We start from the raw sequence: 55,747 nt of genomic DNA on the forward strand, positions 1-55,747 counted from the left end.
GCGTGATCGATGGCGGCGAAACCAACTACATCACCGCCACGCTGGCGATCTATCTGGACCTGTACAACATCTTCCAGAATCTGCTGATGCTGCTGGGCATCTTTGGTGGCGACCGCGAGTAAGCGGCTCCATCCTTTCAACAAAAGGGGCTCCGTAGAGCCCCTTTTTTTCGTCTGGTCGACGCTCTCACACCGCCTCGGCCGGTCGTTCAAACACCGCCATGCTCTCGACGTGCGCGGTGTGCGGAAACATGTTCACCGCACCGGCAGCCACGCAACGGTAACCCGCCACGTGAACCAACAAGCCGGCATCGCGCGCCAGGGTGGCAGGGTTGCAGCTGACATAGACGATGCGTCGGGGCGGCTGCCAGCCCGGCAGCGGTGTGGTCTGCAGGTCGGCCAGGGCCTTGGCCAGCGCAAACGCACCTTCGCGCGGCGGGTCCACCAGCCACTTGTCGGCCGAACCGAACGCCACCAGATCCTCCGGACTCATCTCGAAGAGATTGCGGGCCTGGAATGAGGTGCGCGCCTCCAGGCCGTTGCGCCGGGCATTCTGGCGAGAACGTTCGACCAGGGCCTCGCTGCCCTCCACCCCCAACACCTCGCGTGCCCGCGTGGCGATTGGCAGGGTGAAGTTTCCCAGACCGCAGAACCAGTCGATCACCCGCTCGTCCGGGCGCGCCTCCAGCAGGCGCAAGGCGCGCCCCACCAGCACCGTGTTGATCTGGTGGTTCACCTGGGTGAAGTCGGTCGGCTTGAAGGGCATGCGCAGGCCAAACTCAGGCAGCGTGTAGGCCAGCTCGGGGCCCTCGGCATCCAGCAGATGCACGGTGTCGGGCCCCTTGGGCTGCAACCACCACTGCACGCCATGCTGAGCGGCAAAGGCCCGCAGCTGGGCCAGATCCCCGTCCGACAGCGGCTCCAGATGGCGCAACACCAGGGCCGTCACGCCATCGCCGATGGCCAGCTCGATCTGCGGCAGCGTGTCCCGGGCCTGCATGCCCCCCACCAGCGCGCGCAGCGGCAGCAACAGATCGCTGACCGGACGGGGCAGGACGCGGCAGACGCTCATGTCGGCCACATAGCGCGACTTGCGCTCATGGAAACCAACCAGCACGGTTTCCTTGCGGGCCACATAGCGCACCGACAGACGGGCACGGTAGCGGTACCCCCAGGCCGGTCCTTCGATGGGCCGGAGCATGCGCTCGGGCTTCACCTTGCCCAGATGGGCCAGGTTGTCCTCCAGCACGCGCTGTTTGATGGCCACCTGGGCGGCGGGATCCAGATGCTGCATCTTGCAGCCGCCGCAGGCGCCCGCATGCAGGCCGAAATGCGGGCATCCCGGCCGGACGCGCTGGGCGCTCTCATGGCGCAGCGCGACATAGCTCGCCTGCTCCCACTGGTTCTTGCGCCGCAGCACCTGAACCTGCACCTCCTCGCCCGGCAAGGCGCCCTCGACGAACACGACCTTGCCCTCGCTGTTGCGGGCCACGCCCTGGGCTTCCATGTCCAGCGACTCGATCCGCAGCCATTCATCCTTCTGTGTCATGGCGCGCATTATCCCGGGTTGCATGCGCCCCAAAAAGCAGCGGCCGCCCGAAGGCGGCCGCTGTCAGAGGGCTGGGGAAACGCTCAGCGGGCCGGCAACAGCCTGGCCGGATCCAGCGGCTTGCCCTGCTTGCGAATCTCGAAGTGCAGCTGCACCTTGTCGGAATCGCTGGCCCCCATCTCGGCAATCTTCTGCCCCTTGCGCACGGCCTGATCTTCCTTGACCAGCAAAGTCTGGTTGTGGGCGTAGGCGCTCAGGTAGTTGGCGTTGTGCTTGATGATGATGAGGTTGCCATAGCCGCGCAACGTGTTGCCGGCGTAGACCACCCGGCCATCGGCCGCGGCGTAGACCGGATCCCCGGCCTTGCCCCCGATCGAGAGGCCCTTGCTGCGGCTTTCGTCGAAACCGCCCACCACCGGACCGGCCGAAGGCCAGCCCCAGCGGATGTCGTCGTCCGCCTCCTTGGGGGTGTCCTTGGTCGACTCCTTGCCTGCAGCGCTCGACGCAGCCGAGGCGGCCGACGACGAACTGCCCGCCGAAGCGGCCACCGGGCGGCTGTCCAGCGGCTTGCTCTCCACCTTGGTGCTCGCCACCGGCTTGGGCGAGGCCACGCCCGGCTCCACGCCCGGCGGCACCACCCGCAGCACCTGCCCCACCTCGATCACGTTGGCGTTGTCGATGTTGTTCCAACGCGCCAGATCGCGCCAGGCCTGGCCGGTCTCCAGCCCGATCCGCATCAGCGTGTCGCCCGGCTTCACGATGTAGGTGCCCGGCTTGGCTTCCACCGGCGCAGCAGGTTTGGCCTCCGTGCGGGCGCGCCCCGTGGGGCGGTCCTCCACGGGGGCCTGGTGTTGGGGACTGGCGCAGCCAGCCAGCACGGCCAGCAGCAGCAGGCCGGCCCAGGCCGCCCTGCGATGTCCACGGAACAAAGTCATGGTGTGTGCGTTTCCCTGAGGTCAACAGGCTCCGGATTTTAAGGGGACGAACTGAACCGTCTCTCCCGTGGTCCGCAGGTAGCCCTGTTCGGTGCGGTCGACGATGACCAACACCTGCCCTCGTCCATCCTGGGCGCGCGCTGGTGCCACCAGCCGCCCCCCCACCGCCAACTGGTTCAGCCAGGCCGCGGGAACCTCTTCGCCGCCGGCCGCCGCCACGATGCTGTCGTAAGGGGCCCGTGGCGGATGGCCCAGCATGCCGTCACCGTGCAGCAAGTGGATGTGGGACGTGTGATGCGCGGCCAGCTGGCGCCGTGCCAGCTCATGCAGCGGCTGCAGGCGCTCCATGGAGACCACCTGTCGCGCCATGGCCGCCAGCAGGGCCGTCTGGTAGCCGCAGCCGGTGCCGATCTCCAGCACCCGCCCCAGGTGCCCGGCCTGCCGGGCGGACTGCCCCAGAAACAGCCATTCGATCATGCGGGCGACCACCGAGGGCTTGGAAATGGTCTGCCCCAGCCCGATCGGCAGGCTGGTGTCCTCATAGGCCTGTGCGGCCAGCGCGGAATCCACGAAACCGTGTCGTGGCACGGTCAGCATGGCCTGCAGCACCGCCTCGCAACGCACCCCGTCCTGCCGCAGCCGCTCGACCATGCGCTGGCGCATGGCCGGGTTGTCCAGCCCCAGGCCGGAAGGTGGCGCGAGGCGCCGCGCATCGCGCACGGCCTCGGCCAACAGCCGCTGGGGCCGCAGAGGCTCGGCCGGTTTGCGGGCGGTACCGACGGCCGGCGCCGCACCGGGGGCCGCCAGGTTGGCCGGAAATCGGCCCCGGGGACGGTCGGAGGACGTGCTCATGCACCGCCCCCCGGCCCGTGCAAGCGGGCCTGCCACCGGGGCAGCTGGGCGTGATCGGTCAGGTCCACCTGCAAGGGGGTGATGGACACCTGTCCCTGGGTCACCGCGTGGAAGTCGGTGCCTTCGCCGGCCTCGCGCGCATCGCCCGCCGGGCCGATCCAGTAGATAGGTTCACCGCGCGGATTGGTCTGGGCGATGGCCGGCGAGCTGGCGTGCCGACGCCCGAGCCGGGTGGTGGCCCAGGGCAGTCGATCCGCATCGGCGCGGTTGGGAATGTTGACGTTCAGCAGCCAGGGCCGCGTGGCCGCGGGATCGGCCAGCAGCGGCAGCACCGACTCGACGACCCGGCGGGCCGCACGGGCCGCCGCGTCGAGATGGGTCCAGCCCCGATCAACCTGGCTGAAAGCGATGGCCGGCACGCCGAACAGATAGCCCTCCATCGCGGCCGCCACCGTGCCCGAATAGAGGGTGTCGTCGCCCATGTTCGCCCCCTGATTGATGCCTGACAGCACCAGATCCGGGCGCTGCGGCAGCAGGCCGGTGAGCGCGATGTGGACGCTGTCCGACGGGGTGCCATTGACGTAGCGGAAGCCCTTCTGGGCCGGGGCGCTGGCCTCGTAGACGGACAGCGGTCGGTTCAGGCTGAGCGAATTCGAGGTGCCACTGGCGTTCTGCTCCGGCGCGATCACATCGATCTGCCCCAGGCCTTCGCAGGCCTGGACCAGGGCCGCCAGCCCGGGCGCCAGGTAGCCATCGTCATTGGCAATCAGGATTCTCATGTCGGCGGATTGTAGGCAGGGGTCGGGCCGCCCCGGCACGGAATCTGCTGCCCCCTTGAACAGAGGCCCGCCAGCACGAAGTGTGCTGCTAGCATCGGCCTCCAGGTCCCCCTGTATCCTGAGGTTGTAAAGGTCGCTCCATGTCAGTCAAGGTCTTGATCCTCGAAGACAATCCCGTCGCCCGTGAATTCCTGTCGCGGGTGCTGCGCGAGAGCTTCAGCGATCCGATCAGCATCACCGAGGCGGGCGACCTGGAAACCGCCCGCGCCCAGATCGCCCTCACCGGGCCTGGTGGGCTGCACGGCACCGACCCGTTCAAGCTGATGCTGCTGGACCTGGAACTGCCCGATGGCAATGGCCTGGAGTTGCTCAACGAGTTGCGGCAGTACCCGGCCACCAAGGTGGTCACCACACTCTATTCCGACGACGAGCACCTGTTCCCGGCGCTGCAATGCGGTGCCGATGGTTACCTGCTGAAGGAAGATCGCTTCGAGGTGCTGGTCGACGAATTGCGCAAGATCGTGCTGGGCCAACCCCCCTTGTCGCCGGCCATCGCCCGTCGGTTGTTGACCCATTTCCGTCTGGGGGCGGGGCCGGCCGCCCAGGACGCGACTCCCGCGCCGACGCTCTCCTTCAATGCCACCGTGCCGAGCAACAGCCAGGCCGGCAAGCCGCCCGTGCCCATCGAGCGCCAGGTGGAAATGCCCCACCTCACGCCGCGCGAGATCGAGGTGCTGACCTACCTCAGCAAGGGCTTCACGATCAAGGAAATCGCTAACCTGATGGGCATCAAGTGGTTCACCGTGAACGACCACATCAAGTCCATCTACCGCAAGCTCAACGTGTCCAGCCGCGCCGAGGCAGCCGTGCTGGCCAGCAAACAGGGCCTGGTCTGACCCAGCGGCCCGCCCATGCCACGCACCTGGCCGGACACCGCTGACCAGCCGTCGGGCAGCGGCGAGTTCCTGGATCTGGACTCACTGGACACAGCCGGCGACCTGCGCATTCGGCGCATCGGCTGGCGGCGGCAAGCCCTGCTGGTCGCCGCCATCGTCGGTTGCCTGACGATCTTTCTGCTGGCCCGGGCCCTGGCCCATAACCCGGATGTGCCCGCGCAGTGGCGGGCATCGGCCGACGGTTATCTGGAGCTGGCCGACACCAGCATGCCGGAGTTGAAGGGCTCGCTGGGCAAGGAACTGGTGGCGATCGTCACCCCCGACGGGCAGGTCATGCCGTTTGGGGTGCTGGCCATCGCCCATTCGGCACGCTGGATCACCGACGACCCGGCCCGGCAAGAGATGATGGCGGTGCGGCTGGCCGCCGCCCGCGCTCTGGAGTCCGGTCAGGTCACGCTGCGCTTTCGCGACGACACCCAGGTTTCCGTGACGCCCAAGCCCCGGGGCTATGCCAGCCTGGGCGCGATGTTCTGGCTGATGAGCGCCTTTGCCGTGGTGCTGTTCCTGGTGGGCTGGATCGTGCCACTGGTGCAGCCCAACCTGCGCAATTTGCTCTATGCGCTGATGGCCTATGCGCAAGCCGCTCAGCTGCTGATCTCTGCCATCGGGGCCGTGCCTGCCATGGCCCTGCCGTCGGCCCTGGTGCTGCATGAAAGCCTGATCCGGATCCTGCTGGATGCAGCGACCGGAGCCGCCATCGTGCAGGCGGCCACCTTGCATCCGGTGCGCATGCCCGGCCGCCAGTGGGTGGCCGCCGCGGCCTGGGGGGCCACGCTGTGGTTTGCCGTGCGGGCCTTCAACGGACAGCTGGCCCACGAATGGTGGTGGAGCCAATGCCTGCTGATCGGCGACGGCCTGGCCTGCATCGCACTGCTGACCTGGGTTCAGCGCCGCGCACCGCACCCGTTTGCCGTGGTGATCCGGCGCTTTGCCGCGGTGACGCTGTCCACCCTGGTGCTGCTGACCCTGGCCGTTTCCGTGCTGCCGATGCTGCCGCCGGAGGTGCAGCCGGTCGCCACCGTCGGGCCGGTGATCTGGAGCGTCTTCTTCGCCTCCGTCATCCTGCTGGTGCCCTTCCTGTCGCGTTCACAGAACGTGATGCGCGAATTCGCAATGCTGGCCGGCATCAGCACGGTGGCCACATCGGTGGACCTGCTGTTCGTCGCGGTGTTCTCGTTCAGCCAGTTCACCTCGCTGACCCTCTCCCTGTTCCTGGCCCTGGGCGCTTATGCCGCGCTGCGGCAGTGGCTGGTGGGGCAGATGATGGGCGCGCGCGCCCTCACCACCGAACGCGTCTTCCAGCACCTCTACCGCATCGCCCGTGAGGTGGAAGCCCGGCCGGAGCGCGCCGCCGACCGCATGATCGAACTGCTGCGCAACGTGTTCGAGCCACTGGAAACCCAGCGCACCGGCACCCGCAGCCAGCAAAGCCTGGTGGCAGGCAACGGCGCGGCCCTGGTGGTGCCTCTGCCCAACCTCGTCGACGAACCCGCGGTGCGCGGCTCCGTGGTTCTGCGCTTCGCCGAGCGCGGCAAGCGCCTGTTCGCCCAGGACGACGCCCGATTGGCCGATCGCATCCTCGAACAACTCATGCGGGCCCTGGCCCACGACCGAGCGGTGGAGCGAGGGCGCAGCGAGGAACGCGTGCGGATCGCCCAGGACCTGCACGACGACATCGGCGCGCGGCTGCTGACACTGATGTACAAGGCGCCCAGCACGGAGATGGAGGAGTACGTCCGCCACACCCTGCAGGACCTGAAGACACTGACCCGCGGGCTGGCGGCCAAGAGTCACCCGCTGGCACTGGCCTCGGCCGAGTGGAAGACCGACATCGCACAACGGCTGGACGCGGTCCACTGCCAGCTCGACTGGGAGGCCGAATACGACCAGGAGATCACGCTGACGATGATGCAGTGGTCGGCCCTGACCCGCGTGCTGCGCGAGCTGGTGAGCAATGTGATCTCGCATGCCAAGGCCAGCCGGGTGCATGTCAGCTGCCAGCTGCGGCAGGGTGCGTTCACCATCGTGGTGGAGGATGACGGCGTGGGCTCCGAGCCCACCAAGTGGTCCGCCGGCCTGGGGCTGGGCGGCGTACGCAAACGGGCCAAGAGCCTGGGCGGCACGGTGCGCTGGATCCCCCGGCAACCGCACGGCACGATCTGCGAGGTGCAGATTCCCCATCTGGCCGTGCCTGAAAACTGAGGTCCTGAAACGGACACCCCACCGGCAGCAGAAAAGCAAAAAGCCCTGAAGGGTCGCTTCAGGGCTTTTCTTTACGGTGTTCGGTGGGGTGGCTGATGGGACTCGAACCCACGACAACCAGAATCACAATCTGGGACTCTACCAACTGAGCTACAGCCACCGCCGTAAGCTGCGCATTATAGCCTGAATTCAGCGTGTGCGCATCACTTCGCCGCCGAAGCAGCTTCGTCGCTCGAAGCCGTCGGCGTGGCCAGCTTCAGCTCGACCTTGTGACGCCGTTTCAGGGCGTCGTAATAGGCAGCCTCCTCGGCTTCGGCCAGCGCTTGCGCCAGATAGGGCTTGGCACGGGTCAGGTCGGCATCGCCGGCCGTGCGTGGCACGACCTTGGTCACCTTCAGCACCGCGTAGCCCTCGGCGCCCAGGTCCACCCCCACCACGGCCGGCGCACTGCCCAGCTTGGCCCGCAACGCGGCTTCCAGCACCTGGCGCGGCTGGCCCTGCGGTTGCGCACGCGACAGCAGCAGCGACTGCCCCAGCGTGTCGGCCGGGTTCTGTTTGAGCGCGGCCATGCGGGCCTCGCCTTCCTTGCGAGCCGCCGCTGCCGCCTGTTCGGCCTTCAGCTGCTCCAGCACCTGGGCCTGCACTTCGGCCAGCGCGCGCACATGGGCCGGCCGGTAGTTCACCACGCGGGCCGACACCAGCTGGTTCGGACCGGCTTCGATGGCTTCGGTGTTGCGCTTGTTCTGCAGGGCATCGTTGCCGAACACCGCCTCCAGCAGCTTGGTCGAGGCCAGCGGACCGGTCGCCCCCGGCGCCACCGCGCGCTGCACCACCGCGGTCATCTTGGTCAGCTTGAGCTTGTCCACCACCGGCTGCAGGCTGTCGCTCTGCTCGTAGACGAGGTTGGAGAACTGTTCGGCCGCTTCCGCGTAACGCTGCTGGGCCAATTGCTTGGCCACCTCGTCCTGGATCTCGGGTCGCACCGCCTCGAAGGGCTTGCGCTCGCCACCCCGCACGCCGGTCAGCTTGAGGATGTGAAAGCCGAAGTCGCTGGCCACCACACCGCTGATGTCACCCACCTTCATGCCAAAGGCAGCGTCCTCGAAGGGCTTGACCATCGCGCCGCGGGCGAAGAAATCCAGGTCACCACCCTTGGACGCCGAACCCGGGTCGTCGGAGTTCTTCTTCGCCAGCTCGGCGAAGCTGTCGGGATGGGCCTTCACCTCCGCCAGCAAGGCTTCGGCCTTGGCTTTCGCCTTGGCGCGCACATCCGCCGACGCATCCTTGGCCACGGCCACCAGGATGTGGCTGGCCCGGCGTTCTTCCGGCGCGGTGTAGCGGCTGGCGTTCTGCTCGTAGTACTTCTTCAGATCGTCGTCGGACACGCTCACCTGCTTCTTCAGCGCCTCCAGATCCAGCACCACGTACTCGATGCTGGCCTCGTCCGGCGCGCGGAAGCGGTCCGTATGGGCCTTGTAATAGGCCTCGATCTCAGCTGGCGTCGGCTGCACCTTGGCCAGGTAGGCCTTGGCCTCAAAGCGCTGCACCTGCACCTCGCGCTGCTCCAGCAGTGCCGCCGCATTCTGGCTGGCCACCGTCTGACCCGACAGCGAGGAGCCGGTCACGCCGCCCAGCACCTGCCGCAGGCTGTACTCGGTGCGCAGCATGTCGGTGAACTGCGCCACCCCCATGCCCTGGGCCGCGAGGTAGTCCTTGTTGATGCTGCCGTCGGGCTTGCGCAGCGGCGCATAGGATGGATCGCTGACGAACAGGCGTTGCAGACGGGCGTCGGGCACCACCAGGTTTTCCTTCAGGGCCGCATGGCGCAGCACCTGCTCGCGCACCAACCCATCCAGCGTCTGCTGCCGGGCCTGCGGGGTGTCGAACAGCTTCACATCCACCTGGGGCATCTGCTGGCGCATCCGCTCCACCTGCTGGCGATGCGCGGCCTCAAGTTCGCTCTGCCGGATCGGTTGCCCGTCGACGCTGGCCACGGTGGCCGCTGCCTGGTCCACGAAGTGGGAATAGCCCTGCACGCCAAAAAAGACGAACGAGGGGAAGACCAGCAGCACCAGCAGGCCTTGCAGCAGCCGGGTGTGGGAACGGACGAATTCAAACATGGAGCTCCGCCTAGAGAGAAAGCGCCGCAGACCAGAAACGACAAAGGCGAACCGGGGTTCGCCTTGTGTGGGGTTTGCGTACGCCGCGCGGCATTCTAGCCAATGACGTGCACAACGCCGTGGGACGTGGGCTCAGACAACTGCGCTCCCGGCGACAGGGGCCACCGGGCCGCGGGACACCTGGACACACCCGAATCAGCGAGAACATGGGAAATTGTTGCGCGTAGCTCCGTACACTCCGCGCGGGCCCCTTCCGGTTGGATCAACTTTCAGTCAGGCCGAGCATGCCTGCTGCTCATGGGAATTTCACTGCATGTCCTGTCGCCTTCAGTTCCTCGCCGTCCTCGGTCTCCTGCTGCTTTCACCACTGCTGCATGCGCAGCAGGTGTTGACGCTGGGCGTCAGCGAGGGCACCTCGGGCGGCTTGGATCATGAACGCGTCATGGCCAAGTACGGCCGTCTGGCCGATGTGATCGGGGCTGCCGCGAAGACCAAGGTCCGGGTGGTTTTGGCGCGGGAATTCTCAAGCCTTGAAGAAGGCATGCGAACCGGCACCTTCGACTTCGTGTTTGCGCGCCCCAGCGATTACCCGGCTCGGGGCATCCGCGACCATGGCTACCAGTTCGTGGCCAGTGCCAGACCCGAGGGCCAATGCGTGGTGATCACTGGAAAGTCGTCACCGCTGAAGACCCTGGCGGACGCCAGGGGCAAACGCTGGGTGTTTCCCGAGCAGGAGTCGTACATGTCGAAGTTCTGTGCCGCCGAGTTGCGCGACCAAGGCATCAACATCATGACGGAGCGGCACCAGTTCGTGCGCGAGCAAGGCGCGGTCGTGTTCTACATCGACAACGGCTTTGCCGACGTGGGCGCCATCGCCTCGTATTCGGGGCCGGGCAAGGCCCTGGCCAAGACCGGTCACCGGGTGCTGCACCGCAGCATCGCTCAGCCTTACTTCCCGCTCATTGCCGGCAAGCGCGTCTCGTCGGAACAAGTTCGCGCCATCCAGGCCGAGTTGCGTGGCTTGCCTCAAACGGCCCCCGGACGTGACATCCTCCAGACGGTCGGGATCGACGCCTTTGACACCGACTCGGGAGAGCAACTGAAACGGCTGCTCCGATGGCTGGGGCAGTGAATGCGGCTGCCGTCTCGTCCGCCGCGGGCAGATGGCCCTGGCTCCATGTGAGGCCTGGAAGGCGCCAGACCTTGTGAGCGGCCCCGCGAGCGGGACGCAAGAAAAAAGGACTTGGATTGCTCCAAGTCCTTGCTTTCCAATCCTGCGGTGGTGGGTGCTGAGGGGCTCGAACCCCCGACCTACGCCTTGTAAGGGCGCCGCTCTACCAACTGAGCTAAGCACCCGCCGGACATCGAAAAACAGTTCAGTTCAGCGCGTCCTTCAGGCCCTTGCCCGGCCGGAACTTCGGCACCTTGGCGGCCTTGATCTTGATCGCAGCACCGGTGCGGGGATTGCGCCCCGTCCGCGCAGCCCGCTTGGTCACGGCAAAGGTGCCGAAACCGACGATTGACACGCTGCCCCCCTTCTTCAGGGTGGACTGCACACCGCCGATCATGGCCTCCAGCGCGCGCGCGGCAGCTGCCTTGGAGATGTCCGCCTGCTGGGCGATGAGGTCGATCAGCTCTGTCTTGTTCACAAAAATACTCCCTCTGGGACGTTGACACGGTGGGCCCTGAACCGGTGCGCATCGGTGGGACGATGTCTTCGGTCTGGCGCAGGAATGCAACGCCTGTGCCCGCTCACGCTGACCTCAGGTGGCGCCTGCCGCCATCCGGCACTCGGGCCGAAAAAAAACGATTACAGCGGCCGACCTGAACGGTGTCAAGCGGGGTGCGGGATTGTATGTGTTTCCTGTCCCGAGACCGATGTGACCGCCGTCAACGCGCCTTGGCACGGATCTCGGGCACGGCTTTGCGCAGGTAATAGACCATCGACCAGATGGTCAGCACCGCCGCGGCCAGGATCAGCACCGTGCCCCACTGATGGGTGTCGATCACCCCGAGGACCGTCCCATCGAACAGCAGGAACGGGATCGCGATCATCTGCACCGTGGTCTTGAGTTTGCCGATCATGTGCACGGCCACGCTGCGCGAGGCGCCGATCTGAGCCATCCATTCCCGCAGGGCCGAGATCGCGATCTCGCGGCCGATGATGACCAGGGCAACCAGGGCGTTGACCCGGTCCATCTGCACCAGGATCAGCAAGGCCGCGCACACCAGGAACTTGTCGGCCACCGGATCCAGGAAGGCCCCGAAGGCCGACGTCTGGTTGAGCCGCCGGGCCAGGTAGCCGTCCAGCCAGTCCGTCAGCGCCACCACGACGAAGAGCACGGTGGCCGCCAGATTGGCCATCGCTGGCGCCACCGGCAGGTAGAACACCCCCACGATCAGCGGGATGGCCACGATGCGGGCCCAGGTCAGCAGCGTCGGGATGGTGAAGAACATGGCGTGGATTCTGCCTGCAATTGCTTGCATGGCCCTGATGCTGGCAGGCTGTGGTCAGTCGTCCAGCGTACGGGGCTTGAACTGGCGGTCGTCGTTGAACAGGAACACCTCGGTGAACTTCCACGGTTTGGGCAGCTGCCGCACGTCCCCATAGGGCGCGCCCCGGCGCACCGCGTCGATGGCCAGCTGGATCGTGTCCTTGGCCTGCCGCGGCTCACGCTTGACGTTGATGTGGGCCACGCTGCCGTCGGCCTTCAGTTCGATCTCCAGCACCGGGATGGCCAGCAGCGGCTCGGGCACGGGGCCCAGGTAGGTGCGGCCCGGATTGGCCGCCACCATGCGCTGGGCCGCCCGCACCTGGTAATCGGCCCAGCTGCGCGCCGCGACCTCCGGAGCAGCCTGCAGGCCACGCCCCGCGGCACTGCCGCCCGGGGTCGGCACGCTGCTGCAGGAGGCCAGCCCCAGGCTGAGCGCAGCCCCAGCCCAGGCCATCAGCCAACGCCGACGGTCTTGTGTCACTTCAGTGCAATGCACGGTAGATCTCCTCTGCCAAATCCCTCGAAATGCCTTCCACGGTGGCCAGGTCCTCGACACCAGCCGCCGTCACGCCGCGCACACCACCAAAGCGCTGCAGCAGGCGCGCACGCTTCTTCGGCCCCACGCCCGGGATGTCCTCCAGCCGGCTGCCGCCGGTGCGGATGCTGGCCCGCTTGGCCCGCATGCCGGTGATGGCGAAGCGGTGCGCCTCGTCGCGGATCTGCGCAATCAGCATCAGCGCGGCGGAATCGGGTGGCAGCGCCAGCTTCTCGCGGCCATCGGCGAACACCAGCTCCTCCAGCCCCACCTTGCGGCCCTCGCCCTTCTCAACCCCGGCGATCAGGGACAGGTCCAGGCCCAGCTCCTGAAAGACCTCGCGCGCCATCGCCACCTGACCGCGCCCGCCATCGACCAGCACCAGGTCGGGCAGGCGGTGCTTGGCGTCGCGCGGGATCGGCCCCTCGGCCGCCTGGGCGGCCAGCTTCTCGTAGCGCCGACGCAGCACCTGGCGCATCGCCGCATAGTCGTCACCGCCCGTGATGCCTTCGATGTTGAAGCGGCGGTACTCGCTGTTCTGCATCTTGTGGTCCTGGTAGACCACGCAGGAGGCCTGGGTGGCCTCGCCGGCCGTGTGGCTGATGTCGAAGCACTCGACGCGAAAACTGTCGAGGTCCTCCACCGCCAGGTCCAGCGCATCCACCATTGCCCGGGTGCGCTCACGCTGCGAGCCTTCCTCGGACAGCAGGCGCGCCAGCGCCAGTTCGCAGCCCTTGACCGCCATCTCCAACCAGATGCGGCGCTGCTCGCGCGGCTGGTGCACCGCATGCACCTTGCTGCCCGCCTGCTCGCTGAGGGCCTGCAGCAAGGCCTCGTCGATCGGGTGGCTCAGCACCAGCAGCGGCGGCGGCGCGGTGTGCAGATAGTGTTGGGTGATGAAGGCCTCCATCACCTGGGTTTCCGCCCGGCGCAGCAGCACGGCGGCGGCTTCGGCCGGGTCCTCGGGCAACGCCGGCGTCTCACCATCATCGTCCAGCGCATGGGCCTCGTCCGCGGCCAGCGCGGTGGCTTCCTCCACATGGGCCGGGAAGAAGGCCCGGTCGCCCAGGTGGCGGCCGCCGCGCACCATGGCCAGGTTCACGCAGGCCCGGCCACCGGCCACCTTGACGGCCAGGATGTCCACGTCGCGCCCGCTGCTGCTCAGGCTGCTCTCTTCCACCGACTGCTGGTGCTGCACCTTGGCCAGCGCGGCGATGCGGTTGCGCAGCTCGGCCGCCTTCTCGAATTCCAGCACCTCGGCGTGCGCCATCATCTGCGCCTGCAGCTCATCCACCACCGCCTGCTGTTCGCCCAGCAGAAAGCGCTCGGCGTCGCGCACGTCACGGGCGTAGTCCTCGGCCGAGATGAAGCCCACGCAGGGGCCGGTGCAGCGGCGGATCTGGTAGAGCAGGCAGGGGCGCGAGCGGTTGTTGAAGACCGTGTCCTCGCAGGTGCGCAGGCGGAAGACCTTCTGCAGGATCTGGATCGTCTCCTTGACCGCCCAGGCGCTGGGATAGGGGCCGAAGTAGCGGTGGCGCCGGTCCACCGCGCCCCGGTAGTAGGCCACGCGCGGAAAGCGCTGCGCGGCGGGCTGGCCTGGCGCCTCGCCACTGCGGGTGCCGGTGATCTTCAGATACGGGTAGCTCTTGTCGTCCCGGAACAGGATGTTGAACTTGGGGTTCAACGTCTTGATCAGGTTGTTCTCGAGCAACAGCGCCTCGTCCTCGCTGCGCACCACCGTCGTTTCCAGGCGGGCGATGCGCGCCACCATCAGCCCGATGCGGGTGCCGCTGTGGTCCTTGTGGAAGTAGCTGGAGACGCGGCGCCGCAGATCGCGGGCCTTGCCCACGTACAGCACGTTGCCCTGCACATCGAAGTAACGGTAGACCCCCGGCAGGTTGGGCAGCGCCGCCACCTCGACCAGGATGCGTTCACGCGCAGCCAGCGCCGCCTGCACGGCATCACGGCTCTCGCGCTCGGCAGCGGCCGCCGCTGGCGGCGGCAGGGGTTCGGACGGCAGTTCACTCATCGCCCGTGATTGTGCCGCCCCGGATAATGGCCGGATGCCCGCGCCCTCCCAGCCCCCTGTCCCACCGGCTTGGTGCTGGGACCTTTTCTGCCGTGTGATCGACAACTACGGCGACATCGGCGTGTGCTGGCGGCTGGCAGTCGGTCTGGCCGAGCACGGCCAGCAGGTGCGGCTGTGGGTCGACGATCCCCAGGCCCTGCAATGGATGGCACCGGCCGGGCACGCGGGCGTCGCGGTACAGCCCTGGACAGCCGACACCCCGCTGCCCGAGCCGGGCGATGTGGTGGTGGAAGCCTTTGGCTGCGACCCCCCCGAGTCCTTCGTCGCCCGCATGGCCGCCGCGGCCCGGCCGCCGGTGTGGGTCAATCTCGAATACCTGAGCGCCGAGCCCTATGTCGAACGCTCGCACCGCCTGCGCTCGCCGCAGCGCTGCGGCCTGGACAAGTGGTTCTTCTACCCCGGCTTCACCCCGGCCACCGGCGGCCTGCTGCGCGAAGAGGACCTGCTGCAGGCGCAGGCGGGTTTCGACGCCGCAGCCTGGCGGGCCCGACAAGGCATTGCCCCCCAGCCGGGCGAGCGGCTGGTGAGCCTCTTCTGCTACCCACAGGACCAGCTGCCGGCCCTGTTGGCCGCCCTGGGCGATGCCCCCACGCTGCTGCTGACCGCCCCCGGCCCCGCCACCACCCTGACACGCGACCTGCCCCGCCCACCCGGGCTGCGCCTGCAGGCCCTGCCCTGGCTGAGCCAGCCCGACTACGACCGCCTGCAGTGGGCCTGTGACCTGAACCTGGTGCGGGGCGAGGACTCCTTCGTCCGCGCCCAATGGGCGGGGCGCCCCTTCCTCTGGCAGATCTACCCGCAGGAGGACGGCGTGCATGCCGACAAGCTGGCCGCGTTTCTCACCCGCCACCTGGAAGGTGCGCCAGCACCGCTGGCCAGCACCGTCGCCCAATTGATGCGGGCCTGGAACGGCCTGCAGCCGGATTGGCCCGCGCTGCCGCCGCTGGGCGCCTGGGCGGCCTGGACCCAGGCCTGGCGCACCCGCCTGCTGAGCCAGCCACCGCTTGTCCGGCAGCTCCTCGATTTCGTCATGGAAAAGCGCTAAAATCAAGAGCTTTGCGAGAAGACGTGGCCCAGGCCACCGCCGTCCTTGCGGGGCCGCCCAAAGACATTCCTGGACCGAATGTCTGGAAAAACACCGGGCCGCCCTCAACTGACTCGCAATCTTTTCAGGCGTCCGACCTCGGATGATTTTTCCGAACCCTGTTCTGAGGGGCGCCGCCACCAACGGAATCTCACCATGAAGCTCGCTCAAGAAATCCGCGCCGGCAACGTCATCATGCAGGGCAAGGACCCGATGGTCGTCCTGAAGACCGAATACAGCCGTGGCGGCCGCGGCGCCGCCACCGTGCGCATGAAGATGAAGAACCTGCTCAACGGCTCTGGCGCCGAAGTCGTCTTCAAGGCCGACGACAAGATGGAGCAGATCGTCCTCGAGACCAAGGAATGCACCTACACCTACTTCGCTGACCCGATGTACGTGTTCATGGATTCCGAATACAACCAGTTCGAGGTGGAAGCCGAGAACATGGGTGACGCCATCAACTACCTGGAAGACAACATGCCGGTGGAAGTGGTGTTCTACGACGGCAAGGCCATCTCGGTCGAACTGCCGACCAGCGTCGTGCGCGAAATCGAAACCGAGCCGGGCGTCAAGGGCGACACCTCGGGCAAGGTCCTGAAGCCCGCCCGCCTGAAGGGCACCGGCTTCGAGATCTCCGTGCCGCTGTTCGTGGAAAACGGCGACAAGATCGAAATCGACACCCGCACCCACGAATACCGCAAGCGCGTCTGATCGACGCCAACACGGTGATGCCGGGTTTGCCGGCATGATGATGGGCACCTTCGGGTGCCCTTTTTCTTGGGCACCGGGCATTTCCGACACACCATGTCCTTCGACTTCGAGCACGCCGTCACCGCCCCGTTCCGCATGCAGCCCGGCCTGCGCAAACTGGCAGCCGGCCGACCCCAGTTCACCCCCAACCGCCCGCAGGCCCACCACCTGCGCGAAAAGCTGGCCGTGTTCTGGGGCCATGCCGAGGCCGCCCTGTTGAGCGAAGCGGGCTTCGACCCACTGCCGGCCCTGCGGGTGGCCATGGCCCAGGCTGCGACCGAGCACCCCGAGGCCCTGGCCTGGGCAGAGCCCGGCCGGCTGCAGGCCCACTGGCTGGGCTGGTCGGCAACCGAGGACGGCACCGTGACGGCCCTGCCCGGCGCGGTGCCCGAGGTCGGCCTGTGCCTGGCGGCACTGCCGTCGGCCTGGCGCCAGGCCGCCCTGTTCGCGCTGGCCGTGCAGGAAGACCTGGCCATCGTCGATGGCCCACGCGCCACCCTGCACTGGCTGGCCGTGGCGCTGCCCTCGCACTGGGCGCCGGCCGAGAAGATCGGCCGCCACTTCGCCCAGGTGCATGCCCCGGTGGCCGACAACGCGGTGCTGGTGGCCGCCGGTGAACACCTGCTGAAGCTGGTCACCGGCCCGCAGCGCTGGGAGCGCTTCGTCTGGAACGTGACCCGCCACCCGCGGCTGGACGCGCATCCGCAGCGCATGTCTGCCTCGCCCTGGCCGACCGACCTGAACGAGGCCGGCCTGACCCGCCAGACCTGGTTCCGCACCGAACGGCAGACCTTCATCCCGCTGCCGGCCCACGGGCAGGCGGTGTTCACCATCCAGGTCGAGGTGCAGCCCCTGGCCCTGGCGATTGACTCCCCGGACCGGGCGCGCCGCCTGCACGACGCGGTGGCCAGCATGAGCGCCGCGGTGCTGGACTACCGTCAGCTGAGCGACGCGCGCGAGCCCCTGCTGCGCTGGCTGGCCCATCGGGCCGAGTTGCCCACGGCCGCCGCCAGCGCATGAAGACCGAACCCATCGTCGAGGCGCAGATCGATTTCGCCCACCCGGGCCACGACGGTCTGGCCTGGGCCCCCGGCTTTCAGGACATCTACCACGCGCGGGATGGCGCCTTCGCCCAGGCCGAGCACGTCTTCCTGCACGGCAATGGCCTGCCGCAGCGCTGGCAGGGACGTGCCCGCTTCGTGATCCTGGAGACCGGCTTCGGCCTGGGCAACAACTTTCTGGCCACCTGGGCGGCCTGGCGGGCCGACCCCCAGCGTTGCGCGCGTCTGGTCTTTGTCTCGATGGAGAAGCATCCACCGCGGCTGGCCGACCTGCGCCAGGCCCATGCCCACAGCCCGGCCCCGGTCCTGGCCGCGCAGCTGCTGGCCCAGTGGCCGCCCGCCACCCCCGACCTGCATGTGCTGGACTTCGAGGACGGCCAGGTGCGGCTGCTGCTGGCCCTGGGGGATGTGGCCACCTGGTGGCCCGAACTGGTCGGCACCGTCGATGCCTGCTACCTCGACGGCTTCGCCCCGTCCCAGAATCCGGCCATGTGGGACGCCCACCAGCTGCGCCATGCCACCCGACTGGGCGCGGCGGACCTGACGGCGGCCACCTGGAGCGTCTCGCGCGTCGTACGCGACGGCTTGCAGGGCGCGGGCCTCCAGTGGGAGCGGGCCCCCGGCTTCGGCACCAAGCGCGACATGCTGATCGCCCGCCGCCATCCGCGGCCGGCCGCAGCCCTGGCGCAGCAGACTCCGCCCGGCCGGCAGGCCGCGCCGGTGGCCCGGCAGGCACTGGTGATCGGCGCCGGCCTGGCCGGTGCCGCGGCAGCCCGCGCCCTGGCCGCCCAGGGGCTGGCGGTCACGGTGCTGGAGCGCCGCGAGGCCCCAGCCCAGGAAACCTCGGGCAACCGGGCCGGCCTGTTCCACGGCGTCGCCCATGCGCACGACGGGTCGCATGCCCAGCTGCTGCGCGCGGCCGCCCTGCGGGCGCATCAGCTGATCGCCCCGCTGGTGGCCCGGGGCGCGGTGGCGGGCGACACCGACGGACTGTGGCGCGGCGGCGGCCAGCCAGCGGACTGGGCCGCCCGGTGCTCGGCCCTGCAGGCGCAGGGCCTGCCCGCGGGTTATGTGCAGGCGATGCAACCCGAGGCTGCGGCCCCGCTGCTGGGGGTGCCCCCCAGCGGCCCGGGCTGGTGGTATCCGCAAGGCGGCTGGGCCTGCCCGGCCGATCTGGTGCGGGCCTGGCTGGCCACGCCAGGCGTCACGGTGCACCCCGGTCAGCAGGTGCAGGCAATGAGCCCACGCCATGGCGGCGGCTGGCTGGCCCGGGATGCGGACGGACAGTCCCTGGCCGAGGCGGACGTGGTGGTGGTGGCCGGGGCCGCCGACGGCCTCGCGCTGCTGCGCCCCTGGACCGAGGTGGACGACTGGCCCCACCAGCGCAGCCGAGGCCAGGTGAGCCAGCTGGCCGCCCCCTTGGCCGAGGCCCTGGGCCTGCCCCGCCCGCAGCACCCGCTGGCCAGCGGTGGCTACCTGATCGGGCTGCCCGCCGCGTCCGGTGGCGGCCTGTTGTGCGGCGCCACCCACCAGCTGCACGACCCCGACCCGGCGCTGCGCCTGGCCGACCACCAGGCCAACCTCGACCAGCTGGCCCATCTGCTGGCTTGCCCCACCGAGCATGTCGAGCCGGCCCGACGCGAGGCCCTGCTGGCCCGCGCGATGGCAGAGGGTCAACTGACCGGTCGGGTGGGCTGGCGCCTGGCCTGCGAGGACCGGCTGCCGCTGGCGGGCCCGGTGCCGCTGCCCGCGGCCCAGCGGGCCGGCGCACGGCGGCAGGAACAGCCCCGCATGGTGCCGCGGGTGCCGGGCCTGTATGTGCTGAGCGCCCTGGGCTCACGCGGCATCACGCTGGCGCCGCTGCTGGGCGAGGTGCTGGCCGCCTGGATCACCGGGGCGCCGGTGCCGCTGGCCTCCAGCCTGATGGACGCGATCGACCCCGCGCGTTTCATTGCGCGGGCGGCCCGTTCGGCAAGCCGACCCGCGCAGGACTGAGCCCGCGCCCCCCGGGCGCGGATCAGAAGTTCAGCGTGCGCACGCCCGCCGGGGTTCCCAGCAGGCAGACCTTGGCCTTGTGGCGGCCGAAGATGCCGACGGTGACCACGCCCGGCCATTGGTTGACCTCGGTCTCCATCGCCAGCGGGTCGCTGATCTTCAGCCCGCGCACGTCGACGATGATGTTGCCGTTGTCGGTCGTCACGCCCGCGCGCACGCTGGCCGTTCCGCCATAGACCTGCGCGAAGCGGCGCATCACCTGGGCCGCCGCCATCGGGATCACCTCCACCGGCAGCGGGAAGGCGCCCAGCACCTCGACCAGCTTCGATTCGTCGGCAATGCAGACGAATCGATCGGCCAGGTCGGCGACGATCTTCTCGCGCGTCAGCGCCGCGCCGCCGCCCTTGATCATGAAGCCCTGGTGGTCGATCTCGTCGGCCCCGTCGATGTAGACCGGGATCGACTCGACGGTGTTCGAATCGAGCACCGGGATGCCAAGGGCCTGCAGGCGCTCGGTGCTCTTGACCGAACTGGACACCGCGCCGCGGATCCGGTCCTTCATCGTCGCCAGCGCGTCGATGAAGCAGTTGACGGTGGAGCCGGTGCCCACGCCCACGATGGCGCCGGGCACCACATGGGCCAGCGCCGCCTGCCCGACCAGGGCCTTCAGTTCGTCTTGCGTCATGGGCGGCATTATCGCCGCCCCCTTCTGGGACAATCCGGCCCGTACCCTCAGCCTGCAGCCCATGTCCCTGATTCCCTACGCCCTCTCCCGCACCGCCTTGTTCCGCCTGGATGCGGAAACCGCCCACGAACTGACCATCGACACCTTGGCCCGACTGCAGAACACGCCGGCCCAGTGCCTGTGGGCGCAGCAGCGGGTGGACGACCCGGTGACGGTGGCCGGCCTGCGCTTTCCCAACCGCATCGGCCTGGCCGCGGGCCTGGACAAGAACGGCCGCGCCGTTGACGGCTTCGGCGCGATGGGCTTCGGCTTCGTCGAGGTCGGCACGGTCACGCCCAAGGCGCAGCCGGGCAACCCCAAGCCGCGCATGTTCCGCCTGCCCTCGGCCGAGGCGCTGATCAACCGCATGGGCTTCAACAACGACGGGCTGGAGGCTTTCGTGGCCAACGTGCAGCGCTCACGCAGCTTCCGCAAGAAGGGCGGCATCCTGGGCCTGAACATCGGCAAGAACGCAGTCACGCCGATCGAAAACGCAGTCGACGACTACCTCATCGCGCTGGCCGGGGTCTATCCGCACGCCGATTACGTCACGGTCAACATCTCCAGCCCCAACACCAAGAACCTGCGCTCGCTGCAGAGCGACGAGGCACTGGATGCCCTGCTGGGGGCGCTGACCGCCCGCCAGCGCGAGCTGATGGACCAGCACCGGCGCCGGGTGCCGCTGTTCCTGAAGATCGCGCCGGACCTGGACGAGGCCCAGATCGCCGTCATCGCCGCGACGCTGCAGAAGCACCGCCTGGACGGCGTGATCGCCACCAACACCACCCTCAGCCGCGAGGCGGTCAAGGGCCTGCGCCATGCCGAGGAGACCGGCGGCCTGTCCGGCCGGCCGGTGCAGGAGGCCAGCAACAAGGTGATCCGCGCGCTGCGCAGCCACTTGGGACCGAACTTCCCGATCATCGGCGCCGGTGGCGTGATGAGCGGCGCCGACGCCTGCGCCAAGCTGGCTGCCGGTGCGGACCTGGTGCAGGTCTACACCGGCCTGATCTACCGCGGACCGGAGCTGGTGCGCGATGCGGCCCAGGCCATGGCGGCCCAGGCCTGAGTCACACCGACAGCGTCACACCGCCAGGAAGTGCTGGCGGTAGTGCAGCAGTTCGTCGATGGACTCGTGGATGTCGGCCAGCGCGGTGTGCTTGTTGGCCTTGACCAGGCCTTCCAGCGCCGCAGGTTTCCAGCGGCGAGCCAGCTCCTTCAGGGTGCTGACGTCCAGATTGCGGTAGTGGAAAAAGGCCTCCAGGCCCTTCATGTCCTTGGCCAGGAAGCGGCGGTCCTGGCAGATCGAGTTGCCGCACATCGGGCTCTTGCCCGCCGGCACGTAGGCCGACAGGAACTCGATCACCCGCGTTTGCGCCTCGGCCTCGTCGACGGTGGAGGCCTTGACCCGGTCGATCAGGCCGCTCTTGCCGTGGGTGCCCTTGTTCCAGGCGTCCATGGCGTCCAGCGTCGCGTCGCTCTGGTGGATCGCAAACACCGGGCCTTCCACCCGCACCGTCAGCAGCGGGTCGGTCACGATGACGGCGATCTCGATGATGCGGTCGGACTCCGGCTTCAGCCCGGTCATCTCCAGGTCGATCCAGATCAGGTTGTTCTCATGCTTGGTCAGCGTGGTCTCGGTCATGGCTTTCACTCAATCGATGCTGCCCGGCATTGTCCGACAACATACACTGCCGCCCCATGCAAGCCATTCACGTCTCGCTGGCGCTCTGCGCCGCGCTGCTGCTGTCGCTGGGGGTCAAGCTCTGGCTGGCTTCGCGGCAGATGCGCCATGTGCACGCCCACCGCGGCCAGGTGCCCGCCCCGTTCGATGCCACGATCCCGCTGGATGCCCACCAGCGTGCGGCCGACTACACCATCGCGCGCACCCGCTTCGGCATGCTCAGCGAGAGCTTTGCCACCGCCGTGCTGCTGGGCTGGACCCTGCTGGGCGGGCTGGAGGCGCTCAACAGCGCGCTGCGCGATGCCGTGCTGCCCTGGGGCGGCGCCCTGCTCTACCAGCTGGCCCTGGTCGCGGCCTTCGGCCTGATCAGCGCGCTGCTGGAGCTGCCGTTCGAGTGGTACCGCACCTTCCGCATCGAGCAGCGTTTCGGCTTCAACCGCATGAGCCTCGGCCTGTTCCTGGGCGACCAGCTCAAGGGCCTGCTGGTCGGCGCCCTGGTCGGCCTGCCGCTGCTGGCCGCGGTGCTGTGGGTGATGCAGGCCACCGGTGCCTTCTGGTGGGTCTGGGCCTGGGCCCTGTGGACCGGCTTCATGCTGCTGATGCAGGTGCTCTACCCCACCGTCATCGCCCCCTTGTTCAACCGCTTCACGCCGCTGGCCGATGCCGAGCTGGCCGCCCGCATCCAGACCCTGATGCAGCGCTGCGGCTTCCAGGCCAAAGGCCTGTTCGTGATGGACGGCAGCCGCCGTTCCGCCCATGGCAACGCCTACTTCGCTGGCATGGGCCGGGCCAAGCGGGTCGTCTTCTTCGACACCCTGCTGGCGCGCCTGCAGCCGCCAGAGGTGGAAGCTGTGCTCGCCCATGAGCTGGGCCATTTCAGCCACCACCACGTGCGCCGGCGCATGGCGCTGGTGATCGGGCTGAGCGCGCTGGGCCTGGCCCTGCTGGCCTGGCTGGCCGGGCAGACCAGCTTCTACCAGGGACTGGGCGTGCAACCCAACCTGATGGCCCCCAACAACGCGCTCGCCCTGCTGCTGTTCATGCTGGCCACGCCGCCCTTCCTGTACTTCGTCGGCCCGCTGATGGCACAGCTCTCGCGCCGCGACGAATTCCAGGCCGATGCCTACGCCTGCCGCCAGGCCAGCAGCCAGCAGCTGGCCGCAGCACTGCTCAAACTCTACGAGGACAACGCCTCGACGCTGACCCCGGACCCGCTGTACGCGCAGTTCTACTACTCCCACCCGCCCGCCTCCGAGCGCCTGGCGGCCCTGGCCCGCGCATGAACCGCCCCCCGGCCCGTGCCACCAAGGCACAAGCCTCGCATGCCACGCTGCAGGAGGCCCTGGTGGTGGGCTCGCACGGCCGCCATGTGGTGATCGAGACCCCCGCGGGCGAGCGCCTGCTGGCCCATTCCCGGGGCAAAAAGAGCGCCTGTGTGGTGGGTGACCGGGTGCGCTGGGCCCCGGCTGGCGACGAGGCCGTGGTCGAGGCCCTGAGCCCACGGCGCAACCTGCTGATGCGGCAGGACGAATGGCGCAGCAAGTCCTTCGCCGCCAACCTGGATCAGCTGCTGATCATGCTGGCCGGCGAGCCGATGTTCAGCGAATCCCAGCTGAACCGGGCCCTGATCGCGGCCGAGGATGCCGGCATCCGCGCCGTGCTGCTGCTCAACAAGGTGGACCTGCCCAGCGCCGCCCTGGCGCGCGAGCGGCTCGCCCCTTACCGGGCCATGGGCCTGACGGTGCTCGAGACCTCGCTGAAAGGCCAGCCCGAAGCGGCGCAGGCGCTGCTGGCACCGGTGCTGGCCGGACACACCACGCTGGTGCTGGGTCCCAGCGGCATGGGCAAGAGCACGCTGATCAACCTGATGCTGCCGCAGGCCCAGGCCCAGGTGGGCGAGATCTCCCAAGCCCTCAACGCCGGGCGACACACGACCACCACCACGACCTGGTACTGGCTGGAACCCACGGCGCAAGCGACAGGCACCCGGGGGGCCCTGATCGATTCACCCGGCTTCCAGGAATTCGGCCTGATGCACATCCCGCCGCAGCGTCTGCCGGAACTGATGCCGGACCTGCGGGCGGTGCTGCACGGCCCGCAGGGGGCCTGCCGTTTCTACAACTGCACCCACCGGCATGAACCCGGCTGCACGGTGCGCGCAGCCGTGGAGCGTGGCGAGATCAGCCCTCAGCGCTACCGGCTCTACGGCGCGCTGTGGGAAGAGCTATCCCGCGGCCAGCAGCCGGGCTGAACCCCGGCCCCGAGGCACGCCCCGGGCAGTCAGCCCAGCAGATTGGCCAGCTTCAGCAGCGCCAGCAGCAGCATCCAGAGGATGACGGAGCGCCACACCAGGCCGACCACGCTGCCCAGGTGCCCCAGTTCCGGCGGCAGGCCCGGCGTCGAGCCGGTGGCTTCGGCCTCGTCGGTTTCAACCCCGGCAGAAAAACTGGCCTCGGCGGCCCGGTCCGGCGTCACCCCAGGGGCTGCGGCACCACCCAGCTGCACCCCAACGGCCCCCGCGGCAGCGGCCAGGATGATGCCCTCGTTGGCGCGCCTCCAGAGACCGGCATCGCGCCGCCAGCCCGACACCGCCTCCTCGAAATTGCCGACCACGGCAAAGCCGAAGGCGGTCAGCCGGGCCGGCACATGGTCGATCAGGCCGAACATCCACTGCGAAAAGTCGCGCAGCCGCTCGTTGACGGCCACGCCCATCGAGCGGCACTCAAAGGTCCAGTAGCGGCTGGCGAACTCGGCCATCCGATAGGCAATCGCCCCGGCCGGGCCCAGCCCCATGGCCGAGAACACCACGTAGCAGAAGAACACGCCGAACACATGGCGGTGGGCGGCCAGCAGGGAATGCTCAATCACATGGCGCAGCAACTCGGTGCGCGGCAACTCGCTGACATCCAGGTGGCGCCACTCGGCCAGCAGCTGGCGGGCGTGGTCTTCATCGCCCCGCTCCAGGGCCTCGCGGATGTCGGTGAAATAGTGGCTGAACTGGCGAAACCCGAGGGTCAGGTAGAGCGCCAGGACATCGAAGGCCAGCGCCAGCAGGAGGCTGATGTATTCGATCAGCACGAAGTGGATCGCTGCTGCCGCTGCCGCCGGCACCAGGACCGTCACAGCCCAGACGATGCGTGCATGGTGGGGCTGGCCGGCGTCGAAGTTGCGGCCGGCCCAACGCACCCACGAAGCCAGGGCGTCATGGACCCAGTTGTCGCGCGGCAGCGGCTTGATCTGCTCCAGCAGCAACGCAAAGAGAACGGCGAAAAAGCTCATCGTCCACGATGATACCCATGGACACCCCTCTGCCGTGGCCAACAGCCTGCGGGAAAGGTGCCGCACTCGCATGAGCGCAACACCTGAGGCCGCTTCAGCGGGCCAGCAGGTGGTAGAGGTTGCGCAGCATGGCCGCTGTCGCCCCCCAGATGAAATACTCCTGGCCCTGGGAAGAGCGCCAGGGCATGGACAGGAAACGGCGCTCCTGCCCATCGACAACGATGCGGTGATGCCGATGGTGGGCCGGGTCCATCAGAAAGGCCAGCGGCACCTGGAACACCTCGGCCACCTCGTTGGGCTCGGGCTGAAAGGCCGCCTGGGCCGGTACCAGGGCCACCACCGGAGTGATCAGGAAACGGGTCACCGTGGCATAGGCCGGCATGCGTCCCAGGATCTCGGGCAAGCGGGGGTCCAGGCCGATCTCCTCGCGCGCCTCGCGCAGCGCCGTGGCCACGGCATCGGCATCTCCCGGCTCGGCACGGCCACCAGGAAAGCTCACCTGCCCCGCATGGTGGCGCAGGTGCTCGGTGCGCCGCGTCAGCAGCACCGCCAGCCCCTCCGGGCGCTCCACCAGCGGGACCAGCACACCGGCAGGGGTGGCGGGACGGTCCTCGCCCCAGGCCGTCCAGACGCCGTCGCCGCGCAGGTGGGGCTCGACCTGCGCCGCGCCCGCAAGCCGGTCGCGCAGGAAACCCGGCGTCAGCCGCTCGGGCGCCAGCGGCGGCAGGTTCCTGTCAATGCCCACCACCGGAACGGCTCTGGGATCCCCCAGCACGGGACGTGGCAGGGCCACAGGCTTGGCAGGTACGCTTGTCATGTCGCCAGCAGCTTACGCCAGAACGCAAAAAGGCCGCCCGAAGGCGGCCTTTCCTGAACCGGTGGCCACCGCGAGGCGGCCTGCCGGATGTCCGATCAGGACAGCTTTTCCTTGATGCGAGCCGACTTGCCCGAGCGTTGGCGCAGGTAGTACAGCTTGGCGCGGCGGACATCGCCGCGGCGCTTGACTTCGATCGAGGCGATCAGCGGGCTGTACAGCTGGAACGTACGTTCCACGCCTTCGCCGCTGGAGATCTTGCGCACGATGAAGCTGCTGTTCAGGCCGCGGTTGCGCTTGGCGATCACCACGCCTTCATAGGCCTGCACGCGCTTGCGGGTGCCTTCCACCACGTTCACGCTCACGATGACCGTGTCGCCAGGGGCGAAAGAGGGGATGGTCTTGTTCAGACGAGCAATTTCTTCTTGCTCGAGGGTTTGGATCAGATCCACGGGGTTCTCCTGAAAGATCGTGTCAGCGCCTGGGTTTCAGTGTGCGCTCACCGTGCGAATCGCAGGGCAAAGGCACTTGGGGTGGCCTGGCAGAGGATCGAAAAGCTGACCATCATAGCACAAGCTGGGCGAGGAACCGCTCATCGGCAGGGCTCAGCGCCCCGCGCGCCCGGGCCGCCTCGATCAGGTCCGGCCGCCGCCGGGCCGTCAGCTCCAGCGAGCGCTCACGCCGCCAACGGGTGATCTGCGCATGGTGCCCCGACAGCAGCACGCCGGGCACGGCCAGGTCGCCCTGCGGCGTGTGCAGCACCTCGGGGCGGCTGTAGTGCGGGCAATCCAGCAGGCCGTCCTCGAAACTGTCCTGCTCATGCGAGCGGGCATCATGCAACACGCCCTCCTGCAGACGGGCCACCCCGTCCAGCAAGGCCAGCGCGGGCAACTCCCCACCGGAGAGCACGAAATCCCCCAGGCTCAGCTCCAGGTCCACATGCCGATCCAGGAAACGCTGGTCGATGCCTTCGTAGCGGCCGCACAGCAGGATGCCCCCGGCGCCACGGGCGACCTCGTGCATCAGTCCCTGGTCCATGCGGCGCCCCGTCGGGCTGAAGTGGATCACCGGCCCCTCGCTGCCCCGGTCGGCCCGCACGGCCGCCAGGGCGCGCTCCAGCGGCTCGACCAGCATCACCATGCCCGGACCACCGCCATAGGGCCGGTCATCGACCCGCCGGTAGCTGTCGTCCGCATGCTCGCGCAGCGGCCACAGGCGCACGTCAACCTGACCGGAAGCGTAGGCGCGCCGGGTGATGCCCTGCTGCAGGAAGGGGCCGAACAGGTCGGGAAACAGGGTGATGACGTCGAAGCGCATGGCAGGCCACGCTCCCGCCCGCGGGCGCAGGCTCAGTAATCCAGGCCCCAGTCCACCACGATGCGGCGGCCCGGCAGATCGACCTGGTCCACGTAGGCGGACACGAAAGGAATGAGGCGTTCGGCTTCATCCGGCTTGGCATCGGCCGCTGCGTCGGGACGACGCACCCGGAGCACGCAGTGCGGACCGGTGTCGATCAGGCCCTCGACCACACCCAGCGGGGTGCCATCGCGGTTCTCAACGTTCAAGCCGATCAGATCGACCCAGTAGAACTCGTCCGGGTCGGCACTGGGAAAGCTGCTGCGGGCGACAAACACCCGCGCCCCCTTGAGCGCCTCGGCCGCATTGCGGTCCGGCACTTCCTGGGCCGTGGCAACCACCAGCTCACCCTGCTCACGCGCCTGGGTGATCCGCAGCAAGGGCGGCACGCCCGGCGTTGCCGCGGCAAGGCCGGGGCGCTTGGCGCTTGTTTCCGCACGCTGGAGGAACCAGCGGCGGGAAGAAAACAGGGCCTGGGGATCGGCGGAGAAAGGCTGGACCTTGAATCCGCCCTTGATCCCCCAGGCGTCGATGATGCGGCCGACCTCGACCGCATCCTCGGGCCAGGCCGGCATGTCGTCCACCGCCGTCATTGCAGCAGGTTCGCTCACGCCGGTGCTCTGGCGAGAAGAGGCAATCAGGCGGCGGCCTTGGCCTGAGCCGTGGCGAACAGACGCGTCACGGTTTCAGAAGCCTGGGCGCCCACGCCTTGCCAGTAGGTCACGCGGTCTTGGGCCACGCGCAGCGCTTCTTCACCTTCCTTGGCCATCGGGTTGTAGAAACCGATGCGCTCGATGAAGCGGCCATCACGACGCACGCGCGAGTCGGCCACGACGATGTTGTAGAAAGGACGCTTCTTGGAGCCGCCGCGCGACAGACGAATCACGACCATGTTGTCGTTCCTTCAATTCACAGAATTCAGCCACCGCGCCCTGGAGACACCTCAGAGTCTGGCAGTCGGAATGCCCCGGAAAGCGCCGGACCTGGGTCCAACGCGCCCGAAGGCACGGTTCGGCCCCGTAGATACGCCAGCAATCCCTACCGAAGGATCCGGATCAGGCAGCAACACCTGAAGACCCCGCGGACAAGGCAGTGACCGTGACCGAAACCCGCAATTATAAGCAGCTTGATCGGTGCCGTTCAATGCCGGCACCGATCGACAGGCCAATCAGAACAGGAAAGTGCTCAGCCAGTAGCACAGTGCGGCCACCAACGCAGCGGCCGGGATCGTGAAGATCCACGCCCAGACGATGTTGCTGGCCAGCCCCCAACGCACCGCCGACGGGTTGCGCACCGACCCGACACCGACGATGGCACCGGTGATCGTGTGGGTAGTGGACACCGGCACGCCGAGCGCGGTGGCGATGAACAGCGATGCCGCCCCGCCGGTCTCGGCGCAGAAGCCACCGACCGGCTTGAGCTTGGTCAGGCGCTGCCCCATGGTCTTGACGATGCGCCAGCCGCCGAACATGGTGCCCATGCCGATGGCGAAGTAGCAGCACCAGATGACCCAGTTGGGCGGTGCCTTGGCATCCGTCGCAACGTACCCGGCCGCCACCAGCAGCATCCAGATGATGCCGATGGTCTTCTGTGCGTCGTTGCCCCCATGCCCCAGCGAGTAGAGCCCTGCGGAGAACAGCTGCAGCCGGCGGAACCAGCGGTCCACCTTGCGCGGGGGTGTTCGGCGGCAGATCCAGGACACCGCCACCATCATCAGCGAGCCGAAGATGTAGCCCAGCACGGGCGACAGGAAAATGAACAACACCGTCTTGGCGATGCCGGCGCCCACCAGCTTGGCGACACCCGCCTTGGCCATCACTGCGCCGATGATGCCGCCGATCAGGGCGTGCGAGCTCGACGAGGGAATGCCGTACCACCAGGTGAACACATTCCAGAAGATGGCCCCGATCAGGGCCCCGAACACGACGTGGTGATCGACCACGCCCGGCTCGACGATGCCTTTGCCGATCGTGCTGGCCACCTTCAGATGGAAGATGGAGATGGCGATGACGTTGAACATGGCGGCGAACAAGACCGCCTGCTGCGGTTTGAGCACGCCGGTGGACACCACCGTGGCAATGGAGTTGGCCGCGTCATGGAAGCCGTTCATGAAGTCGAACAGCAGTGCCAGGACGATCAGCAACACCACGAACCACAGGGCGATGGAAGTGGCTTCCATGCTGTGAGGCCCCGATCAGGAGTTCTCGAGGACGATGCCCTCGATCAGGTTGGCCACGTCCTCGCACAGGTCGGAGATGGTCTCCAGGTGCTCGTAGATCGCCTTGAGCTTGATCAGCTCGCGCACGTCGCTTTCCTCGCGGAACAGACGCGACATGGCGCTGCGCATCACGCGGTCGGCATCGGATTCGAGCCGGTCGATCTCTTCACAGGTCTTGAGCGCGGCCTCGGTCACCTCGGCCTCGTTCAGGCGCGGCAGCAGGGTGACGGCATGGGCAACGCGCTCGCAGCAGCGCAGCGAGATGTCGCCCAGGCGCTGCACATCCTCGTTGATGTGCTGCACGTCGTAGAGCGCCATCACCTCGCAGGCGTCCTGCAGCAGGTCGACCACGTCGTCCATCGCGTTGATCAGGCTGTGGATCTGCTCGCGGTCCAGCGGCGTGATGAAGCTGCGGTGCAGCAGGCGATTGACCTCGGCGGTCACCTTGTCGGCCGCACGCTCGGCGATGTCCACCTCGCTGGCGTATTTTTCGCGCAGGTCGGGCGTGCTGTAGTACTGGATCATCGAGACGAAGGCCCGGGCGCCTTCAACGATGTACTGGCCGTGATCATTGAACAGTTCGAAGAAGTTGCCATCACGGGGCAACAGCTTGCCGAAAAACATTCGGGTCTCCTCTCGGGTGCGGATCGCGTCGGTGTCGCGGGATCAGGGGCAGGCGCCGACGTGGCGCAACAAAACGCCACGGCCCCACCGGACAGGATCACCGGCCGGGCCCGTGGCGTCGTCAAAGACGTCACCGAAATGTCATCGGTGCGTCATCTCATCATTGTAGGCGACGGTCGCCGTCAGCTGCGGAAGATGAAATAGACCGCCCCGAGCAGGCACAGCCCGGCCCAGAGGTAGTCGAGTTTGAGGGGCTGCCCCAGGTAGAAGACGGCAAACGGCACGAAGACCGCCAGCGTCACGACCTCCTGCCCGATCTTGAGCTGGGCCACCGACAGCCCCCCGTTGTAGCCCATGCGGTTGGCCGGCACCTGCAGCAGGTACTCGAACAGCGCGATGCCCCAGCTGATCAGCGCCGCAACCCACCAGGGCTTGGTGGCCAGGTTTTTCAGGTGGCCATACCAGGCCATGGTCATGAAGAGGTTGGACAGCACCAGCAGGCCAAAGGTCTTGACCGGCAAGGGCAGCGATGCGAGCAGATTCATGGTGCGATCTTCTGAATGGGTTGGCCTTGGAGCCCGTGGATCAGGACGTGCAACGCGCCATGCGAAGGCAACACCAGATCCGGCCGCACCTCGGCCAGTGGCACCAGCACGAAGGCCCGCAGGTGCATGCGCGGGTGCGGCAGAGTCAGCACGGGATCATCCTGCACGCGGTCACCGTAGAGCAGCAGGTCCAGGTCCAGCGTGCGCGGCGCATTGCGGTACGGACGCTCCCGCCCCGCCGCCTGCTCCAGGCGCTGCAGCTGCCTGAGCAGCTGCTCCGCCCCCAGCCCGGTTTCCAGCACCGCCACCGCATTGACGTAATCGGGCCCACTGGCCTCGACCGGCGCGGTGCGGTACAGGGAGGACTGGGCCAACAGCCGCGACCCGGGCAGCGTGTCCAGGGCCGCCAAGGCTTGGCGCAAGGTCTGCGCCGGGTCACCCAGGTTGGCCCCCAGGCCAATGCAGGCCTGGACAGACGGCCCCACAGGCGTCCCCCCGCTCATTCGGCCGCGGGCGCCTGGCCGCCGCCGGCCGGCTTGCGACGACGCCGCCGGCGCTTGCGCGGTGCCGTCCCCCCCTCGTCCCCGCCCGCCTCGTCGTCGGACGAAGTCGGCGTGGACTCGGTCGAGGCGGGCGCATCCACCCCGGCCTCCCGGCGCGGCGAGCGGGGCCGGCGCGGACGCGGCGCATCCTTGGCGCTCTCGACCAGCGCCTCGCGGGACTCGTCATCGCCCAGCGAGAAATCCTCCCACCATTCGGCCAGATCGGTCGTCACCTCGCCCACGTCAGAGCGCAGGCGCAGGAAGTCGAAACCGGCCCGGAAGCGCGGTTGGTCGACCAGGCTGAAAGCCTGCCGGCCGCTGCGACGCTCGAAGCGCGGCTGCATCATCCAGATCTCGCGCATGTCGGCGGCCAGCTTGCCGCGGCCCGAGATGTCGCCGATGCGGGCGTCGAACACCGCGTCGATGGCCTGGGACAGCGCTGGCGTTGGGTGCTCGCCCGCATCCTTGAGGCGCTGCCAGCCTTCCAGCACGTCATGCCACAGCATGCAGGCCAGCAGGAAGCTGGGCGCCACGGGCTTGCCCTCACCGACCCGGCGGTCGGTGTCGGCCAAGGCCAGGTGCAGGAACTTCTCGCGCGCGCTGCCGGCCGGCGCCTGGCGGAGCACCGCATCCAGCACCGGGAACACACCCTTGTCCAGGCCGAAGCGCTTGATCTGCTCCAGGCTGGACAGCGCATGGCCGGTCTGCAGCAGCTTGAGCATCTCGTCGAACATGCGCGAGGCCGGCACATTGGCCAGCAGGCTCAGCAGCTCGCGCAGCGGCTTCTCGGTCTTGGCTTCCAGCTTGAAGCCCAGCTTGGCCGCGAAGCGCACCACCCGCAGGATGCGCACCGGGTCCTCGCGGTAGCGGGTGGCCGGGTCGCCGATCATGCGCAACGTCTGGGCCCGCAGGTCCTTCAGGCCGCCGTGGTAGTCCACCACCACCTGGTTGGCGGGGTTGTAGTACATCGCGTTGATCGTGAAGTCGCGCCGGGCGGCATCCTCGATCTGCGGCCCCCAGACGTTGTCGCGCAGCACGCGGCCGCTGGCGTCCACCACGTGGCTCTTGCCGGCGATCTCGTTCTTGGCGGTCTTTTCGTTGCCCTCGACGTGCTCGGCCGAAGCCGTGTCCAGGTAGGCGCGGAAGGTCGAGACCTCAATCACCTCGTGTTCGCGTCCGCGACCGAACACCACGTGCACGATGCGAAAGCGCCGGCCGATGATGAAGGCCCGCCGGAACAGCGACTTGACCTGCTCCGGCGTGGCGTTGGTGGCCACGTCGAAGTCCTTGGGGCGGCGCCCCACCAGCAGGTCGCGCACTGCGCCGCCCACGATGTAGGCCTCATAGCCGGCCTGCTGCAAGGTGCCGACAACCTTGACGGCGCGGTCGTCCAGCAGTGAAGGATCGATCCCGTGCTCGCTGGCCGGGATCTCCAGCCGACGCCCCCGGGGGATGGAGGATTTGTCCGACGGCGCGCCGGATTTGCCCAGCAGCTTGTCGATGATTTTCCGGATCATGGTGTCTCGAAGAGGTTCAGGATGGGCCAGCCGCGCTCCTGCGCAATGCTGGCCAGGGCCGGCGTCGGGTTGGTCGCCACGGGCGAGCGCACCTTTTCCAGCAGTGGCAGATCGTTGGTGGAATCGCTGTAGAACAGCACGTCCTCGAAGTCGTCCCAGCCGTGCCCCTGCCCGGCCAGCCAGGCTTCCACCCGGGTCACCTTGCCTTCGCGGAAGGTCGGGATGCCTTCGATGCGGCCGGTGGCGCGCCCCTGCGCGTCCCGCTCCAGATCGACCGCCAGCAGGTGGGGCACGCCAAAGGCCTGGGCGATGGGACGGGTGACGAACTCGTTGGTCGCGGTGACCACCGCCACCAGGTCACCCGCCTCCAGATGGCGGTTCACCAGGCGCCGCGCGGTGTCGCGCAGCACCGGGTCGATGACCTCGCGCATGAAGCACTGTCGGGCCGCTTCAGCCTCGGCCATGGGCCGATCGCGCCAGGCCGAGGTGGTGAAGGCCACGTACTCGGCCAGGTTCAGGGTGCCGGCCTGGTACTGGGCGAAGAAGGCATCGTTGCGCTGGCGCCAGGCCTCGCCTTCGACCCAGCCCAGGGTCACCATGAACTCGCCAAAGGCGTGGTCGGAATCGGTGGGCAGCAAGGTGCCGTCCAGGTCGAACAAAGCCAGTTTCATTCGGTACTTTCAGGCGCTTCGGCCAGCATTCTCTTCAGCAACGGCACGGTGACCGCCCGCCCCTCGGCCAGTGAAAAACGGTCCAGCCGATGCAACAGCGCCATCAACGAGCCCAGGTCGCGCGAGAAATGGGTCAGCAGGTGGTCCAGCACCTCGGGCGACAGCCGCAGGCCGCGCCGATGGGCCTCGTCGGCCAGCACCTGGCGCACCGCCGCCTCCGGCAGCGGCTGCACCGCGAACACTGGGCCCCAGCCGAAGCGGGTGCGCAGGTCTTCCCGCACCTCCAGGTTGACCGGTGGCAGGCGCCCCGCGGCCGCCACCTGGATGCCGTGCGTGGCGGCCTCGACGAACAGCATGAAGGCCGCATGCTGGCGGGCCGGATCCAGACGCTCGGCGCCGTCGATCACGATCAGCGACCAGCCCTCGTCGAACTGCCAGTCCAGCGGATCCTCCGCATCGAACCAGCCCACGCGGCCACCGAATTCACGCACCTGCCGGGCCCAGGCCGCCAGCAGGTGGGTCTTGCCCACGCCCGCGGGGCCGTGCAGATAGACCGGCGGCCCCGGCAGCACGGCGTGGCGCAGGCTGTCCACCACCAGGGCGTTGTCGCCCACCACGAAGGCATCGAAATCCGGCTCGGTCTCCAGCCCGATGGCCAGCGGCAATTGCCTCATCGGACACCTCCGACGGCGGGCCGATGGCCCTGCAGACCAGGGCACCGCGACAACCGGGAACGGGGGACGAAAAGAGGGAGAACCATGACGGAGGCAACGAGAGGGTGGGCGCCGGGGCCATGCGCGCACCGCATGGCGGCGCGCATCGGGCCGGCCCATCTGAAGGGGCGCCCTGCCGGGAAGGCCGCACCGACACCGGCGGCAGCCTGAAACCTCGATTGTAGGGGGCTGCCGCGCAAGCTGCCCGTGGCTCAATGCCAGCGCGGTGCCGGCCCCTCGCGCAGTGCCTGCAGGCGCTGGCGCAGCGTCGGGGCGTCCTCGGCGTCGGGCTGCTCGCGCAGGTAGAGCGCCAGATCCTCGGCCGCGGTCTGCGGCTGTCCCAGTTCAGCCAAGAGCAGCCCGCGGTCCCGCCACTCCTCCCAGGCCTCGGGCAGCAGCCGCACCAGCCGCTGCTGCACCGCCAGCCCGGCCACCGGATCGCCGGCCGTCTGGTGGATGGACTTCAGGTTGCCCAGCATGCGCGCCAGGATGTCGCGTGGCGCGGCCGCCTGCAGGAACAAGCCCAGCGGCACCTCGTCATCCCCGACCAACCCCCGTTGCGCGCAGAACGGCTCCAGGCGTTCCTCCAGCTCCTCGCGCGCCAGGGAGCGGCCGTCCAGCGGGTCCAGCACCACCTCGCCCGCCGGCAGGTGCAGCTTGACCAGGAAATGACCCGGGAAGGACACCCCGAGGGCCGGCAGGCCGATCTGACCGGCGAGTTCCATGTAGAGCACCGCCAGGGACACCGGAATGCCCCGCCGCGTCTGCAGCACCCGGTGCAGGTAGCTGTTCTGCGGGTCGTAGAAGTCGTTGGCGTTGCCGCCAAAGCCCAGCTCGTGAAAGAAATAGCGGTTGAGCATGCGCAGGCGATGCAGCGGCGCCGCGTCAGCCGGCAAGCGGCTGCGCAAACGCTCGGCCAGGCGGTCCACCTCGTCGAGCACGCCCTGAGCGTCCAACCCGGGCTCGGCATCCTGCCCCAGCAGGACAGCCGCCTCCAGCAGCGGGAAATGGGCGTCCTCGGCCACCAGAGCGGCGAAATAGTCCAGCGCGTCGGGCGCGGCAAAGCGCAGGGGCAGGCTCATGGTGCCGAGTGTAGGCCCAGCCTCAGTCGCGCCGCAGGAAGCTGGACTTCTTGACGCCCGAGGCCCACAGCAGGCTGAAATACACCACCGCCCCGACGCCGATGGCGCCGGCCAGCAGGCCCGCCCGCAGCATGGCGTGCGGGCGCAGGCCCAGCCAGTCCACCGACCGGGTGACCCAGAACAGCCAGCCCCCCAGCGCCAGGTTGGCCGGCAGCAGGCGCAGTACGAACACCGGCCAGCCCGGCGCCGGCCGGTACAGGCCGCGTGCGCGCAGGCCGAACAGCAGCCAGCCGGCATTGACCATCGCCCCCAGGCCGATGGACAGCGCCAGGCCGGCATGCCCCAGCCAGGGGACGAGCACCGCATTCATCAGCTGGGTGCTCAGCAGCACCACGATGGCGATGCGCACCGGTGTGCGCAGGTCCTGCTGGGCGAAGAAGCCGGGCGCCAGCACCTTCACACCAATCAGCCCCAGCAGGCCGAAGCCATAGCCCTGCAAAGCCAGCACGGTCATGTCCACCGCCTGCGGGCTGAAACGCCCATAGTGGAACAGCACCGTCACCATCGGCTTGGCGAACACCAGCATCGCCACGGCGCAGGGCAGCGCCAGCAGCATCACCAGCCGCAGACCCCAGTCCAGGTGGCCGGAATAGCCTTCATGGTCGCCACGCGCCTGCAGCGCGGACAGACCGGGAACCAGCACCACGCCCAGCGCCACCCCCAGCAGGGCGGTCGGAAATTCCATCAGCCGGTCGGCATAGAACAGCCAGGACACGGCGCCCGGCCCCAGGTGCGAGGCGATCTGCGTGTTGATCAGCAGCGAGACCTGCGCCACCGACACCCCCAGCAACGCCGGCGCCATCTGCCGCAGCACCCGCTTGACGCCCGGGTGATGCCAAGCCTGACGCAGCGCCCCGCGCCGCCAGCCGATGCGCGGCACCATGCCCAGCCGGCGCAGGGCAGGCACCTGGATGGCCAGTTGCAGCACACCGCCCAGCAGCACCCCGGCGGACAACGCGTGGATGGGCGCGATGCCCAGCCGCCGGAACCAGGGCGACAGGCCGGCCACGCACAGGATCATCGACACATTGAGCAACACCGGCGTGGCGGCCGGCACCGCAAAGTTCTTCCAGGTGTTCAGCACCCCGGCCGACAGGGCCACCAGCGACATGAAGCCGATGTAGGGGAACATCCAGCGCGTCATCACGACCGCCAGATCGAATTCCTGCAACCCGGCCCCGAAGGCCCAGACCACCAGCGGCGCCCCCACGACGCCCACCACGCAGGTCAGCACCAGCACCCAGAACAACACCGTGGCCACCGCGTTGACCATCGCATGCGTGGCCTCGTCGCCCTCGCGCTCGCGCGTCGCCGCCAACAAGGGCACAAAGGCGGCCGAGAACGCCCCCTCGGCAAACAGCCGGCGCAACAGATTGGGAATGCGGAACGCGACGTTGAAGGCGTCGGTCAGGGCACTGGCGCCGAAACCGGCAGCGATGAGCTGATCACGCACCAGACCGGTGATGCGCGACAGCAGGGTCCACATGGAAACCGTGGACGCGGCCTTGAGGAGATTCATGGGCAGGCCGGCCCCAAGGGAACCGGCAAATGAGGGTGGCGGATTATAGAAATCCGCCCTCGCCTGCCCGGGACGCCGTGCGCCGACTTGCAGTGACCACCAAGCATCCGCTATACTCGACAGTCTTTCCCACCTGGAAACAAAAGCAATGGCAACCTCTTCCAAAGCCAAGAAGCGCACCGTGCGCCTGGCGTCGGGCCGCAAGCGCGCCCGCCAAGACGTCAACCTGAATGCCGCCAACTCGTCGCTGCGTTCGAAGTTCCGCACCTCGATCAAGAACGTGCTGAAGGCTGTCGCCGCCGGTGACAAGACTCAGGCCACCGAGCTGTTCAAGACGGCCCAAAGCGTGATCGACTCGATCGCCGACAAGGGCATCTTCCACAAGAACAAGGCCGCTCGTCATAAGAGCCGCCTGTCCGCCAAGGTCAAGGCGCTGGCCGCCTGACATCACATCCAGGTGGACGTCCAAGGCCCCGCTCTGCGGGGCCTTTTTCATGCCTGGATGATGGCCGCGCGCCCTGCGGGGCCCGCCAAGCCGCCGGGAGGCGGCCCGAGAAGAGACTCTTCTCTCAGCGTTTGGCCGGTGCTGCCTCTTCCGGCAGCAGACAGGCCTCCGCCACCTGCAGCCCGTTGTCCCGGGCAAAGTTCATCACGAAGTCCCAGGCCATCGGCTCGATGTCCTTCAGGGCTTCGTTGACGATGACGCACTTCACCCCGTTGATCACCCGCGGCACGCAATACGGCGAGTAGCCGATGAAGGCGCCAATGCCGCCGGCCTTCATGCCCCCGGGGCGGAAGCAGGACATCGCCCCGGCCAGACGCTCCGACCAGTCGCTGGGACGAAACGTGCGGCCCTCTTTGGTGATGCCTTGGATGAAGAATTCGCGGGGCTTGGTGGTCATGGACGTTGTGGCGGTCAGAGGCAGCATGCTACAGACAGGAACTTGCAAGGCGCTGTCGGCACGCGAAGGTCGGAACCGCAACAGGATTGCGCGGGGCGTGATTTTGCCTCGACCGTGCCGCAATGCAGCAAACAGGCCTCAGCACCCCAGGGAAGTGATCACCCTCTCCGCCTCATGGAAGGCCCCCGGCCCAGGCGTTTGTCGCGCCAGCGGCGGGCCAGACCTTTAGAATCGGATCAGGTTGGCGTGCCAGCGCCGGATGCGGTGCCTGGTGGAGCCAGCCTTTTTTCTTTTCACCCTCGGAGAACTGAGAATGTCCGCCTCCATGCCCCATGTCATGAACACCTACGGCCGGCTGCCCATTGCGCTGTCGCACGGCCGAGGCTGCGAAGTCTGGGACACCCGAGGCCGACGTTATCTGGACGCGCTGGGCGGCATCGCCGTGAACACGCTGGGCCATGACCACCCGAAGCTGGTGCCAGCCCTGCAGGAACAGATCGCCAAGCTGATCCACTGCTCCAACTACTACGAAAGCCCTCTGCAGGAGCGCCTGGCCACCACGCTGTGCGAGCTCTCCGGCCTGGACGCAGCCTTCTTCTGCTCCACCGGCCTGGAAGCCAACGAGGCTGCGCTGAAGATCGCCCGCAAGTACGGCCATGACCGTGGCATCGACCGGCCCGAGATCATCGTCTTCGAGAAGGCCTTCCACGGCCGCTCGATCGCGACCCTGTCGGCCACTGGCAACCCCAAGGTGCAAGCCGGCTTCGGCCCGCTGGTCGAAGGCTTCGTGCGGGTGCCGCTCAACGACATCGAGGCGATGCGCCAGGCGGCTGGCGAGCATCCGAACGTGGTGGCGGTGATGCTGGAAACCATCCAGGGCGAAGGCGGCATCCGCCCGGCCCGCTGGGACTACCTGCGCGAGGTGCGTCAGCTCTGTGACGAGAAGGGCTGGCTGCTGATGCTCGACGAGGTGCAGTGCGGCATCGGCCGCACCGGCAAGTGGTTCGCCTACCAGTGGGCGGGCATCCTGCCCGACGTGGTCCAACTGGCCAAGGGCCTGGGCTCCGGCGTGCCGGTGGGGGCCGTGCTGGCCGGCCCGCGCGCCAAGGACGTGCTGGGCCCGGGCAACCATGGCACCACCTTCGGGGGCAACCCGCTGGCCATGCGCGCCGGCATCGAGACCCTGGACATCATGGTGGCCGAGGGCCTGCTGCAGAACGCCGCTGGCGTGGGCAAGCACCTGAAGACCGCGCTGCAGACCGCCCTGGCGGGCGTGCCGGGCGTGGTGGAGGTGCGCGGCGAGGGCCTGATGCTGGGCATCGAGCTGGACCGCCCCTGCGGTGTCATCCTGACCCGCGCGATGGAGGCCGGGCTGCTGCTGTCGGTCACCGCCGACAGCGTCGTGCGCCTGCTGCCGTCGCTGATCTTCACCCGCGCGCAGGCCGACGAAGTGGTCACCACGCTCGTCCCCTTGATCAAGACCTTCCTGTCGGAGTCCCGGGCATGAAACCGGGATACAGCCTCATGCGTCACTACCTGCAATTCAAGGATTTCCGGGCCGAGGAATACGCCTACCTGTTCGAACGCGCCCGCGTCATCAAGCAGCGCTTCAAGAACTACGAGAAGTACCAGCCGCTGACCGACCGCACCCTGGCCATGATCTTCGAGAAGGCCAGCACCCGCACCCGCGTCAGCTTCGAGGCCGGCATGTACCAGATGGGCGGCTCGGTGGTGCACCTGACCACCGGCGACAGCCAGCTGGGCCGCAGCGAGCCGATCGAGGACAGCGCCCGCGTCATCAGCCGCATGGTCGACCTGGTGATGATCCGCACCTTCGAGCAGAGCAAGATCGAGCGCTTCGCGGCGCACTCGCGCGTGCCGGTCATCAACGGCCTGACCAACGAGTTCCACCCCTGCCAGATCCTGGCCGACCTGCTGACCTACCTGGAGCACCGCGCACCGCTGAACGCCCAGGGCTACGACCTGGGCAGCCTGAAGGGCAAGGTGGTGGCCTGGGTGGGTGACGGCAACAACATGGCCAACACCTGGCTGCAGGCCGCCGAGATCCTGGGTTTCACGGTCCACGTCAGCACCCCCTCGGGCTACGAGGTGGACCCGGCCGTGGCCGGTGTGCGCGACACCAGCTGCTACCGGGTCTTCAAGAACCCGCTGGACGCCTGCCGCGGCGCCCACCTGGTCACCACCGACGTCTGGACCAGCATGGGCTACGAGGCCGAGAACGAGGCCCGCATCAAGGCCTTCGCCGACTGGTGCGTGGATGCCGAGATGATGGCCGTGGCCCAGCCCGACGCGCTGTTCATGCACTGCCTGCCGGCCCACCGCGGCGAGGAAGTCACCGCCGAGGTGATCGACGGCCCGCAGTCGGTGGTCTGGGACGAGGCCGAGAACCGCATGCACGTGCAAAAGGCCCTGATGGAGTACCTGCTGCTGGGCCGCATCGGGTAAATCCCAAGCCGAAACGACGCCGGGCATCAGTCCGGCGTCAGCGCTTTGGGCCACAGTCTCCAGCAGGAGACCTCACGACACCATGAAGCTGGCCCTGATCACCGACCTGCATGCCAACCGCGAGGCCGTGCAGGCCGTGCTGGAACATGCCGAGGCCCAGGGCGCAGGCCGCTATGCCTTTCTGGGCGACTACGTGGGCTATGGCGCCGAACCCGGCTGGGTCATCGACACAGTGCGCCGCTATGTGGACCAGGGCGCCATCGCCGTCGGTGGCAACCATGACGCCGGAGTCGCCACCGAGATCTCCCCCACGATGCGCCCGGACGCCCGCCAGGCCGTTGAATGGACGCGCGGCCAGCTGTCCCCCGCTCAACTGGCCTTCCTGGCCGAGCGGCCGCTCTCGCACACTGAGGGCGACATGCTGTTCGTGCATGCCAATGCCTTCGCACCGGCCGAGTGGGAGTACATCCAGGGCCGGCTGGAGGCCGTGCGCAGCCTGCATGCCACGCCCTGCCACTACACCTTCTGCGGACACATGCACGAGCCCCGGCTGTTCCATCTCTCCGGCACCGGCAAGGCGGGTGACTTCGTGCCCTCGCCGGGGGTCGCGATCCCGCTGCCACCGATCCGCCAGTGGCTGGTCATTCCGGGCTCGGTCGGACAGCCGCGTGACGGCAATCCGGCGGCCTGCTATGCCATGTTCGATCTGGGCGAGCAGATGCTGACCTTCCACCGCGTGCCCTACGACCACGACACGGCGGCACGCAAGATCCTCGAGGCCGGTCTGCCGGCCCGTCTGGCGGAGCGTCTGGTCCATGGTCAATAGCGGCAGCTTCCCCCCTGCAGAAGGCCCGCCCACCGGCCCGGGCGCCCCACTGAAGGTCGGCCAGGTGGTGGACGGTTTCCGGCTCGACGAGGCCCTGCACCGCGGCGGCATGGCCACGCTGTGGCGGGTCACGCGGATGGCCGAGGACGGCACGCCGCTGCACGGCCCCGACGCCCTGCCCCTGATCATGAAGGTGCCCCGCATCAAGGGCGGCGAGGACCCGGCCACCATCGTCGGCTTCGAGGTCGAGCGCATGATCATGCCGACCCTCTCTGGCCCGCATGTGCCGAAGTTCATCGCCAAGGGCGACTTCACCCGCCAGCCCTACATCGTGATGGAGCAGATCCCGGGCCCCTCGCTGCGGCCGCGGCTGGACGAAGCCCCCCTGCCCTTCGACGAGATCGTCAGCGTCGCCGAACGGGTGGCGGCCGCGCTGCACGACCTGCACCGCCAGCATGTGGTGCACCTGGACATCAAACCCAGCAACATCCTGTTCCGCCCCGACGGCACCGCCGTGCTGGTGGACTTCGGCCTGTCGCGCCATGACCAGCTGCCCGACCTGCTGGACGAGGAATTCACGCTGCCGATGGGCACCGGTCCCTACATGTCGCCCGAGCAGGTGCAGTTCGTGCGCAACGACCCGCGCAGCGACCTGTTCGCGCTGGGCGTGATGCTCTACCACCTCACCACCGGCGAGCGCCCCTTCGGCGCACCGAACTCGGTGCGTGGCCTGCGCAAGCGCCTCTACGTCGACCCGGTGCCCCCGCGCGCACTGCGCGCCGACTGCCCGCCCTGGCTGCAGGAGGTGATCCTGAAATGTCTGGAGGTGGACCCGGCGCAGCGCTACCAAAGCGCCGCCCAGCTCGCGCTGGAACTGCAGACCCCCACCCAGATCCTGCTGACCCGCCGTGCCGAGAAGCTGCAGCGCACCTCCGCGCTGACCCGACTGCGGCGCTGGTTCTTCGCGCTGGGCTCCGAGCCCGAGGAGCGGCCGGTGACCGTGGCCGGCCAGGTGCACAGCAACCCGATCATCATGGCCGCGGTGGACACCGAGGCCACCCCGGCCCTGACCACCCAGCTGCGCGAGACCGTGACCCGCCTGCTGAAGACCGAGCCCGGCGCCCGGCTGGCCTGTGTCAGCGTGATGCGCACCGCGCGCATCGGCATGGACGATCTCGTCGACAAGAGCGGCCAGAGCCGGCATGTGAAGCAGCTGGTGCAGCTCAAGCACTGGGCCCATCCCATCGGCAAGGCTCTTCAGTTCGACGAGGGCCGGCTGACCTTCCATGTGCTGGAAGCGCCCGACCCCGCCGCCGCCATTGTCGAGTTCGCCCGCCGCAACCAGGTGGACCACATCGTGATGGGCGCGCGCGGCCAATCGGCGCTGCGCCGCTACCTGGGCAGCGTGTCCTCGCAGGTGGTGGCCGAATCGGACTGCACCGTCACCGTGGTGCGCGCACCGCAGGCCAGCGCCACCACCCCATGAGCCTCCCCGACGACAACCCCTGCACCCACTGCGGCGCCTGTTGCGCCAGCTTTCGCGTGGACTTCGCCCGCGAGGAACTGCAGAGCGAGGGCGGCTGTGTACCGGACGGCCTCGCGGTCCCCCTCAACGAGACGCTGTGCCGCATGCGCGGCACCGACCACGCCCAGCCCCGTTGTGCCGCGCTCTCGGGCCGGGTCGGTGTGGATGCCCGCTGCGGTATCTACGAATGGCGCCCCGCGCCCTGCCGCGAGTTCGGCCTGCTGGCCCCGCTGGGCCGGGGCGACGACGCCTGCGAGCGGGCCCGCCGCCGGCACGGCCTGCCCCCACTCGACGCCAGCTGACACCAGGCCTCCTAGAATGGGCCGACCCCATTGACCTGTGCGCTGCCCCTACCCGGGCCAGGCACCTCACGGACCCTCACCCATGGACACCCGCCATCCCCCAGCCCGCCGCCACATCGAACGCCTGCGCGAGACCCTGCGCGCCGCCGGTCTGCAGGCGGTGCTGGTGCCCTCCAGCGACCCTCACCTGAGCGAATACCTGCCGGCGCATTGGCAGGGGCGCGTCTGGTTCTCGGGCTTCACCGGCTCGATGGGCACGCTGGTGGTCACGCTGGAGGAGGCCGCCGTCTTCGCAGACAGCCGCTACTGGGTGCAAGCCGAGGCCGAGCTGGCCGGCAGTGGCATCACGCTGGTGAAGATCCCCACCGGCGCTGCCACCCACCACCTGGACTGGATCACCCAGCATGTGCAGGCCGGCCAGACGCTGGCCGTGGATGGCCAGGTGCTGGGCCTGGCCGCCGCACAGCAGCTGCGCCAGGTGACGGAGCAGGCCGGCATCCGGCTGGTGACCGGCCAGGACCCGCTGGCCGCCGCCTGGGACGACCGCCCCGGCCTGCCCACCGCCGCCATCTACGACCAACCCGAGGCCGACCGGTCGCGCCGGACCAAGCTGGCCCTGGTGCGCGACGCCCTGGCTGCCCGGGGCGCCACGCACCACCTGGTGTCCTCGGTGGACGACATCGCCTGGATCACCAACCTGCGCGGCGCGGACGTCGAGTACAACCCGGTCTTCCTGGCCCATCTGTTGATCTCGCCCCAGACGGCCACCCTGTACGTGGGCGCGGGCAAGATCCCCGCCCCCTTGGCCACCACGCTGGCGGCCGAGGGCATCACGCTGGCCGACTACGCTCAGGCGGCGGCCGGCCTGGCCGCACTGCCGGCCGATGCCGTGCTGTGGGTGGACCCCAAGCGGGTCACCCTGGGCCTGCGCGAGGCCGTGCCTGCCGGGGTGAAGGTGATCGAGGCCATCAACCCCAGCACCCTGGCCAAGAGCCGCAAGACCGAGGCCGAGGTGGCCCATGTGCGCGAGGCCATGATCGCCGATGGCGTGGCCATGGCCCGCTTCTATGCCTGGTTCGAGGCAGCACTGGCGCGCGGCGAGCGCATCACCGAGATCACGGTCGACGAGAAACTGAGTGCGGAGCGCGCCGCCCAGCCCGGCTTTGTCGGCCTGTCGTTCCCGACCATCGCTGGCTTCAACGCCAATGGCGCCATGCCGCACTACCGCGCCACACCGGAGGCGCATGCCGTGATCGAGGGCAACGGCCTGCTGTTGATCGACTCGGGGGCCCAGTACATCGGCGGCACCACGGACATCACCCGGGTCTGGCCCATCGGCACGCCCACGGCGGCCCAGAAGGCGGATTTCACCCGGGTGCTCCGGGGCACGATGAACCTCTCACGCGCCCACTTCCCGCTGGGCACACTCAGCCCGATGCTGGACGCGCTGGCCCGCGCACCGCTGTGGGAGGCCGGCCTGGACTACGGCCACGGCACCGGCCACGGCGTGGGCTACTTCCTGAACGTGCATGAAGGGCCACAGTCGATCAGCAAGACCCAGCCCCAACCCGACATGGCGATGCAGCCCGGCATGATCACCTCGATCGAGCCGGGTCTGTACCGGCCGGGCCAGTGGGGCGTGCGCATCGAGAACCTGGTGCTCAACGTCGCCGCCGGCCACACCGACTTCGGCGACTACCTGCGCTTCGAGACCCTGACGCTGTGCCCGATCGACACCCGCTGCCTGGACCTCTCGCTGCTGCGACCCGACGAGATCGTCTGGCTGGACGACTACCACGCCACCGTGCGTGAACGCCTGGCTCCCCGGCTGGCTGGGGACGCGCTGGCCTGGCTGCTGGCCCGCACGGAGCCCATCGGGATCTGAGGCCCCCTGCGGCTCGCCGGACAGGCGGGCCGCAGGAGCGCCCGGCTTACTGGGCCGCGCTGGCCGCCGAGGCCGGCGCCGCCGGGGCCACGGCCGCAGCGGGCTCGACCTTCTTCAACTTGAACTGCACCATCGCGGGCACGACGTTGGCCGCGTCCAGCGGGCTGCGCTCGGCGAATTCGATGGTCTCGGGCTCGTAGCCGTCCAGCGTGGCAGTGAAGCGGTAGACGCTGAACCAGCCGAACTGGTCATTGACGGTCTTCACGAACGGCGTGGTGCCGATCACCGCGCCCTTTTCACCGTTGTAGCTGACCTGCGCCCCCGGCGGGTCGGATTCGAAGTGGGCGGTGGACGCGCAGCCGGTGGCGATGGATGCCACGGCCAGAGCGGCGGCAAGGCGGACAAAACGAGACATTGGACGTTTCCTCATGGTGTTGTAGTAGCGACAGGCCGCCAGATCCGATGCGGACCGGGCGGCCTGATTCATGAGTCTCGTTCAAAGCCCTGCGCCTGCCGATAGACGAACTGAGGAGGTTCGGCGGCGGTGACATTCCACACAAAAAAACGCCCCTCAAACATGGGGGGCGTTTCTTCGGTGCCGCAAGTGCAAAGTGCGCAGCGGCTTACTTGAGGGCCTTGAAGCGCAGACGGTGCGGCTGGGCCCCTTCCTCGCCCAGACGCTTCTTCTTGTCGGTTTCGTACTCCGAGAAATTGCCGTCGAAGAAGAACCACTGCGAATCGCCTTCGCAGGCCAGGATGTGGGTGCAGATGCGATCCAGGAACCAGCGGTCATGGCTGATCACCATGGCCGAGCCGGCGAATTCCAGCAGGGCATCTTCCAGCGCACGCAAGGTTTCGACGTCCAGGTCGTTCGACGGTTCGTCGAGCATCAGCACGTTGCCACCCTGGGCCAGGGTCTTGGCCAGGTGCAGACGGCCACGCTCACCACCGGAGAGCTGTCCCACCAGCTTCTGCTGGTCGTTGCCCTTGAAGTTGAAGCGGCCGAGGTAGGCGCGGCTGGGCATCACGAACTTGCCGACCACAATGTTGTCCAGGCCGCCCGACACATCCTCCCAGACGGTCTTGTCGGCGGCCAGGCCGTCACGGCTCTGGTCCACGAAGGCCAGCTGGGCGGTCTTGCCGATCTTCACCTCGCCCGAGTCGGGCTTCTCGACGCCCTGGATCAGGCGGAACAGCGTCGACTTGCCAGCGCCGTTCGGGCCGATGATGCCGACGATGGCCCCCGCGGGCACCTTGAACGACAGGTTGTCGATCAGCACGCGGTCACCGAAGCTCTTGCTGACGTTGACGAACTCGATCACCTCGTTGCCCAGGCGCTCGGCCACCGGGATGAAGATCTCGTTGGTCTCGTTGCGCTTCTGGTATTCGACGTCGCTCAGCTCCTCGAAGCGGGCCAGACGCGCCTTGCTCTTGGCCTGGCGGCCCTTGGCGTTCTTGCGCACCCATTCCAGTTCCTGCTTCAGGGCCTTGGCACGGGCGTCCTCGGTCTTCTGCTCCTGCTCCAGCCGCTTTTCCTTGCCGTCCAGCCAGTCGGAGTAGTTGCCCTTGTACGGGATGCCATGGCCGCGGTCGAGTTCCAGGATCCACTCGGCAGCGTTGTCCAGGAAGTAGCGATCGTGGGTGATGGCCACCACGGTGCCGGAGAAGCGCTTGAGGAACTGCTCCAGCCACTCCACGCTTTCGGCGTCCAAGTGGTTGGTGGGTTCGTCGAGCAGCAGCATGTCGGGCTTGGACAGCAGCAGGCGGCACAGGGCCACCCGGCGCTTCTCACCACCGGACAGGGGGCCGATCTTGGCGTCCCAGGGCGGCAGGCGCAGCGCGTCGGCGGCAATGTCCAGCAGGTGGTCGGTGTTCTCGCCACCCGCGGCGGCGATGACCGCTTCCAGCTCGGCCTGCTCGGTGGCCAGGGCATCGAAGTCGGCATCCGGCTCCGCGTAGGCGGCATACACCTCTTCCAGGCGCTTGCGGGCGGCCAGCGCCCCGCCAATGCCCTCTTCCACCGCCTGGCGCACGGTCTGCTCGGGGTCGAGCTTGGGCTCCTGCGGCAGATACCCGATCTTCAGGCCAGGCATCGGGACGGCTTCGCCCTCGATCTCCTTGTCGATGCCGGCCATGATCTTCAGCAAGGTCGACTTGCCGGCACCGTTCAGCCCCAGCACACCGATCTTCGCGCCGGGGAGAAAGGACAGCGAAATGTCCTTCAGGATCTGCCGCTTCGGCGGCACGATCTTGCCGACGTGGTTCATGGTGAAGACGTATTGCGCCATTGCTTGTCCCGAAAGAAGAGGAAAGCCGGTCACAACGGACCGGCCCGCCGCACTGCAGACCGCAGGCAGCGGGAAATGAAAGAAGTGCAAGAGCCGGTGCGCGGCCTGCGGCCAGCCCGACGAATCCGCAATTATCGCGCGGACGGCCAGCCCAGCGGCAGCTGCGGTGATGCGCCGGCGTCGGCCAGGGCCAATTCGGCCGGGATCGGCCGGGAGCCGCGGTCCCAGCCCTCGATCAGCCGGCGCAACGCCTGGGCGGCGATCGGCTGGGCCAGCAGATTGCCCTGGACCGCGGTGCAGCCCGCCTGCTGCAGCACATCGAGCTGGGCGGCCTCCTCGACCCCTTCGGCCACCGTGCGCATGCCCAGCAGCCGGGCCAGTTCGACGATGGTGCGCACGATCGCGCGGGCGTCGGGATAGCCCAGCAGTTCGCGCACGAAGGCACGGTCGATCTTCAGGGTGTCGAAGGGGAAGCGGCGCAGATAGGCCAGCGAGGAGTAGCCGGTGCCGAAGTCGTCCAGCGCGATCTGCACGCCCAACGCCTTGATCTGGTGCAGGTTGCTCATCGCCGTCGGGGTGGCGTCCAGCATCACGCCTTCGGTGATCTCGACCTCCAGCCGCCCCGGGGCCAGGCCCGTGCTGGACAGAGCCCGGCGCACGTCGTCCACCAGGCCGGGCTGCATCATCTGCACCGGCGACACATTGACCGAGATCCGCAGGTCGCCCAGCACGCTCTGGGCTTCCTCGCAGGCCCGCTGCATCACCCAGGCGCCGATCTCGCCGATCAAGCCGCACTTCTCGGCCACCGGGATGAATTCGGCGGGAGGCACCCAGCCCAGCGTGGGGTGCTGCCAGCGCACCAAGGCCTCGGCACTGACCACCTGCCAGGCCTCGATCGCCACCCAGGGCTGCCAGGCCAGGCTCAGCTCGCCACGCGACAAGGCCTCGCGCAGCTCGTGTTCCAAGACCACCTGCCGGCGGCTGCGCTCGCCCATCCAGGGGGCGAAGTACTCGCACCGGCCCCGACCGCGCTCCTTGGCGGCGCTCAGGGCCAGATCGGCATGCCCCAGCACATCGTCGACCGTCTCGCCATGGTCGGGGATGAGGGCCACCCCCATGCTGGCCGAGGGGTGAACCAAACGGCCCTTGACCTCGCCGGGGGCGTTGATCACCTGCATCAGCCGGCGGGCGAGCTGCTGGATCTCGTCGTCGCTGCGCACATCGTCCAGCAACACTGCGAACTCGTCCCCGCCCAAACGCACCACCAGGTCCGACTTGCGCAGCACCGACTGCAGCCGCTGGGCCACCATGCGCAGCGCCGCGTCACCCACCGAATGTCCCAGGGCATCGTTGATGGACTTGAAGTTGTCCAGATCGAGCACGATCAGCGCGCTGCGGCGCGGCGAATCACCGCGGTAGGCCAGGATCTGCAAGAGGCGCTCGTGCAACTGAGACCGGTTGGCCAGCCCAGTGAAGGCATCCTGGTACCCCGCGGCCGGTGCGGACGGCAGATCGGGCGTGGCATCTGACACCACGCCACGCCACCCCACGCAGGTGCCGGCGGCATCCCGCAGCGGCTTGGCCGACACCGACCACCAGCGCAAGCCCGCCGCCCCGTGGACCTGCAGGGCCAGGTCACGAAAGGGCTTGCCCCGCGCCAGAGCATCGCGCAGGGCCTGCACGCCCTGATGGGCGGCGGCCGGGGCCACCTGCACGCGCTCCAGCAGCTCCAGCCAGGGCTGCTGCCGCAACTGCTCGGGCGGCAGCCCCAGCCAGTCCGCCAAACGCTCTCCGCCCAGGGCCACCCGGCCCTGGGCATCCAGGTCCCACAGCACGTCGCGCACCCCGTCGTCCGACAGCTCGCCCGGCAGGGGCGTGGCATCGCCATACCCCCAGCCGTCGCCGGCGCACCGGCATTCCCACCAGTTGCGCAGGTGTGCAAACAGACGGGACCAATGGGCTGAAAAGTACGGCATGAAAAGGAGTTACCGACCGGAAGAGGTGGTCCGGAGAAATGTAACCGGGGGAGGGGACAACACTCACCTCCGCCCTAGGGAAGGTCTGCACAACACCCGGCGCTGCGTGAGTTGATGCATCCGATTTCAGATGATGGCGATTTCTGGCTCACGAGGTCCGCTTTCAGGCCGATTTCGCCCTGATTCACGGCCCTCTGGCCGCATTTGGACGCACTCATCCCCGCATCTCCTGCAGCAACGTGCGGCGCACCATCCACAGGTTGGACAGCGCAAACAGCGTGTGCAGCTGCGCCGTGTTCTTGGCCAGTCCCCGATAGCGCACCTTCACATGCCCGAACTGGCGCTTGATCACCCTGAAAGGGTGTTCGACCTTGGCCCGGATGCGCGCCTTGATCTGCTCCAGCTGGTCCAGGATGGCGCCCATCGGCGTGCTCTTGTCCAGCACCTTGCGCTTGCCCGGCCGCATGGCCACGTGCCAGTTGACGTTGATCTCTTGCGTCTCTTCCCGCTTGCCAACGCCCTGGTAACCCGAGTCGGCAAAGACATCGGTTTCCGCTCCGTGCACCAACGCATGCGCCTGCGTCACGTCGTTGACGTTGGCCGCCGTGCCCACCACCGTGTGCACCAGGCCCGAGTCTGCGTCGACCCCGATGTGGGCCTTCATCCCGAAGTGCCACTGGTTGCCCTTCTTGGTCTGGTGCATCTCGGGGTCGCGTTCGCCGCTGCTGTTCTTGGTCGAGCTCGGCGCTGCAATGAGCGTGGCATCGACCACCGTCCCGCTCTTGAGCAGCAGGCCCTTGGCAGCCAGCGTGGCGTTGACAGTGGCCAGGATCTGCAAGCTCAGGTTGTGAGCTTCGAGCAGGTGGCGAAACCGAAGAATGGTGCTCTCGTCGGGCAGGTTGTCTTCCCCGGCATCCAGCCCCACGAACTCACGGAACAGCGCCATGTCGTACAGCGCCTCTTCCATGGCCGGGTCCGAGAGGTTGAACCACTGCTGCAGGAAGTGAATGCGCAGCATGGTCTCCACGGCAAACGGTGGGCGTCCGCCCTTGGCGCCAGGAGCTGGTGCGTGCGGCGCGATCAACGACACCAGCTCGGCCCAGGGCACCACCAGGTTCATCTCGTCCAGGAACTCGCGCTTGCGAGTCCTCTTGGTTTTGCGCTCGAATCCGCTCTCGCCCAGGCTCATCTGTTTCATACCGCCACTGTCTCACATCGGGCGCTGGCGCCGAGGTTGTGCAGACCTTCCCTAGGGGGGAAGGCCGGTGATGTGGAAATCCCTCATGCCGCGCCAGGCGTGCTGCTACACTGACGACAGGCCACTACCAGCACCAGCCTGACGGTGGCCGCGTCGTTTCCGACGAAAGCCACGCTTTTCGACGTGCCGCTTCTGTCCATCCCGTCCGGTCCCCTGCTGGTCGCCCCTCTCTGCGGGCGACGGATCGGCACCTGCTCCCTATCTGAGCCTCCATGAATTTTGATTCACTCGGCCTGGCCGAACCGATCGTGCGCGCCGTGCGCGAACAGGGCTACACCCAGCCCACCCCGATCCAGGCCCAGGCCATCCCGGCCGTGCTGCTGGGCGGCGACCTGATGGCCGGTGCCCAGACCGGCACGGGCAAGACCGCCGGCTTCACGCTGCCCATGCTGCACCGCTTGGCTGCGGCCGGCCCCAAGCGTGATGCCCGCGGTCGCGTCATGATCCGCGCCCTGATCCTCACCCCCACCCGCGAGCTGGCGGCCCAGGTCGAGGAAAGCGTGCGCAACTATGGCAAGTACCTGCCGCTGACCAGCATGGTGATGTTCGGCGGCGTGGGCATGCAGCCGCAGATCGACAAGCTGCGCAAGGGCGTGGACATCCTGGTGGCCACACCGGGCCGTCTGCTGGACCACCACCAGCATGGCACGCTGGACCTGTCGCAGGTCGAGATCTTCATCCTGGACGAAGCCGACCGCATGCTCGACATGGGCTTCATCCACGACATCAAGAAGGTGCTGGCCATCGTGCCGGCCAAGAAGCAAAGCCTGCTGTTCTCGGCCACCTTCAGCGACGACATCAAGGCGCTGGCCGAGCGGCTGCTCAACCACCCCTCGCTGATCGAGGTGGCCCGCCGCAACGCCACCGCCGACACCATCGCCCAGAAGGTGATCCCGGTCGGTCGCGAACGCAAGAAGGAACTGCTGGCCTACCTGATCCAGGAGGGTCGGTGGAACCAGGTGCTGGTCTTCACCCGCATGAAGCACGGCGCCAACCGCCTGGCCGAGTTCCTCGAGAAGGAAGGCATCAGCGCGATGGCCATCCACGGCAACAAGAGCCAGGGCGCCCGCACCAAGGCCCTGGCCGAGTTCAAGGCCGGCACCTTGCAGGTGCTGGTGGCCACCGACATCGCGGCCCGCGGCATCGACATCGACCAGTTACCCCACGTGGTGAACTTCGAGCTGCCCAACGTGCCCGAGGACTATGTGCACCGCATCGGCCGCACCGGCCGGGCCGGCGCTCAGGGCGAGGCCGTCTCGCTGGTCTGCGTGGACGAAGAGCAGTTCCTGCGCGACATCGAGAAGCTGATCAAGCGCGCCATCCCCAAGGAAGTCGTGCCCGGCTTCGAGCCGCCCGCTGGCGAGAAGCCCGAGCCCATCGTGCTGGGGCGGCGCATGACCATCGGCGTGGGTGCCGCCAAGGGCCGGGGCGGCCAGGGTGGACGCCCCGGGAGTGGCGATGCGCGTCCCCGCCAGGGTCAGCCCAGCAGCCAGCCTCGCGCGGCCGCCCCCCGGGGCGCTGGCCGTGGCCCCGAAACGGGTCGACGCGAGCGGGGTGCCGCCCCGTCGGGCCGCCCGCCGCGCACGGGCCGCTGAAGCGACTCGCCGCTGAAACAGCCGCCTTCGGGCGGCTTTTTTTCGTCAGTATCGGGAGAAACACCCCATCTTGGGGCGCTCATTTCCGCGTCTTGCCCGCCGATGAGACAGGGTGAAATCTCGTCAGCCGGCACACCCGTCAATGGGCGCGCCGGTTTCCGCAGGTGTCCTGCTGGACCCGATACCTCGAACGACACATCCCCGGGAGCCATATGCGTGTCAATCTGCCTGTCACTCAACGGGAGCTGCCCTTTCCCGAGGGTGAAACACTGGTCTCCAGCACCGACCTGCAAGGTCGCATCCTCTACTGCAACGCTGCTTTCATCGAAGTCAGTGGCTACACCCGCGAAGAGTTGCTGGGTCAACCCCACAACCTGATCCGGCACCCCGACATGCCGGCGGAAGCCTTCCGCGACATGTGGGCCACCATCCAGGCCGGCTCTCCGTGGTCGGCCCTGGTGAAGAACCGCCGCAAGAATGGCGATCACTACTGGGTCCAGGCCAATGTGACCCCGCTGACCGACGCCAATGGCCAGGTGACGGGTTTCATGTCGGTGCGCACCCAGCCCTCGCGCGCAGCCGTCGAGCAAACCGAACAACTCTACAAGCGCATGCGTGAAGAAGCGCAGGCCGGCCGTCAGACCCTGGTGCTGCAGCAAGGCAGCCTGCACTCCACCCGCCTGTGGCAACGCGCGCTGCGGGCCCTGCGCCCCGGACTGCGCGGCAGCATCGTGCTGATCACCGCGGGTGCGGGGATGATCAGCTTCCTGATGGGCGAGTGGGAGGCCAGGGGCCTGACGGCCATCGGCCTGGGGGAATTGGCCTCAGGCGCCGCCATTGCCCTGGCGCTGGGCTTCACGGGCTCCGCACTGCTGCGCAACCTGGTCACCACGCCCCTGGCCCAGTTGATCCAGTTCGCCAACCAGATCGCGGGTGGCAACCTGACCCAGACCATCGACAACCATCGTCAAGACGAGATCGGGCGGCTGGTCCAGGCCCTGGCCCAGCTCAACGTCAACCTGATGTCCATCGTGCGGGATGCCCGCAATGGCGTGGTCCAGATGCAGCGCGACACCACGGTGATCGCCGACGGCAACCACGACCTCTCCGCCCGCACCGAGGCCCAGGCCAGCAGCCTGCAGGAGACCGCCTCGTCGATGGAGGAGATCACCAGCACGATCCGCCAGAGCACCGAGATGGCCCAGCAGGCCGCGGACCGCGCCGCCAACGCGCGCACCGTGACCGAGCACAGCGCCAGCGCGGTGCAGGCGCTGTCCTCGACGATGAGTCAGATCAGCGAAGCGTCCAGCAAGATCGCCGACATCATCCAGGTCGTTGACAGCATCGCCTTCCAGACCAACATCCTCGCTCTCAACGCCGCCGTGGAAGCCGCGCGAGCCGGCGAACAGGGCCGCGGATTTGCCGTGGTGGCCGGTGAGGTGCGGGCGCTGGCCCAACGCACCTCGGTGGCGGCCCGCGAGGTGCGTTCGCTGATCCAGTCCTCGGCCGAGCAGGTCCAGGCCGGCAACCAGCAGACCGACGTCGCACGCACGGCCATGGCGCAGGCCCGGGGCGCGATCGACGAGGTCCACCAGTTCATCCAGCAGCTCAGCCACGGCATGCAGGAGCAGATGCTGGGCGTGAGCCAGGTGAACCAGGCCGTCTCCGAGATGGATGGTCTGACCCAGAAGAACGCCGCCCTGGTCGAGGAGATCGCCGCCTCGGCCTCCACGCTGCGCGACCAGGCCAGTGAAGTGGCCGCCTCGGTCTCGGTGTTTCAGCTCAAGCGCGGCCAGACCGGCACCGCCCCGCCGACGGACGCCGTGGCCCTGCGCAAGGCGATGAAGGCCCAGCCGACCCGCCCCACATCCCCCCCGCCACGCGCCCCGGCCAAGGCCCCGTCCGCCCCCGTCCCGGCCCTGACCGAAGAGGGCGACTGGAACACCTTCTGACCCCGGCTTGACCCGCCCCTGCGTTCCGCGGGGCGCGGCCGTGCCATCATGGGCGTTTTCTGATCGCGACGCACCGTGCTGACGGTGCGTTGGCACTTCACGGATTCGGCATGCAAATCGACTTTCTCGGCGCGGCAGACTGTGTCACCGGCTCGCGCCATCTGGTGACCTGGGGTGGACAACGGGTGCTGCTGGACTGCGGCATGTTCCAGGGCTTCAAGGTCCTGCGCGAACGCAACTGGCTGCCGCCCTCGCCCGAGATCATGGCCGCCGATGCGGTGGTGCTGAGCCATGCCCACCTGGACCACAGCGGCTGGCTGCCGGTGCTGGTGCGCCATGGTTGGCGCGGCCCGATCTACACCTCGCCGGCCACGCGCGACCTGGCGGAGGTGCTGCTGCTGGACGCGGCCCACCTGCAGGAAGAAGATGCGCGCCGGGCCAACCGCTACGGCTACAGCCGCCACGCCAAGGCCCTGCCACTGTTCACACAGGCCGACGCCAAGCGGGCCGTGTCGCAGATGGTCACCGTGCCCGAGGGCCGCACCCGCGCGGTTGGCAAGGGCCCGCTGCAGTTCACCCTGCGCCCGGCCGGCCACCTGCTCGGCGCCTGCTCCATCGTGCTGGAGCTGGGTGAGGAACGCCTGCTGTTCACGGGTGACCTGGGTCGCCAGAACGACCTGCTGATGAAGCCACCCACCCCGTTGGACCATGCCGACGTGGTGCTGACGGAGTCCACCTACGGCAACCGCCTGCACCCGCGCGAGGACATCGCCGGCGTGCTGGCCGACATCGTCAACGCCACCATCCGCCGCGGTGGCTCGGTGCTGATGCCGGCCTTTGCCGTGGGCCGCGCGCAGTCCCTGCTGCTGGTGCTGCAGCGCCTGAAGGCCCAGGGCGAGATCCCGAACCACCTGCCGATCTTCCTGGACAGCCCGATGGCCATCGAGGCCACCGCGCTCTACCGCAAGTACCGCCGCCTGCTGCGTGTGCCCGAGCGCGAGATGCAGCACCTGTGCGATGGCGTGCACCTGGTGACCACCAGTGCCCAGTCGCAGCGCCTGGTGCGCTCGCAGATGGGCGCGCGCATGCCGGCCATCATCATCTCGGCCAGCGGCATGGCCACCGGCGGCCGGGTGCTGCACCACCTCAAGAACATGGCCCCGGACGACCGGCACCACATCGTGTTCGCCGGCTTCCAGGTCGGCGGCAGCCGGGGCGCCAGCCTGGTGGGCGGCGCCAAGGAAGTCAAGATCCACGGCGAATGGGTGCCGGTGCGCGCACCGGTGACCCACCTCGAAGGCTTCTCTGGCCATGCCGACGCCAACGAGCTGATGAACTGGCTGGGCCAGGCCACGAAGCCGCCGCGCCAGACCTTTGTCGTCCATGGCGAGCCCGAAGCCGCCGACGCGCTGCGCCAGCGCATCGCCCACGAACTGCAGTGGCCGGTGCGCGTGCCGCCAGCGGGTGGCCGCTTCATGCCCTGACCCCGGATGAGCCCGACGCTGGAATTTCCCGGCATGGTCCAGGGCCTGGCCGCAGCGCTGGGCGCCGGCCTGCTGGTGGGGCTGGAACGCGAGCGCCGCAAGGGCGAGAGCCGCGAACGCAACGCGGCCGGCATCCGCACCTTCAGTGTGGCCTCGCTCTTGGGGGCGCTGGCCCAGAGCCTGAACGTGCAGCTCCAGCAGCCGTCGCTGGTGCTGCTGGGGGGGCTGATGGTGATGCTGCTGGGCGTCTTCTCGTACCTGCGCAGCCTGCAGCGCGACCCGGGCGTGACCACCGAACTGGCCCTGTTCACCACCTATGTGATCGGGGTGCTGTGCGCTGTCGCCCCGCTGCAGGGCGGTGGGCTGGCCGTGGTGCTGGCCGGGCTGCTGGCCTCGCGCACCCAGTTGCACCGCTTCTCGACCCGGGTGCTGACCGAGGCCGAGCTGCACGATGGCCTGATGCTGGCCGCCTTCTCGCTGGTGGCCCTGCCGCTGATCCCCCCCGGCCCCTTGGCGGCGCTTGGTGGCCTGAACCTGCGGCA

53 protein-coding genes and 2 tRNA genes (2 of these 55 only partly in view) are annotated in these 55,747 nt (G+C 68.4%); 22 read left to right on the plus strand and 33 right to left on the minus strand.

What is annotated here, in order from left to right:
- Positions 1-122 carry the 3' end of a Bax inhibitor-1/YccA family protein gene (locus KGA65_RS15115; RefSeq protein WP_225863935.1) on the plus strand. It extends 574 nt beyond the left edge of the window, so 122 of the gene's 696 nt are visible here — the last part of the coding sequence; its start codon lies off the left edge, out of view; it ends in the stop codon at positions 120-122.
- A gap of 64 nt (positions 123-186) precedes the next feature.
- On the opposite strand, the gene rlmD is transcribed toward KGA65_RS15115, so the two are convergent.
- The 4 genes from rlmD to surE all read right to left on the minus strand — a co-directional run bounded on the left by rlmD (position 187) and on the right by surE (position 4,114).
- On the minus strand, positions 187-1,548 hold the full coding sequence (rlmD, locus tag KGA65_RS15120; RefSeq protein ID WP_225863936.1) for a 23S rRNA (uracil(1939)-C(5))-methyltransferase RlmD: 1,362 nt from the start codon (positions 1,546-1,548) through the stop codon (positions 187-189).
- A gap of 83 nt (positions 1,549-1,631) precedes the next feature.
- Positions 1,632-2,483: a peptidoglycan DD-metalloendopeptidase family protein gene (locus KGA65_RS15125; protein WP_225863937.1), complete on the minus strand. Its 852-nt coding sequence runs from the start codon at positions 2,481-2,483 to the stop codon at positions 1,632-1,634.
- A 21-nt stretch (positions 2,484-2,504) separates the two neighbouring features.
- The gene (locus KGA65_RS15130) at positions 2,505-3,335 is read right to left on the minus strand and encodes a protein-L-isoaspartate(D-aspartate) O-methyltransferase (protein ID WP_225863938.1); all 831 of its coding nucleotides are present in this window, start codon (positions 3,333-3,335) and stop codon (positions 2,505-2,507) included.
- Positions 3,332-4,114, minus strand: coding sequence for a 5'/3'-nucleotidase SurE (gene surE, locus KGA65_RS15135; protein WP_225863939.1), 783 nt, complete (start codon positions 4,112-4,114; stop codon positions 3,332-3,334). Before surE ends, KGA65_RS15130 begins: the two co-directional genes overlap by 4 nt.
- Before the next feature lie 140 nt (positions 4,115-4,254).
- Here surE and KGA65_RS15140 point away from each other — a divergent pair, with 140 nt between their 5' ends.
- A complete protein-coding gene (locus KGA65_RS15140; protein ID WP_225863940.1) occupies positions 4,255-5,010 on the plus strand; it encodes a LuxR C-terminal-related transcriptional regulator in 756 nt (251 codons plus the stop codon).
- A gap of 15 nt (positions 5,011-5,025) precedes the next feature.
- The gene (locus KGA65_RS15145) at positions 5,026-7,272 is read left to right on the plus strand and encodes a sensor histidine kinase (RefSeq protein ID WP_225863941.1); all 2,247 of its coding nucleotides are present in this window, start codon (positions 5,026-5,028) and stop codon (positions 7,270-7,272) included.
- Between the two features lie 84 nt (positions 7,273-7,356).
- On the opposite strand, the gene KGA65_RS15150 is transcribed toward KGA65_RS15145, so the two are convergent.
- Together KGA65_RS15150 and KGA65_RS15155 are read right to left on the minus strand one after the other, a co-directional pair.
- A tRNA-His gene (locus KGA65_RS15150) sits at positions 7,357-7,432 on the minus strand.
- Between the two features lie 43 nt (positions 7,433-7,475).
- Positions 7,476-9,392, minus strand: coding sequence for a SurA N-terminal domain-containing protein (locus KGA65_RS15155; protein WP_225863942.1), 1,917 nt, complete (start codon positions 9,390-9,392; stop codon positions 7,476-7,478).
- Between the two features lie 313 nt (positions 9,393-9,705).
- Here KGA65_RS15155 and KGA65_RS15160 point away from each other — a divergent pair, with 313 nt between their 5' ends.
- Entirely contained in the window at positions 9,706-10,524 is an 819-nt protein-coding gene (locus tag KGA65_RS15160; RefSeq protein ID WP_225863943.1) for a phosphate/phosphite/phosphonate ABC transporter substrate-binding protein, read from the plus strand.
- A gap of 148 nt (positions 10,525-10,672) precedes the next feature.
- Here the strand turns inward: KGA65_RS15160 and KGA65_RS15165 are convergent.
- From KGA65_RS15165 to uvrC, 5 genes are all read right to left on the minus strand, one after another.
- Positions 10,673-10,748 (minus strand) — tRNA-Val (locus tag KGA65_RS15165).
- Between the two features lie 20 nt (positions 10,749-10,768).
- Positions 10,769-11,041: an HU family DNA-binding protein gene (locus KGA65_RS15170; RefSeq protein WP_225863944.1), complete on the minus strand. Its 273-nt coding sequence runs from the start codon at positions 11,039-11,041 to the stop codon at positions 10,769-10,771.
- A 241-nt stretch (positions 11,042-11,282) separates the two neighbouring features.
- Positions 11,283-11,849: a CDP-diacylglycerol--glycerol-3-phosphate 3-phosphatidyltransferase gene (pgsA, locus tag KGA65_RS15175; protein ID WP_225863945.1), complete on the minus strand. Its 567-nt coding sequence runs from the start codon at positions 11,847-11,849 to the stop codon at positions 11,283-11,285.
- A gap of 54 nt (positions 11,850-11,903) precedes the next feature.
- Positions 11,904-12,383 carry a hypothetical protein gene (locus KGA65_RS15180; protein WP_225863946.1) on the minus strand — a complete coding sequence of 160 codons (480 nt, stop codon included), beginning with the start codon at positions 12,381-12,383 and terminating at the stop codon, positions 11,904-11,906.
- A complete protein-coding gene (uvrC, locus tag KGA65_RS15185; RefSeq protein ID WP_225863947.1) occupies positions 12,370-14,451 on the minus strand; it encodes an excinuclease ABC subunit UvrC in 2,082 nt (693 codons plus the stop codon). The genes KGA65_RS15180 and uvrC overlap by 14 nt, the downstream gene beginning before the upstream one ends.
- Before the next feature lie 34 nt (positions 14,452-14,485).
- Between uvrC and earP the strand changes: the two genes are divergently transcribed.
- From earP to mnmC, 4 genes are all read left to right on the plus strand, one after another.
- Entirely contained in the window at positions 14,486-15,556 is a 1,071-nt protein-coding gene (gene earP, locus KGA65_RS15190; RefSeq protein WP_225863948.1) for an elongation factor P maturation arginine rhamnosyltransferase EarP, read from the plus strand.
- 195 nt (positions 15,557-15,751) lie between these two features.
- A complete protein-coding gene (gene efp, locus KGA65_RS15195; protein WP_225863949.1) occupies positions 15,752-16,306 on the plus strand; it encodes an elongation factor P in 555 nt (184 codons plus the stop codon).
- A 93-nt stretch (positions 16,307-16,399) separates the two neighbouring features.
- The gene (locus KGA65_RS15200; protein WP_225863950.1) at positions 16,400-17,365 is read left to right on the plus strand and encodes a heme-dependent oxidative N-demethylase subunit alpha family protein; all 966 of its coding nucleotides are present in this window, start codon (positions 16,400-16,402) and stop codon (positions 17,363-17,365) included.
- Positions 17,362-19,401: a bifunctional tRNA (5-methylaminomethyl-2-thiouridine)(34)-methyltransferase MnmC2/FAD-dependent 5-carboxymethylaminomethyl-2-thiouridine(34) oxidoreductase MnmC1 gene (mnmC, locus tag KGA65_RS15205; protein WP_225863951.1), complete on the plus strand. Its 2,040-nt coding sequence runs from the start codon at positions 17,362-17,364 to the stop codon at positions 19,399-19,401. Before KGA65_RS15200 ends, mnmC begins: the two co-directional genes overlap by 4 nt.
- 22 nt (positions 19,402-19,423) lie before the next feature.
- On the opposite strand, the gene rpiA is transcribed toward mnmC, so the two are convergent.
- Positions 19,424-20,086 (minus strand): ribose-5-phosphate isomerase RpiA, encoded by a 663-nt coding sequence (gene rpiA, locus KGA65_RS15210; RefSeq protein ID WP_225863952.1) that lies wholly within the window; start codon positions 20,084-20,086, stop codon positions 19,424-19,426.
- Between the two features lie 61 nt (positions 20,087-20,147).
- On the opposite strand from rpiA, the gene KGA65_RS15215 reads away from it, so the two are divergent.
- Positions 20,148-21,191, plus strand: a complete 1,044-nt coding sequence (locus KGA65_RS15215) for a quinone-dependent dihydroorotate dehydrogenase (protein ID WP_225863953.1) — start codon at positions 20,148-20,150, stop codon at positions 21,189-21,191.
- 15 nt (positions 21,192-21,206) lie between these two features.
- Here the strand turns inward: KGA65_RS15215 and orn are convergent, their stop codons facing one another.
- Positions 21,207-21,767 carry an oligoribonuclease gene (orn, locus tag KGA65_RS15220; protein WP_225863954.1) on the minus strand — a complete coding sequence of 187 codons (561 nt, stop codon included), beginning with the start codon at positions 21,765-21,767 and terminating at the stop codon, positions 21,207-21,209.
- A gap of 56 nt (positions 21,768-21,823) precedes the next feature.
- Here orn and KGA65_RS15225 point away from each other — a divergent pair, with 56 nt between their 5' ends.
- Positions 21,824-23,089 carry a M48 family metallopeptidase gene (locus KGA65_RS15225; RefSeq protein ID WP_225863955.1) on the plus strand — a complete coding sequence of 422 codons (1,266 nt, stop codon included), beginning with the start codon at positions 21,824-21,826 and terminating at the stop codon, positions 23,087-23,089.
- Positions 23,086-24,057, plus strand: coding sequence for a ribosome small subunit-dependent GTPase A (gene rsgA / locus KGA65_RS15230; protein ID WP_225863956.1), 972 nt, complete (start codon positions 23,086-23,088; stop codon positions 24,055-24,057). Before KGA65_RS15225 ends, rsgA begins: the two co-directional genes overlap by 4 nt.
- Positions 24,058-24,086: 29 nt before the next feature.
- Here the strand turns inward: rsgA and KGA65_RS15235 are convergent, their stop codons facing one another.
- The 15 genes from KGA65_RS15235 to murJ form a co-directional block, all read right to left on the minus strand.
- The gene (locus KGA65_RS15235; RefSeq protein WP_225863957.1) at positions 24,087-25,085 is read right to left on the minus strand and encodes a CobD/CbiB family protein; all 999 of its coding nucleotides are present in this window, start codon (positions 25,083-25,085) and stop codon (positions 24,087-24,089) included.
- A 94-nt stretch (positions 25,086-25,179) separates the two neighbouring features.
- On the minus strand, positions 25,180-25,902 hold the full coding sequence (locus tag KGA65_RS15240; RefSeq protein WP_225863958.1) for a CoA pyrophosphatase: 723 nt from the start codon (positions 25,900-25,902) through the stop codon (positions 25,180-25,182).
- A 95-nt stretch (positions 25,903-25,997) separates the two neighbouring features.
- Positions 25,998-26,351, minus strand: coding sequence for a 50S ribosomal protein L19 (gene rplS, locus KGA65_RS15245; RefSeq protein ID WP_022980450.1), 354 nt, complete (start codon positions 26,349-26,351; stop codon positions 25,998-26,000).
- Between the two features lie 112 nt (positions 26,352-26,463).
- Positions 26,464-27,216, minus strand: a complete 753-nt coding sequence (gene trmD, locus KGA65_RS15250; RefSeq protein WP_225863959.1) for a tRNA (guanosine(37)-N1)-methyltransferase TrmD — start codon at positions 27,214-27,216, stop codon at positions 26,464-26,466.
- A gap of 32 nt (positions 27,217-27,248) precedes the next feature.
- The gene (rimM, locus tag KGA65_RS15255) at positions 27,249-27,848 is read right to left on the minus strand and encodes a ribosome maturation factor RimM (protein ID WP_225864123.1); all 600 of its coding nucleotides are present in this window, start codon (positions 27,846-27,848) and stop codon (positions 27,249-27,251) included.
- Positions 27,849-27,892: 44 nt separating this feature from the next.
- Positions 27,893-28,147 (minus strand): 30S ribosomal protein S16, encoded by a 255-nt coding sequence (gene rpsP / locus KGA65_RS15260; protein ID WP_225863960.1) that lies wholly within the window; start codon positions 28,145-28,147, stop codon positions 27,893-27,895.
- Between the two features lie 276 nt (positions 28,148-28,423).
- Positions 28,424-29,434, minus strand: coding sequence for an inorganic phosphate transporter (locus KGA65_RS15265; RefSeq protein WP_225863961.1), 1,011 nt, complete (start codon positions 29,432-29,434; stop codon positions 28,424-28,426).
- Positions 29,435-29,449: 15 nt separating this feature from the next.
- Positions 29,450-30,097, minus strand: coding sequence for a DUF47 domain-containing protein (locus tag KGA65_RS15270; RefSeq protein ID WP_225863962.1), 648 nt, complete (start codon positions 30,095-30,097; stop codon positions 29,450-29,452).
- Positions 30,098-30,279: 182 nt separating this feature from the next.
- Positions 30,280-30,642, minus strand: a complete 363-nt coding sequence (locus KGA65_RS15275; protein WP_225863963.1) for a DMT family protein — start codon at positions 30,640-30,642, stop codon at positions 30,280-30,282.
- Complete coding sequence (gene folK, locus KGA65_RS15280) at positions 30,639-31,145, minus strand: 2-amino-4-hydroxy-6-hydroxymethyldihydropteridine diphosphokinase (RefSeq protein ID WP_375142643.1); 507 nt, start codon at positions 31,143-31,145, stop codon at positions 30,639-30,641. The genes KGA65_RS15275 and folK overlap by 4 nt, the downstream gene beginning before the upstream one ends.
- Positions 31,142-32,701 carry a polynucleotide adenylyltransferase PcnB gene (gene pcnB, locus KGA65_RS15285; protein ID WP_225863965.1) on the minus strand — a complete coding sequence of 520 codons (1,560 nt, stop codon included), beginning with the start codon at positions 32,699-32,701 and terminating at the stop codon, positions 31,142-31,144. The genes folK and pcnB overlap by 4 nt, the downstream gene beginning before the upstream one ends.
- A complete protein-coding gene (locus KGA65_RS15290) occupies positions 32,698-33,372 on the minus strand; it encodes a histidinol-phosphatase (protein WP_225863966.1) in 675 nt (224 codons plus the stop codon). Before KGA65_RS15290 ends, pcnB begins: the two co-directional genes overlap by 4 nt.
- Positions 33,369-34,046, minus strand: coding sequence for a DnaA regulatory inactivator Hda (gene hda, locus KGA65_RS15295; protein WP_225863967.1), 678 nt, complete (start codon positions 34,044-34,046; stop codon positions 33,369-33,371). Before hda ends, KGA65_RS15290 begins: the two co-directional genes overlap by 4 nt.
- Positions 34,047-34,297: 251 nt before the next feature.
- Positions 34,298-35,167 carry a SirB1 family protein gene (locus KGA65_RS15300; RefSeq protein WP_225863968.1) on the minus strand — a complete coding sequence of 290 codons (870 nt, stop codon included), beginning with the start codon at positions 35,165-35,167 and terminating at the stop codon, positions 34,298-34,300.
- Positions 35,168-35,189: 22 nt separating this feature from the next.
- Entirely contained in the window at positions 35,190-36,746 is a 1,557-nt protein-coding gene (gene murJ, locus KGA65_RS15305; RefSeq protein ID WP_225863969.1) for a murein biosynthesis integral membrane protein MurJ, read from the minus strand.
- Positions 36,747-36,894: 148 nt separating this feature from the next.
- Between murJ and rpsT the strand changes: the two genes are divergently transcribed.
- Positions 36,895-37,191, plus strand: a complete 297-nt coding sequence (gene rpsT / locus KGA65_RS15310; protein ID WP_225863970.1) for a 30S ribosomal protein S20 — start codon at positions 36,895-36,897, stop codon at positions 37,189-37,191.
- A 124-nt stretch (positions 37,192-37,315) separates the two neighbouring features.
- Here rpsT and KGA65_RS15315 read toward each other — a convergent pair whose 3' ends face one another.
- The gene (locus KGA65_RS15315) at positions 37,316-37,648 is read right to left on the minus strand and encodes a DUF3579 domain-containing protein (protein WP_225863971.1); all 333 of its coding nucleotides are present in this window, start codon (positions 37,646-37,648) and stop codon (positions 37,316-37,318) included.
- 313 nt (positions 37,649-37,961) lie between these two features.
- Here KGA65_RS15315 and KGA65_RS15320 point away from each other — a divergent pair, with 313 nt between their 5' ends.
- The 6 genes from KGA65_RS15320 (at position 37,962) to KGA65_RS15345 (ending at position 44,652) form a co-directional block, all read left to right on the plus strand.
- Positions 37,962-39,155, plus strand: coding sequence for an aspartate aminotransferase family protein (locus tag KGA65_RS15320; protein ID WP_225863972.1), 1,194 nt, complete (start codon positions 37,962-37,964; stop codon positions 39,153-39,155).
- Positions 39,152-40,114: an ornithine carbamoyltransferase gene (gene argF, locus KGA65_RS15325; protein WP_225863973.1), complete on the plus strand. Its 963-nt coding sequence runs from the start codon at positions 39,152-39,154 to the stop codon at positions 40,112-40,114. The genes KGA65_RS15320 and argF overlap by 4 nt, the downstream gene beginning before the upstream one ends.
- 82 nt (positions 40,115-40,196) lie before the next feature.
- The gene (locus tag KGA65_RS15330; protein ID WP_225863974.1) at positions 40,197-40,940 is read left to right on the plus strand and encodes a metallophosphoesterase family protein; all 744 of its coding nucleotides are present in this window, start codon (positions 40,197-40,199) and stop codon (positions 40,938-40,940) included.
- A complete protein-coding gene (locus KGA65_RS15335) occupies positions 40,930-42,426 on the plus strand; it encodes a bifunctional serine/threonine-protein kinase/universal stress protein (protein ID WP_225863975.1) in 1,497 nt (498 codons plus the stop codon). Before KGA65_RS15330 ends, KGA65_RS15335 begins: the two co-directional genes overlap by 11 nt.
- On the plus strand, positions 42,423-42,767 hold the full coding sequence (locus KGA65_RS15340; protein WP_225863976.1) for a YkgJ family cysteine cluster protein: 345 nt from the start codon (positions 42,423-42,425) through the stop codon (positions 42,765-42,767). The genes KGA65_RS15335 and KGA65_RS15340 overlap by 4 nt, the downstream gene beginning before the upstream one ends.
- An 82-nt stretch (positions 42,768-42,849) precedes the next feature.
- Entirely contained in the window at positions 42,850-44,652 is a 1,803-nt protein-coding gene (locus tag KGA65_RS15345) for an aminopeptidase P family protein (protein ID WP_225863977.1), read from the plus strand.
- 46 nt (positions 44,653-44,698) lie between these two features.
- Here KGA65_RS15345 and KGA65_RS15350 read toward each other — a convergent pair whose 3' ends face one another.
- The 4 genes from KGA65_RS15350 to KGA65_RS15365 form a co-directional block, all read right to left on the minus strand.
- Entirely contained in the window at positions 44,699-45,067 is a 369-nt protein-coding gene (locus KGA65_RS15350) for a hypothetical protein (RefSeq protein WP_225863978.1), read from the minus strand.
- A gap of 208 nt (positions 45,068-45,275) precedes the next feature.
- A complete protein-coding gene (gene ettA, locus KGA65_RS15355; protein WP_225863979.1) occupies positions 45,276-46,940 on the minus strand; it encodes an energy-dependent translational throttle protein EttA in 1,665 nt (554 codons plus the stop codon).
- A gap of 131 nt (positions 46,941-47,071) precedes the next feature.
- Entirely contained in the window at positions 47,072-48,916 is a 1,845-nt protein-coding gene (locus tag KGA65_RS15360; protein ID WP_225863980.1) for a putative bifunctional diguanylate cyclase/phosphodiesterase, read from the minus strand.
- Between the two features lie 214 nt (positions 48,917-49,130).
- A complete protein-coding gene (locus KGA65_RS15365; RefSeq protein WP_225863981.1) occupies positions 49,131-50,114 on the minus strand; it encodes an IS5 family transposase in 984 nt (327 codons plus the stop codon).
- 272 nt (positions 50,115-50,386) lie between these two features.
- On the opposite strand from KGA65_RS15365, the gene KGA65_RS15370 reads away from it, so the two are divergent.
- The 4 genes from KGA65_RS15370 to KGA65_RS15385 all read left to right on the plus strand — a co-directional run.
- A complete protein-coding gene (locus tag KGA65_RS15370) occupies positions 50,387-51,769 on the plus strand; it encodes a DEAD/DEAH box helicase (RefSeq protein WP_225863982.1) in 1,383 nt (460 codons plus the stop codon).
- 212 nt (positions 51,770-51,981) lie between these two features.
- The gene (locus KGA65_RS15375) at positions 51,982-53,721 is read left to right on the plus strand and encodes a methyl-accepting chemotaxis protein (protein WP_225863983.1); all 1,740 of its coding nucleotides are present in this window, start codon (positions 51,982-51,984) and stop codon (positions 53,719-53,721) included.
- A gap of 110 nt (positions 53,722-53,831) precedes the next feature.
- Complete coding sequence (locus KGA65_RS15380) at positions 53,832-55,205, plus strand: MBL fold metallo-hydrolase RNA specificity domain-containing protein (RefSeq protein ID WP_225863984.1); 1,374 nt, start codon at positions 53,832-53,834, stop codon at positions 55,203-55,205.
- Positions 55,206-55,211: 6 nt separating this feature from the next.
- Positions 55,212-55,747, plus strand: the 5' end (the start) of a protein-coding gene (locus KGA65_RS15385; protein ID WP_225863985.1) for an MgtC/SapB family protein. Its footprint extends 739 nt past the window's final position; the window shows 536 of its 1,275 coding nt (coding positions 1-536); the start codon lies at positions 55,212-55,214; its stop codon lies beyond the right edge, outside the window.

Source organism: Ideonella benzenivorans (assembly GCF_020387415.1).
GTDB lineage: Bacteria > Pseudomonadota > Gammaproteobacteria > Burkholderiales > Burkholderiaceae_C > Ideonella > Ideonella benzenivorans.

Bases quoted from the DNA above. Each gene is read 5' to 3' on its own strand.
- mnmC (WP_225863951.1), top strand. From the start codon at position 17,362: ATGAAGACCGAACCCATCGTCGAGGCGCAGATCGATTTCGCCCACCCG.
- hda (WP_225863967.1), bottom strand. From the start codon at position 34,046: ATGAGGCAATTGCCGCTGGCCATCGGGCTGGAGACCGAGCCGGATTTC.
- ettA (WP_225863979.1), bottom strand. From the start codon at position 46,940: ATGGCGCAATACGTCTTCACCATGAACCACGTCGGCAAGATCGTGCCG.
- KGA65_RS15275 (WP_225863963.1), bottom strand. From the start codon at position 30,642: ATGAATCTGCTCGCATCGCTGCCCTTGCCGGTCAAGACCTTTGGCCTG.
- KGA65_RS15335 (WP_225863975.1), top strand. From the start codon at position 40,930: ATGGTCAATAGCGGCAGCTTCCCCCCTGCAGAAGGCCCGCCCACCGGC.
- KGA65_RS15160 (WP_225863943.1), top strand. From the start codon at position 9,706: ATGTCCTGTCGCCTTCAGTTCCTCGCCGTCCTCGGTCTCCTGCTGCTT.
- KGA65_RS15320 (WP_225863972.1), top strand. From the start codon at position 37,962: ATGTCCGCCTCCATGCCCCATGTCATGAACACCTACGGCCGGCTGCCC.
- KGA65_RS15360 (WP_225863980.1), bottom strand. From the start codon at position 48,916: ATGCCGTACTTTTCAGCCCATTGGTCCCGTCTGTTTGCACACCTGCGC.
- KGA65_RS15350 (WP_225863978.1), bottom strand. From the start codon at position 45,067: ATGTCTCGTTTTGTCCGCCTTGCCGCCGCTCTGGCCGTGGCATCCATC.
- folK (WP_375142643.1), bottom strand. From the start codon at position 31,145: ATGAGCGGGGGGACGCCTGTGGGGCCGTCTGTCCAGGCCTGCATTGGC.
- earP (WP_225863948.1), top strand. From the start codon at position 14,486: ATGCCCGCGCCCTCCCAGCCCCCTGTCCCACCGGCTTGGTGCTGGGAC.
- murJ (WP_225863969.1), bottom strand. From the start codon at position 36,746: ATGAATCTCCTCAAGGCCGCGTCCACGGTTTCCATGTGGACCCTGCTG.
- rimM (WP_225864123.1), bottom strand. From the start codon at position 27,848: ATGACGGCGGTGGACGACATGCCGGCCTGGCCCGAGGATGCGGTCGAG.
- KGA65_RS15235 (WP_225863957.1), bottom strand. From the start codon at position 25,085: ATGAGCTTTTTCGCCGTTCTCTTTGCGTTGCTGCTGGAGCAGATCAAG.
- argF (WP_225863973.1), top strand. From the start codon at position 39,152: ATGAAACCGGGATACAGCCTCATGCGTCACTACCTGCAATTCAAGGAT.
- rpsP (WP_225863960.1), bottom strand. From the start codon at position 28,147: ATGGTCGTGATTCGTCTGTCGCGCGGCGGCTCCAAGAAGCGTCCTTTC.
- KGA65_RS15265 (WP_225863961.1), bottom strand. From the start codon at position 29,434: ATGGAAGCCACTTCCATCGCCCTGTGGTTCGTGGTGTTGCTGATCGTC.
- KGA65_RS15130 (WP_225863938.1), bottom strand. From the start codon at position 3,335: ATGAGCACGTCCTCCGACCGTCCCCGGGGCCGATTTCCGGCCAACCTG.
- KGA65_RS15375 (WP_225863983.1), top strand. From the start codon at position 51,982: ATGCGTGTCAATCTGCCTGTCACTCAACGGGAGCTGCCCTTTCCCGAG.
- rpiA (WP_225863952.1), bottom strand. From the start codon at position 20,086: ATGACGCAAGACGAACTGAAGGCCCTGGTCGGGCAGGCGGCGCTGGCC.
- trmD (WP_225863959.1), bottom strand. From the start codon at position 27,216: ATGCGCTTCGACGTCATCACCCTGTTTCCCGACCTGTTCGGCCCCTTC.
- KGA65_RS15315 (WP_225863971.1), bottom strand. From the start codon at position 37,648: ATGACCACCAAGCCCCGCGAATTCTTCATCCAAGGCATCACCAAAGAG.
- KGA65_RS15340 (WP_225863976.1), top strand. From the start codon at position 42,423: ATGAGCCTCCCCGACGACAACCCCTGCACCCACTGCGGCGCCTGTTGC.
- KGA65_RS15155 (WP_225863942.1), bottom strand. From the start codon at position 9,392: ATGTTTGAATTCGTCCGTTCCCACACCCGGCTGCTGCAAGGCCTGCTG.
- pgsA (WP_225863945.1), bottom strand. From the start codon at position 11,849: ATGTTCTTCACCATCCCGACGCTGCTGACCTGGGCCCGCATCGTGGCC.
- KGA65_RS15300 (WP_225863968.1), bottom strand. From the start codon at position 35,167: ATGAGCCTGCCCCTGCGCTTTGCCGCGCCCGACGCGCTGGACTATTTC.
- KGA65_RS15380 (WP_225863984.1), top strand. From the start codon at position 53,832: ATGCAAATCGACTTTCTCGGCGCGGCAGACTGTGTCACCGGCTCGCGC.
- KGA65_RS15290 (WP_225863966.1), bottom strand. From the start codon at position 33,372: ATGAAACTGGCTTTGTTCGACCTGGACGGCACCTTGCTGCCCACCGAT.
- orn (WP_225863954.1), bottom strand. From the start codon at position 21,767: ATGACCGAGACCACGCTGACCAAGCATGAGAACAACCTGATCTGGATC.
- KGA65_RS15365 (WP_225863981.1), bottom strand. From the start codon at position 50,114: ATGAAACAGATGAGCCTGGGCGAGAGCGGATTCGAGCGCAAAACCAAG.
- rpsT (WP_225863970.1), top strand. From the start codon at position 36,895: ATGGCAACCTCTTCCAAAGCCAAGAAGCGCACCGTGCGCCTGGCGTCG.
- KGA65_RS15270 (WP_225863962.1), bottom strand. From the start codon at position 30,097: ATGTTTTTCGGCAAGCTGTTGCCCCGTGATGGCAACTTCTTCGAACTG.
- rlmD (WP_225863936.1), bottom strand. From the start codon at position 1,548: ATGACACAGAAGGATGAATGGCTGCGGATCGAGTCGCTGGACATGGAA.
- surE (WP_225863939.1), bottom strand. From the start codon at position 4,114: ATGAGAATCCTGATTGCCAATGACGATGGCTACCTGGCGCCCGGGCTG.
- KGA65_RS15200 (WP_225863950.1), top strand. From the start codon at position 16,400: ATGTCCTTCGACTTCGAGCACGCCGTCACCGCCCCGTTCCGCATGCAG.
- KGA65_RS15370 (WP_225863982.1), top strand. From the start codon at position 50,387: ATGAATTTTGATTCACTCGGCCTGGCCGAACCGATCGTGCGCGCCGTG.
- KGA65_RS15330 (WP_225863974.1), top strand. From the start codon at position 40,197: ATGAAGCTGGCCCTGATCACCGACCTGCATGCCAACCGCGAGGCCGTG.
- KGA65_RS15145 (WP_225863941.1), top strand. From the start codon at position 5,026: ATGCCACGCACCTGGCCGGACACCGCTGACCAGCCGTCGGGCAGCGGC.
- KGA65_RS15215 (WP_225863953.1), top strand. From the start codon at position 20,148: ATGTCCCTGATTCCCTACGCCCTCTCCCGCACCGCCTTGTTCCGCCTG.
- rsgA (WP_225863956.1), top strand. From the start codon at position 23,086: ATGAACCGCCCCCCGGCCCGTGCCACCAAGGCACAAGCCTCGCATGCC.
- pcnB (WP_225863965.1), bottom strand. From the start codon at position 32,701: ATGATCCGGAAAATCATCGACAAGCTGCTGGGCAAATCCGGCGCGCCG.
- KGA65_RS15225 (WP_225863955.1), top strand. From the start codon at position 21,824: ATGCAAGCCATTCACGTCTCGCTGGCGCTCTGCGCCGCGCTGCTGCTG.
- KGA65_RS15345 (WP_225863977.1), top strand. From the start codon at position 42,850: ATGGACACCCGCCATCCCCCAGCCCGCCGCCACATCGAACGCCTGCGC.
- efp (WP_225863949.1), top strand. From the start codon at position 15,752: ATGAAGCTCGCTCAAGAAATCCGCGCCGGCAACGTCATCATGCAGGGC.
- uvrC (WP_225863947.1), bottom strand. From the start codon at position 14,451: ATGAGTGAACTGCCGTCCGAACCCCTGCCGCCGCCAGCGGCGGCCGCT.
- KGA65_RS15240 (WP_225863958.1), bottom strand. From the start codon at position 25,902: ATGACAAGCGTACCTGCCAAGCCTGTGGCCCTGCCACGTCCCGTGCTG.
- KGA65_RS15125 (WP_225863937.1), bottom strand. From the start codon at position 2,483: ATGACTTTGTTCCGTGGACATCGCAGGGCGGCCTGGGCCGGCCTGCTG.
- KGA65_RS15140 (WP_225863940.1), top strand. From the start codon at position 4,255: ATGTCAGTCAAGGTCTTGATCCTCGAAGACAATCCCGTCGCCCGTGAA.